Genomic DNA, 56,992 nt, shown 5'->3' on the forward strand with positions numbered 1-56,992 from the left:
CGTCGCGGCCACCTTCCACCTCACCACACCACCGACCGTCCAGTTTCCGGGCATCGATATCGAGCTCAGCAAGGTGCTGCACGCCAGCGAGCGAGTCGAGGTTCCCGCCCCGCTGCCGCCGTCGGGTTCGGCCAGGGCGGTCACCCGGTTCACCGACATCTGGGACAAGGGCAAAGCCGCGGTAATCTGCAGCGAAACGACGGCGACCACACCGGACGGCTTGCTGCTGTGGACGCAGAAGCGGTCGATCTATGCCCGTGGCGAAGGCGGATTCGGCGGCAAGCGCGGGCCGTCGGGATCAGATGTCGCGCCGGAGCGGGCGCCCGATCTGCAGGTCGCGATGCCGATTCTGCCGCAGCAAGCGCTGCTCTACCGGCTCTGCGGCGACCGCAACCCGCTGCACTCGGATCCCGAATTCGCCGCTGCCGCAGGCTTTCCCCGGCCTATTCTGCATGGCCTGTGCACCTATGGGATGACCTGCAAGGCGATCGTCGATGCATTGCTGGACTCCGATGCGACGGCCGTGGCCGGCTACGGCGCACGCTTTGCTGGCGTGGCGTACCCGGGCGAGACGCTCACGGTCAACGTGTGGAAGGACGGCCGCCGCCTGGTGGCCAGTGTCGTCGCACCCACCCGTGACAACGCTGTGGTGCTCAGCGGAGTGGAGCTGGTGCCGGCATAGCGGTGCGGTCGGCGCTAAAGGTTTGGTGAGACTGCGGATTTCGCCGAAGTCGACATGACATTGCTGCTATGGTCTGCGGTGACGGGGCCGTCGCAGTGGTGGCGCGGCGGTTGGGCCGAGCCGGCGGGATGTTGTCATGGCGGATTTCTTGACGTTGTCACCAGAGGTGAATTCGGCCCGGATGTACGCGGGTGGGGGGCCCGGGTCGCTATCGGCGGCCGCGGCGGCCTGGGATGAGTTGGCCGCCGAACTGTGGTTGGCGGCGGCCTCGTTCGAGTCGGTGTGCTCCGGCCTGGCGGACCGTTGGTGGCAAGGGCCGTCGTCTCGGATGATGGCGGCGCTGGCCGCCCGCCATACGGGGTGGCTGGCCGCGGCGGCCACCCAGGCAGAGGGAGCAGCCAGCCAGGCTCAGACGATGGCGCTGGCCTATGAAGCGGCGTTCGCCGCAACCGTGCACCCGGCGCTGGTCGCGGCGAACCGCACCCTCGTGGCCTGGTTGGCGGGGTCGAATGTGTTCGGGCAGAACACCCCGGCGATTGCGGCCGCCGAGGCCATCTACGAGCAGATGTGGGCTCAGGATGTTGTCGCGATGTTGAACTACCATGCGGTGGCCTCGGCGGTCGGGGCGCGGTTGCGGCCGTGGCAGCAGTTGCTACATGAGCTGCCCAGGCGGTTGGGCGGCGAACACTCCGACAGCACAAACACGGAACTCGCTAACCCGAGTTCAACGACGACACGCATTACCGTCCCCGGCGCATCTCCGGTGCATGCAGCGACGTTACTGCCGTTCATCGGAAGGCTACTGGCGGCGCGTTATGCCGAGCTGAACACCGCGATCGGCACGAACTGGTTTCCGGGCACCACGCCAGAAGTGGTGAGCTATCCGGCCACCATCGGGGTCCTTAGCGGCTCTCTTGGCGCCGTCGATGCCAACCAGTCCATCGCTATCGGTCAGCAGATGTTGCACAACGAGATCCTGGCCGCCACGGCCTCCGGTCAGCCGGTGACGGTGGCCGGACTGTCGATGGGCAGCATGGTCATCGACCGCGAACTTGCCTATCTGGCCACCGACCCCAACGCGCCACCCTCGAGCGCGCTCACATTCGTCGAGCTCGCCGGCCCGGAACGCGGTCTTGCCCAGACCTACCTGCCCGTTGGCACCACCATTCCAATCGCGGGGTACACCGTGGGGAATGCGCCCGAGAGCCAGTACAACACCAGCGTGGTTTATAGCCAGTACGATATCTGGGCCGATCCGCCCGACCGTCCGTGGAACCTGTTGGCCGGCGCCAACGCACTGATGGGCGCGGCTTACTTTCACGATCTGACCGCCTACGCCGCACCACAACAGGGGATAGAGATCGCCGCTGTCACGAGTTCACTGGGCGGAACCACGACAACGTACATGATTCCGTCGCCCACGCTGCCGTTGCTGTTGCCACTGAAGCAGATCGGTGTCCCAGACTGGATCGTCGGCGGGCTGAACAACGTGCTGAAGCCGCTCGTCGACGCGGGCTACTCACAGTACGCCCCCACCGCCGGCCCTTATTTCAGCCACGGCAACCTGGTGTGGTAGTTAACCCAGGATCAGCCCGGACGTAGGCACCCCGGTGCCCGCGGTGACGAGCACATGCTCGACGCCCGCCACCGGGTTCACCGAGGTGCCGCGCAGCTGCCGCACCCCCTCCGCGATGCCGTTCATGCCATGGATGTAGGCTTCGCCGAGTTGACCGCCGTGGGTGTTGATGGGCAGCCGCCCGCCCACCTCGATCGCGCCGTCGGCGATGAAGTCTTTCGCTTCGCCCTTGCCGCAGAATCCCAACTCCTCCAACTGAATCAGGGTAAACGGCGTGAAGTGGTCGTAGAGGACTGCGGTCTGGACATCGGCCGGCGTCAGCCCCGACTGCGCCCATAGCTGCCGGCCCACCAGGCCCATCTCGGGCAGGCCGTCGAGTTCCGGCCGGTAGTAGCTGACCATCGTGTACTGGTCTGGACTGCAGCCCTGCGCAGCCGCCTCAATGACCACCGGGCGCTGCTTGAGGTCCCGTGCGCGCGCAGCTGACGTCACCACGATCGCGACCGCGCCGTCGGTCTCCTGGCAGCAGTCCAGCAGCCGCAGCGGCTCGGCGATCCACCTCGAATTCTGGTGGTCCTCAATGGTTATCGGCTTGCCGTAGAAGTACGCCTTGGGGTTGTTGGCGGCATGCTTGCGGTCGGCCACCGAGACAGCACCGAAGTCCCGGCTGGTCGCACCAGACAGGTGCATGTACCGGCGAGCGATCATCGCCACTTGCGCGGCGGGCGTGGAGAGCCCGTGCGGATACGAAAACGAATTGTCCACCCCGGTGGAGTCGGCATTCTCGGTCAAACGAGTTTGCACCTGACCGAACCGCATGCCGGATCGTTCGTTGAATGCCCGATACGCCACCACGACGTCAGCCACCCCGGTGGCCACTGCCATAGCGGCGTGCTGCACGGTCGCACATGCGGCGCCACCGCCGTAGTGGATCTTGGAGAAGAACGTCAGCTCGCCGATGCCGGCCGCACGCGCCACGGCGATTTCGGTGTTGGTGTCCATCGTGAACGTGGTCAGCCCGTCGACATCGGTCGGGCTCAGGCCCGCATCGGCCAACGCATCCAACACCGCCTCGGCCGCCAGCCGCAGCTCACTTCGACCGGAGTTCTTCGAAAAGTCGGTGGCGCCGATACCGACGATGGCCGCCTGACCCGATAACACTACGAATCCCTCATCGAAAGTTCCACCGTCGCGGTCACGTGGTCGCCAAGGGTATTGCGGCCCACCACCTTTACCGTGATCAAGCCGTCGTTCACCGCGGTCACCTCACCGGAGAACGTCACCGTGTCGTAGGCGTACCACGGCACCCCCAGCCGCAGCCCAATCGACTTGATCAGCGCCGACGGGCCCGCCCAGTCGGTGACGTAGCGTTGCACCAGCCCGGTGTCGGTGAGGATGTTGACGAAAATGTCTTTCGACCCCTGGGCGACGGCCTTGTCTCGATCATGATGCACATCCTGGAAGTCCCTGGTAGCCAGCGCCGTTGAGACGATGAACGTCGGGTCTCCGTAGAGCTTCAGCTCAGGCAGCACAGCACCAACAACCGTCATTCGTCAGGCTCCCACGCGTAGAGGCTCCAGTCGGGGAAATCGATATAGGTCGCTCGTACCGGCATACCGATCGCAACACGAGCCGGATCGGCCCCCCGCAGCTCGCCCAGCATGCGTACCCCTTCCTCGAGCTCCACCAGCGCGATCACGAAGGGCACCGTGCGACCCGGAACTTTCGGCGCGTGATGCACCACGAAGCTGAACACCGTGCCGCGACCGCTGGAGACGACGTAGTTGATCGGCACCGATTTGTCTTGCCACACCGCCGGCACCGGTGGGTGCCGCAGGCTGCCATCGGCAAGCCGCTGGATCCGCAATTCGTGGGCCTTGACTCCATCCCAGAAAAACGCGGTGTCCCGCGACGACGAGGGACGCATCATAGCGTCGGGATCCAAATCCTCAGGCACCGAGCTCGGAGAACCCGCGGGCTTGAATTTGAGGATGCGCCAATTCATCTCTGCGACGTCCTCGTCCCCGACTTGCCATACGATGTGCTGGTTGATGAACCAGCCCTCGCCGAGCGCGGTTTGCTTGGGTCCGACGACGTCACCGAGCTCGGCGCTGATGCTGACTTGCTCCCCGGGCAATAGGTAGCGGTGGTAGGTCTGCTCGCAGTTGGTGGCAACCACACCGATGTAGCCGGCGTCGTCGAACAGCTTGATGATGGGTCCCAGCGGATCGTCCTTCGGACGCACTCCGCCCAGACCCATCATGGTCCACACCTGAATCATGGCCGGTGGCGCGACGATTCCGGGGTGGCCGGCGGCGCGAGCCGCCGCGTCGTCCACATAGATGGGGTTGCGGTCGCCGATGGCCTCCACCCAGTTGTTGATCATCGGCTGGTTCACCGGGTCACGGGCCAGGCGCGGCTTGCTGGGCCCGGCCGCCTTGATCTGGGCAACCGCTTCCTGAATGTCGCTCACCCCGGTCACCTGGGCACCCTTGGCACTTTGAGGCCAGACGCGGCGATCATCTCGCGCATGACTTCGTTCACACCCCCGCCGAAGGTGATCACCAGGTTGCGCTTGGTCTGGGCGTCCAGCCAGCGCAGTAGCTCGGCGGTGTCGGGTTCGGCGGGGTTGCCGTACTTGCCAACGATTTCCTCGGCGAGCCGGCCGGCACGCTGAACACGCTCGGTGCCAAAGACTTTCGTGGCCGCGGCATCGGCCATGTTGATGTCCTCACCGGCGGACGCTACCTGCCAGTTGAGCAACTCGTTGATCCGCCAGATCGCACGAATCTCACCAAGAGCCCGCTTGACGTCGTCGTGGTCGATCGGCGTCACCCCGTTGCCGCCCGGCACGGACGCCCACGCGTGCACCCGGTCGTAGATGCTGGCGAACCGCCCAGCCGGGCCGAGCATTACCCGTTCGTTGTTGAGTTGAGTGGTGATCAGCCGCCAGCCGTCGTTCTCCTTTCCGACCAGCATGTCGACCGGCACGCGCACGTCGTTGTAGTACGTGGCATTGGTGTGGTGGGCGCCGTCGGCCAAGATGATCGGCGTCCAGGAATAGCCGGGATCCTTGGTGTCGACGATCAGAATGGAAATGCCTTTGTGCTTAGCGGCATTCGGGTCGGTGCGGCAGGCCAGCCAGATGTAGTCGGCGTCGTGTGCGCCGGTGGTGAAGACCTTCTGGCCGTTGACGATGTAGTGGTCGCCGTCGCGAACGGCGGTGGTGCGCAACGACGCCAGGTCGGTGCCGGCTTCCGGCTCGGTGTAGCCGATCGCGAAGTGCGCCTCACCGGCCAGGATCGCCGGCAGGAACTTCTTCTTCTGCAGCTCGCTGCCGTGCGCCTGCAGCGTGGGGCCGACGGTCTGCAGCGTCACCGCGGGCAGCGGCACGTCGGCGCGATGGGCCTCGTTGACGAAGATCTGCTGCTCGATCGGACCAAAACCCAGACCGCCGAACTCTTTCGGCCACCCAACACCGAGCCTGCCGTCCCGGCCCATGCGCCGTATCACCGCACGGTAGGCCGGGCCGTGCCGGTCTTTCTCCATCTCCGTGCGCTCGTCGGGCGAGATGAGATTCGAAAAGTATTGCCGTATCTCGGCTTGCAGCTGGCGCTGCTCCGGCGTCAGGTCAATGAACATCGCGCTCCCAGGAGCTCAAGGCGATGCGAGGGCCCGCCCAGCAGCCGGGTGAGGTCCTTGATCGTGGAGTAGTAGCGGTGCATCGGATACGTGACGTCCATCCCCATGCCGCCGTGCAGGTGATGGCAGATTTGCATCGCCGGCGGCGCCTGCGATGTCACCCAGTACCCGAGGACGCCCAGATCATCTCCCGCATCCAGATCCTCGGCCAGTCTCCAGATCACCGACTTGGCCACCAGGTCAATGGTGCGCGAGGCGATGTAAACCTCGGCGAGCTGCGCGGCCACGGTCTGGAAGGTTGACAGCGGCTTACCGAACTGCTTCCGGTTCGCCACGTAGTCGGCGGTCAGCCGCAGCGCCCCGGCGACCAGCCCGTCGGCGTATGCACCCATGACGGCCAGCGCTAGCTGATTGACCCGGTGCGCGGCTACATCCGCCAGGATGTCACAGTCGGCAACCGCCACGCCGTCCATCGTCATCACATACTCGTCTGAACCATTCGATGTGGGCGTACGAACCATGCGCACACCGTCGGCCGTCGGCGACACCACCACGACGGCGTTGTCGGCGGTCACCAACATCCAGTCCGCCTGTTCGGCGTAGCCAACACCGACTTTGGTGCCCGACAACCGCCCACCCACAAAGCTAGTGGCAGGCCGATCCGGCAGCGCCGCCCCGGGCTCGTTGAGCGCGGCGGTCAGTACTCCTCCCTTGGCCACCCCGGCCAGGAAGCGGTCCTGTTGCTCGGCGGATGCCAGCTCGAGCAGCGGCACCACCCCAAGACCCAGCGTTGCCAGCGCCGGCGTGACGGCGCCGTGGCGACCCACCTCGGTGAGCAGCGCGCCGACTTCGAACAGGCCCACGCCGTCGCCGCCGAGACGTTCCGGCACCGGCAGCGCCGTCACACCACCGCAGACCAGCGCCTCCCACGAGATGTCCCGCTCCAACACCGACGTGACCACGTCGGCGACGGCTTGCTGTTCCGCAGTGGGATCGAAATCCATTAGTGAGCAACCGGGCATCTACCGGTGTAGTCGACCTGCCAGTGCTTAATGCCGTTGAGCCAGCCGGACCGCAGCCGCTCGGGCGCCGAGATCGGCTTGAGGTCGGGCATGTGGTCGGCTACGGCGTTAAAGATTAGGTTGATCGTCATCCGGGCCAGATTCGCACCGATGCAGTAATGAGCGCCGGTGCCGCCGAAGCCGACGTGCGGGTTGGGGCTGCGCAGGATGTTAAATGTGAACGGATCCTGGAAAACCTCTTCGTCGAAGTTAGCCGACCGGTAGAACATCACCACCCGCTGACCCTTCTTAATCTGTACGCCGGACAACTCGTAGTCCCGCAGCGCGGTGCGCTGAAAAGCGGTGACCGGGGTTGCCCAGCGCACGATCTCATCGGCCGCGGTCTCCGGACGCACTTTCTTGTACAGCTCCCACTGGTCGGGGTGTTCAGCGAACGCCATCATGCCCTGGGTGATGGAGTTGCGGGTGGTCTCGTTACCGGCCACCGCCAGCATCACCACGAAGAAGCCGAACTCGTCGTCGGAGAGCTTCTCGCCGTCGATATCGGCTTGGATCAACTGAGTCACGATGTCGTCGGCGGGGTTCTTCGCCTTCTCCTCGGCCATCTTCATCGCATAGCCGATCAGCTCCGCCGAGGACGCCTTCGGATCGATGTGGGCGTATTCCGGATCCTCGTTGCCGGTCATCTCGTTTGACCAGTGGAACAGCTTGCCGCGGTCCTCCTGCGGCACGCCCAGCAAGCCCGCGATCGCCTGCAATGGCAGCTCACAGGAAACCTGCTCGACAAAGTCTCCAGAACCCGCGGCGGCCGCCTCCGCGGCGATCTTCTGGGCGCGCTCCTGGAGCTCGTCATGCAGGCGTCCGACCGCACGTGGCGTGAAGCCGCGAGAGATGATCTTGCGCAGCCGGGTGTGGTGCGGCGCGTCCATGTTGAGCATGACGAAGCGCTGAACCTCGATGTCCTCACGCGCGATGTCGTTCTTGAATCGCGGGATCACCCCGTTTTCGTAGCTGGAGAACACGTCGCTATGCCGCGATATCTCTTTGACGTCGTTGAGTTTGGTGATCGCCCAGAAACCGCCGTCGTGAAAGCCGCCGCCCTTGCCAGGATCCTGCCCGTTCCACCAGATCGGCGCCGCGGACCGCAGCTCGGCGAATTCGGCAACCGGCAGCCGTTCGGCGTAGATTGCGGGGTCGGTGAAATCGAACCCGGGCGGCAGATTGGGGCTGGGCACGGTAGTTCTCCTTACTGCAATCTCCACTGACTGGTGATTCCACGACACTAGCTGTCCTAGTGAGGACCTTCTGCCAGTAAAACATGCCTTCACCGCAGACAAAAGGCATTGAAGCAACCTTGCTTGTCATAGTAATGAAACGTGTTCTAGCCTGGCCCCATGGGTTACCCGGTCATCGTTGAAGCCACCCGCAGCCCCATCGGCAAACGCAACGGATGGCTGTCGGGGCTGCATGCCACCGAGTTGTTGGGCGCGGTGCAAAAGGCGGTGGTCGACAAGGCCGGCATCCAGTCCGGCCTTCACGCCGGTGACGTCGAACAGGTCATCGGCGGTTGCGTGACCCAGTTCGGGGAGCAATCCAACAACATCAGCCGGGTGGCCTGGCTGACGGCCGGTTTGCCCGAACACGTCGGCGCCACCACCGTCGACTGCCAGTGCGGCAGCGGCCAGCAGGCCAACCATCTGATTGCCGGGTTGATCGCGGCCGGTGCCATCGATGTCGGCATCGCCTGCGGCATCGAGGCGATGAGCCGGGTCGGGCTGGGCGCCAACGCCGGGCCGGACCGCTCGCTGATCCGCGCGCAGTCATGGGATATCGACCTGCCGAACCAGTTCGAGGCCGCCGAGCGGATCGCCAAGCGGCGCGGCATCACCCGCGAGGACGTGGATGTCTTCGGGCTCGAGTCGCAGCGACGCGCGCAGCGGGCCTGGGCGGAGGGCCGCTTTGACCGCGAGATCTCGCCGATCCAGGCGCCGGTGCTCGACGAGCAGAATCAGCCCACCGGCGAGCGGCGCCTGGTCTTTCGCGACCAGGGCCTGCGCGAGACCACGATGGCGGGGCTAGGCGAGCTGAAACCGGTGCTCGAGGGCGGCATCCACACCGCGGGCACGTCGTCGCAGATCTCCGACGGCGCGGCAGCCGTGTTGTGGATGGACGAAGCCGTGGCACGTGCGCACGGCCTGACCCCGCGGGCCCGGATCGTCGCCCAGGCACTCGTCGGCGCCGAGCCCTACTACCACCTGGACGGCCCGGTGCAGTCCACCGCGAAGGTGCTGGAGAAGGCCGGCATGAAGATCGGCGACATCGACATCGTCGAGATCAACGAGGCGTTCGCGTCCGTGGTGCTGTCCTGGGCGCGGGTGCACGAGCCCGACATGGACCGGGTCAACGTCAACGGCGGGGCGATCGCGCTGGGGCATCCGGTGGGCTGCACCGGCAGCCGGCTGATCACCACCGCCCTGCACGAGCTCGAGCGCACCGACCAGAGCCTCGCGCTGATCACCATGTGCGCCGGCGGGGCCCTGTCCACCGGCACCATCATCGAGCGGATTTAACCTAGCTGCGGCAGGGCACCGTGCGGCGTGACTGCAACATGAAGCGACCGATGATTAGATAGCGAGGCGGACCCGCGCCTTTGGCGACCCTTGGTCGCTAGGATCAGCGTCATGCCGAAATCACCGCCGCGGTTTCTGAATTCGCCGCTCAGCGACTTCTTTATCAAGTGGATGTCACGGATTAATACCTGGATGTACCGCCGCAACGACGGGGAGGGTCTGGGCGGCACCTTCCAGAAGATTCCGGTCGCGCTGCTGACCACCACCGGCCGCAAGACCGGCCAGCCGCGGGTCAACCCGCTCTACTTCCTGCGCGATGGTGGGCGGGTCATTGTCGCGGCCTCCAAGGGCGGCGCGGAGAAGAACCCGATGTGGTACCTCAACCTCAAGGCCAACCCCAAGGTTCAGGTACAGATCAAAAAGGAAGTGCTGGACCTTACCGCGCGGGACGCGACCGACGAGGAGCGCGCCGAATATTGGCCACAGTTGGTCACGATGTACCCAAGTTATCAGGACTACCAGTCCTGGACCGACCGCACGATCCCGATCGTGGTCTGCGAACCCTGACCGTTCCCAACGTCGCCGAACGTGAAGCCAGGGCGAGAAAACGGCCGAAATCTCGCCCTGAGTTCACACTCGGCGCAGATAACTAGGCCCCATAGACCGGAACCGGCGGCCGCGACTTGGCCAACAGGTCGCTGACGACGGGCCCCAGCTCGGCCGGATCCCATTTCACGCCCTTGTCCACCTGCGGGCCATGCGCCCAGCCCTCGGCGACCCGGATGATGCCGCCCTCGACCTCGAATACCTTCCCAGTGACATCGCGGGACTCCGCACTGCCCAGCCATACCACCAAGGGTGAGACGTTCTCCGGGGCCATCGCGTCGAACCCCTCCTGCGGCTTGGCCATCATCTCCGCGAACACAGTCTCGGTCATGCGGGTGCGCGCCGCCGGCGCGATCGCGTTGACGGTCACGCCGTACCGCCTCATTTCGGCGGCGCCGACGAGCGTCAGCGCCGCGATTCCGGCCTTGGCGGCGCTGTAGTTGCCCTGCCCCACGCTGCCCTGGAGGCCCGCGCCAGAGCTGGTGTTGATGATCCGCGCGTCAATGTCTTTCGGGGCTTTGCCCGCCTTGGACAGTCCCCGCCAATGGGACGCGGCGTGCCGCATGGTGGCGAAGTGGCCCTTGAGGTGCACCGCGATGACAGCGTCGAACTCCTCTTCGCTGGTGTTGGCGATCATCCGGTCCCGCACGATGCCGGCATTGTTCACCAGGACGTCCACACCACCGTACGTCTCGACGGCGGCCTGGATCAGGTTGGCCGCCTGGTCCCAGTCCGAGATGTCCGACCCGTCGGCGACGGCTTGGCCACCGGCCGCAAGGATCTCGTCGACCACGTCTTGGGCTGCGCTGCCGCCGCTTGCCGGCGAACCGTCCAGGCCCACACCGATATCGTTGACCACCACGCGCGCACCCTCGGCCGCGAAGGCCAACGCATGTGCGCGGCCGATGCCGCCACCCGCTCCGGTGACGATGACCACCCGGCCGTCGACCAAGCCCATGACCCCATTGCTCCTTTGCTCGTCACTTGTTGGCACTCGAGGCGCCCAGGTACGGCGGCGGCTCACCGCCGCCGTGCACCTCGAGCGTCGCCCCGCTGATATATGACGCCGCATCGGACGCCAAAAACGCTGCAGCCCAACCAATGTCGGCAGGTCGTGCCAGCCGGCCCAACGGCACCGTGGCGGCGACGCGAGCGATCGACTCGGCATCACCGTAGAACAGTTCGGACCGTTCGGTTTCCACCATGCCGACCACCACGGCGTTGACCCGAACCTTGGGTGCCCATTCCACCGCCAGCGTGGTGGTCAGGTTTTCCAGGCCTGCCTTGGCCGCGCCATAGGCCGCCGTGCCGGGAGTGGGACGGCGACCGCTGACGCTACAGATGTTTACGATCGACCCACCGTTGGGCTGCGCTTGCATCAGCACGTTGGCGTGCTGGGAAACCAGCAGCGGTGCAAGCACATTGAGCTCGACGATCTTTCGGTGGAAGTTGTGTGTCGCCTCGGCGGCCAGCGCGTATGGCGAGCCGCCCGCGTTGTTGACCAGCATGTCGAGTCGGCCGTGCCGCTCCCCGATCTCACCGACCAGGCGCTTGACCGAGTCCTCGTCCCGGATGTCGCAGCGGTGGAACTCATACGGTTGGCCGTCGACCGCTCGTCGCGCGCAGGTGATCACGGTCGCGCCCTGTTCGGCGAATACCGAGCTGATACCCGCGCCTACCCCGCGGACACCGCCGGTGACCAAAACCACCCGCCCGGCCAGCCCGAAATTGATGGCGTCGGCTGCCTCGGCGAGAGTCACTGTGCTAGCGTACCAAGCAAGTGCTTGCTTAGGTAGCGAACCCGCAGGAGTGCAATGCCGATCACCTCCACCACGCCCGAACCGGGCATCGTCGCGGTCACCGTCGACTACCCGCCGGTCAACGCCATCCCGTCGAAAGCGTGGTTCGACCTGGCCGACGCGGTGACGGCCGCGGGCGCCAACCCCGACACCCGCGCGGTGATCCTGCGGGCCGAGGGGCGCGGCTTCAACGCCGGGGTGGACATCAAAGAGATGCAACGAACCGAAGGTTTCACGGCGCTGATCGACGCCAACCGCGGCTGCTTCGCCGCATTCCGCGCCGTCTACGAGTGCGCGGTGCCGGTGATCGCCGCCGTGAACGGATTCTGCGTGGGCGGCGGCATCGGCCTGGTCGGCAACTCCGACGTCATCGTGGCCTCCGAGGACGCCACCTTCGGCCTGCCCGAGGTGGAACGGGGCGCGCTGGGCGCGGCCACCCACCTCTCGCGGCTGGTGCCCCAGCACCTGATGCGACGGCTGTTCTTTACGGCGGCCACCGTGGACGCGGCCACCTTGCAGCACTTCGGCTCGGTGCACGAGGTGGTGTCCCGCGATCAGCTGGACGAGGCCGCTTTGCGGGTGGCCCGCGACATCGCCGCCAAAGACACCCGGGTCATCCGCGCAGCCAAGGAGGCGCTGAACTTCATCGACGTGCAACGGGTCAATGCGAGTTACCGGATGGAGCAAGGTTTTACCTTCGAGCTCAACCTCGCCGGAGTCGCCGACGAGCACCGCGACGCCTTTGTGAAGAAGTCATAGTGCCCGATAAACGAACCTCTCTTGACGACGCCGTCGCGCAATTGCGCAGCGGCATGACCATCGGCATCGCCGGCTGGGGCTCGCGGCGCAAGCCCATGGCGTTCGTGCGGGCCATCCTGCGCTCGGATGTCACCGATTTGACGGTGGTCACCTACGGCGGGCCGGACCTGGGGCTGCTGTGCTCGGCGGGCAAGGTCAAGCGGGTCTACTACGGGTTCGTCTCGCTGGACTCGCCGCCGTTCTACGACCCGTGGTTCGCGCACGCCCGCACCAGCGGCGCGATCGAGGCCCGGGAGATGGACGAGGGCATGCTGCGCTGCGGTTTGCAGGCCGCGGCACAACGGCTGCCGTTCCTGCCTATTCGCGCCGGGCTGGGCAGCTCGGTACCACAGTTCTGGGCAGGCGAGCTGCAGACGGTCACGTCGCCGTATCCGGCGCCTGGCGGCGGGTACGAGACACTGATCGCCATGCCGGCACTGCGCCTGGATGCCGCCTTCGCCCACTTGAATCTCGGTGACAGCCACGGCAATGCGGCCTACACCGGCATCGACCCCTACTTCGACGATCTCTTCTTGATGGCCGCCGAGCGGCGCTTTCTGTCGGTGGAGCGCATCGTCGCCACCGAGGAACTGGTCAAATCGGTGCCGCCGCAGGCGCTGTTGGTCAACCGGATGATGGTCGACGCCATCGTGGAAGCACCCGGCGGCGCCCACTTCACCACCGCCGCACCGGACTACGGGCGCGACGAGCAGTTCCAGCGGCACTACGCCGAAGCGGCGTCGACACAGGAGGGTTGGCAGCAGTTCGTGCACACCTACCTATCCGGCACCGAAGCGGACTACCAGGCCGCGGTGCACAACTTTGGAGCATCACGGTGAGCACCCGAGCCGAAGTGTGTGCCGTCGCCTGCGCCGAGTTGTTCCGCGATGCAGGCGAAATCATGATCAGCCCCATGACCAACATGGCCTCGGTAGGGGCGCGGCTGGCGCGGCTCACCTTCGCGCCGGACATTCTGCTGACCGACGGCGAGGCTCAGCTGCTCGCGGACACACCGGCATTGGGCAAGACGGGCGCCCCAAACAGGATTGAGGGGTGGATGCCGTTCGGCCGGGTTTTCGAAACCCTGGCCTGGGGGCGCCGGCACGTGGTGATGGGCGCCAATCAGGTCGACCGCTATGGCAATCAGAACATCTCGGCGTTCGGGCCGCTGCAGCGGCCGACCCGGCAGATGTTCGGCGTCCGCGGCTCGCCGGGCAACACCATCAACCACGCCACCAGTTACTGGGTGGGCAACCACTGCAAGCGGGTCTTTGTCGAGGCCGTCGATGTGGTCTCCGGCATCGGCTACGACAAGGTGGATCCGGACAATCCGGCCTTCCGGTTCGTCAACGTCTACCGGGTGGTGTCCAACCTAGGCGTGTTCGACTTCGGCGGCCCCGACCACTCCATGCGGGCGGTATCCCTACACCCCGGGGTGACGCCCGGCGACGTCCGCGACGCCACCTCGTTCGAGGTGCATGACCTCGACGCGGCCGAGCAGACCAGGCTGCCCACCGACGACGAACTGCACCTGATCCGCGCGGTAATCGATCCGAAGTCGTTGCGGGACAGGGAGATACGATCATGATTGTTCCGCCTCCTCTCCCCCGCAAGCGGGAGGTGCGCCCACATCGCTTCGTCCCCTGCAAGCGGGTGGTACCCCCACTGCATTGTCGGCGGTGGCTATGAGGCTGCGTACGCCGCTGACCGAGCTCATCGGCATCGAGCACCCGGTGGTGCAGACCGGGATGGGCTGGGTGGCCGGTGCCCGGCTGGTGTCGGCCACCGCCAACGCGGGCGGGCTGGGCATCTTGGCCTCGGCCACCATGACGCTGGACGAGCTGGCGGCGGCGATCACAAAGGTCAAGGCCGTCACCGACAAGCCATTCGGGGTGAACATCCGCGCCGACGCAGCCGACGCGGGCGACCGCGTCGAGTTGATGATCCGCGAGGGGGTGCGGGTGGCCTCGTTCGCGTTGGCACCCAAACAGCAGCTGATCGCCCGGCTCAAAGAAGCCGGCGCGGTGGTCATACCGTCGATCGGCGCGGCCAAACATGCGCGCAAGGTGGCGGCCTGGGGCGCCGACGCGATGATCGTGCAGGGCGGCGAGGGCGGCGGCCACACCGGGCCGGTCGCCACCACGCTGCTGTTGCCGTCGGTGCTGGACGCCGTGGCGGGCACCGGCATCCCGGTGATCGCCGCCGGCGGCTTCTTCGACGGGCGCGGGCTAGCCGCGGCGTTGTGCTACGGCGCCGCCGGGGTGGCCATGGGCACCCGGTTTCTGCTCACCTCGGATTCCACCGTGCCCGACGCGGTCAAACGGCGTTACCTGCAGGCCGGCTTGGACGGCACCGTGGTCACCACCCGCGTCGACGGGATGCCGCACCGGGTGCTGCGCACCGAGCTGGTCGAGAAGCTGGAAAGCGGCTCGCGGGCACGAGGTTTCGCGGCCGCGCTGCGCAATGCCGGCAAGTTTAGACGGATGTCGCAGATGACCTGGCGGTCGATGATCCGCGACGGCCTGACCATGCGCCACGGCAAGGAATTGACCTGGTCACAGGTGCTGATGGCGGCAAACACCCCGATGCTGCTCAAAGCCGGCCTGGTCGACGGCAACACCGAGGCCGGGGTGCTGGCATCGGGCCAGGTAGCGGGCATTCTTGACGACCTACCGTCGTGCAAAGAGCTGATCGAGTCGATCGTGCTTGACGCCATCACACATTTACAAACCGCATCTGCGCTGGTGGAGTGACTGACGCGTGTCAAGCAGAGTACGCTATCGCAGCTATGTCGACCGTCGAGATGGACCAGGCGGCTCCAGAGTCCGCCGCGCACCACCCTCTGCCGGACCCCGGTGAGTCGGTCCCCAGACTCGCGCTGCCCACGATCGGGATCTTCCTGGCCACGCTCACCGCGTTCGTCGGTTCTACGACCGCTTACATCAGCGGATGGATCCCGTTCTGGGTGACGATCCCCGTCAACGCCGCGGTCACGTTCGTGATGTTCACCGTCGTGCATGACGCATCGCATTACTCGATCAGCTCCATCCGGTGGGTGAACGGGCTGTTCGGGCGGCTGGCGTGGCTTTTCGTCGGGCCGGTGGTCGCGTTCCCGGCCTTCGGGTACATCCACATCCAGCACCACCGCCATTCCAACGACGACGAGCAAGACCCGGACACCTTCGCCTCACACGGCTCGCTGTGGGTGCTGCCGTTGCGCTGGTCGATGGTCGAGTACTTCTACATCAAGTACTACCTGCCTCGCGGCCGCAGCCGGCCGGTCACCGAGGTCGCCGAGACGCTGGTGATGATGACCCTGTTCCTGACCGGCCTGATCGTCGCCATCGTCACCGGCAACTTCTGGACGCTGGCGATCGTCTTCCTGATCCCGCAACGTATCGGCCTTACCGTGCTGGCCTGGTGGTTCGACTGGCTGCCCCACCACGGTCTGGAGGACACCCAGCGCAGCAACCGCTACCGCGCGACCCGCAACCGGGTTGGCGCCGAGTGGCTGTTCACCCCGGTGCTGCTGTCGCAGAACTACCACTTGGTGCACCACCTGCACCCGTCAGTGCCGTTCTACCGGTACCTGCGCACCTGGCGGCGCAACGAGGAGGCGTATCTGGAACGCAACGCCGCGATCTCCACGGTCTTTGGCCAGCAACTGAATCCGGACGAGTACCGGCAGTGGAAGGAGCTCAACGGCAGGCTCGCGCGACTGCTGCCGGTGCGGATGCCGGCCCGCTCCAGCTCGCCGCACGCGGTGCTGCACCGCATCCCGGTCGCGTCGGTGGATCCCATCACCGCCGATGCCACCCTGGTGACTTTCGCGGTGCCGGAAGCATTGCGGGACGCGTTCCGATTCGAGCCGGGCCAGCACGTGACGGTGCGCACCGACCTGGGCGGCCAAGGCATCCGGCGCAACTACTCGATCTGCGCCCCGGCCACCCGCGCCCAGCTGCGCATCGCCGTCAAACACATTCCCGGCGGGGCGTTTTCGACGTTCGCGGCCAACGAACTGAAGGCCGGCGACGTGCTCGAGCTGATGACACCGACCGGCCGGTTCGGCACCCCGCTGGATCCGTTGCACCGCAAGCACTATGTGGGCCTGGTGGCCGGCAGCGGGATCACCCCGGTGCTGTCCATCCTGGCGACCACGCTGGAGATCGAGACCGAAAGCCGATTCACGCTGATCTACGGCAACCGCACCAAGGAATCGACGATGTTTCGGGCCGAGCTGGATCGTCTGGAGTCGCGCTATGCCGACCGGCTGGAAATCCTGCACGTGCTCTCCAGCGAGCCGCTGCACACCCCGGAGCTGCGCGGGCGCATCGACCGAGACAAACTCACCAGGTGGCTGACGAGTACCCTGCGGCCGGCCGGTGTGGACGAATGGTTCATCTGCGGCCCGCTCGCCATGGCCACCGCGGTGCGCGAGACCCTGATCGAGCACGGCGTGGACTCCGAGCGCATTCACCTGGAGTTGTTCTACGGGTTCGACACGCCCCCGGCGACCCGTCCCTCCTATGCGGGAGCCACCGTCACCTTCACGCTGTCCGGGCAGCGGGCGACATTCGATCTGGTGCCCGGCGACTCGATTCTGGAAGGGGCGCTGGGGCTGCGCAGCGATGCGCCGTATGCGTGCATGGGCGGCGCATGCGGCACCTGCCGAGCCAAACTGATCGAGGGCAACGTCGAGATGGACCACAACTTCGCCCTCCGGAAGGCGGAGCTGGATGCCGGCTACATCCTGACCTGCCAGTCACACCCGACGACACCATTCGTCGCCGTCGACTACGACGCCTAGGTTCGTGGCGCCGCCCCATACTTGCGCCGACTGTGAATCTGACGACGCGACACGCCGATTCGCCGTCGTGTGGTTCACTCTCGGCGCTCATGGGCGCCATCCCGCCGCCCGCATCGCGGCATCGACGCGGCCAACGAACGTGCCCCGGCGGTACCGGAGCAGCTCACTGGTGACCCTGATGATCGTCCAGCCCAGATCCAGCAACGCGGTGGACCGCTCGATGTCCCGAGCCCGCTGCGCCGGGTCTGTCCAATGCTGTGGCCCGTCATACTCGACACCGACTCGCAATTGCTCGTAGCCCAGGTCGATGCGGGCGACGAAGTCCCCGTAGTCGTCAAACACTCTGATCTGTGTTTGCGGCTTCGGCAGACCGGCATCGATCAACACCAATCGGGTCCACGTCTCCTGTGGGGATTCCGCACCCCCGTCGATCAGCGGCAGCACCGCACGGAGGCGGACCAGGCCGCGCGCACCGGTATGTTCGGCAATGACGGCCTGCACGTCGGCGACCTTGACATCGGTCGAATTGGCCAACGCGTCCAGCCGTTGAACGGCCTGCAGCCGCGAGGGTGTGCGCCGCCCGATATCGAAGGCGGTGCGCGCCGGGGTGGTTACCACGACACCGTCAACCGCAACCGTCTCGTGCGGCGCCAATCGATCCGTGTGCACGACGATGCGCGGCGGAGGCTTTCGATTGGCGTGCACTAACTCTGCGTCAAGCGCTGGGTTTACCCACTTCGCGCCAAGCAGTGCCGCCGCCGAATTGCCGGCCACGACGGCGCGGCGCCGCGACCACAGCCACGCCGCGTGGGCGCGCTGGCGCGCCGTCAGCTCCACACCGGCCGGGGCGTAGACGCCCGGGTAGACTGGCTCGTAGAGCTGTCTCATGGCCCGCTCCGGAATGGCCTTTGCGGCCAACACTTCCGAGCCCAGGACGGGCCATGGAAGTTCGTCCATGGCCACATCCTGGCATCACCCACCGACACCCCGCCGACAGTGAATCGCACGACGCGACACGCCGACGACCCGTCGTGAGATTCACCCTCGGCGCCAACGAAGGCCTACAGCCGCTCGATAATGGTGACGTTGGCGGTGCCGCCGCCCTCGCACATGGTCTGCAGCCCGTAGCGGCCACCGATGCGCTCCAGCTCGCCCAGCATGGTGGTGAACAGTTTGGCGCCGGTGGCGCCTAGCGGATGCCCCAGCGCGATCGCGCCGCCGTTGGGGTTGACCTTCGCCGGGTCGGCCTTGATTTCCTTGAGCCAGGCCATAACTACCGGCGCGAACGCCTCGTTGATCTCGACGGTGTCGATGTCGTCGATGGCAAGCCCGGTCTTGTCCAGCGCGTACCGGGTGGCGGGGATGGGTCCGGTCAGCATGAATACCGGGTCGGCGGCGCGCGCACTGATGTGGTGGATGCGGGCACGGGGCCTAAGTCCATGGTCTTTGACGGCCCGCTCGGAGGCCAGCAACACTGCACTGGCGCCGTCGGAGATCTGACTGGCCATCGCCGCCGTCAGCCGGCCGCCCTCGACCAGCGGCTGCAAGCCGGCCATCTTCTCCAGCGACGACTCCCGCGGGCCCTCATCAACCCGGAACGGCCCGGATTCGGTTTCCACAGTGATGATTTCGTTTTCGAAGTGGCCGGTGCGGATCGCCGCGAACGCGCGTTCGTGGCTGGTCAGCGAGTACCGCTCCATCTCTTCACGGGACAGGTTCCACTTCTCGGCGATCAGCTCCGAGCCACGGAACTGTGAAATCTCCTGGTCGCCATACCGGTGTAACCATTGCTTGGATTCGTTGGTCGGCGAGGTGAACCCGAACTGTTCGCCCACGGTCATCGCCGACGAGATCGGGATCTGGCTCATGTTCTGCACGCCGCCGGCCACGATGACATCCGCCGTGCCGGACATGATCGCCTGCGCGCCAAAGGAAATCGCCTGCTGGCTGGATCCGCACTGGCGGTCCACGGTGACACCGGGGACCTCTTCGGGATAGCCGGCGGCCAGCCACGACAGTCGGGCGATGTTGCCCGCCTGTCCGCCGATGGCGTCGACACATCCGGCGATCACGTCGTCGACGGCGGCGGGGTCGATGTCGGTCCGGTCCAGCAGTCCGCGCCAGGCCAGGGCACCCAGGTCGACGGGATGGATACCGGCCAGTGCGCCGCCCCGCTTGCCGACCGCGGTCCGTACGGCGTCGATGACGTACGCCTCTGTCATAACCGCTCCTCTCCCGTTGCCAGTGAGTGGTACCCCCACCGCATCGTCGTTGACACGGGGCATTTCAGACTCCCTCTTTGGTGATCCCGCCAAGCACGATGGCTAGGTATTGCTGGCCCACCTGCTGGGCGGTGAGCGGCCCACCGGGTCGATACCAGCGCACCGACACCCAGGTGGTGTCACGGATGAATCGGTAGACCAGGTCGACGTCTAGGTCGGGCCGGAAGTAGCCCTCTTCGATGCCCTGGTTGAGCACGTCCACCCACATCTTGCGCTGCTGCTTGTTACGGTCCTCGATGTAGGAAAACCTGGGTTGCGACGCCAGCCGTTGCGCTTCATCCTGGTAGATCACCACTTGCGCGTGATGATGCTCGATCGCCTCAAACGACGCCATGAACAGGCCCTGCAGCCGCTCCAGCGGATTGGCCGTGCTATCCACGATGTCGCGGTAACGGGCGAAGAGCCAATCGAGGAAACCGCGTAACAGCTCATCGACCATCTCCTCTTTGGAGGCGAAATGGTGATACAGGCTGCCGGATAGGATGCCGGCGCCGTCGGCGATATCGCGCACGGTGGTGGCGCGCAGTCCGCGCTCGGCGAACATCGCCGCCGCGAGCTCCAGCAACTCGCCTCGCCGGCTATTGACCTGACCGGCCACTCGATCCATCCGACCAGACTATCAACCAAGCGCTTGCTCGGCCAGCTGCGACCTCGATGGGGTGGGAATCCGGGAATTCGGTACGAGGGATGCGCCCTTCGCTCACCGGGGCATTAGATGCGACGTTGCTGGCGCTGGATGGACGCCTTGCCCGCACAGCCCGGCCCAGGTGCAGGATCGAGGGGCTTAGTACCTGATCACGGGAGACATCTGGGGTATCGGCGGAGAGTGCCTAGCGTTCTGGGCATTCTGGCGGATTGCGCATATTCTTCCGCGCGTCGTCATAGCCTAATCGGAGTACGCGGATCGTGCCGATCACCCTGGTGCGGCGGCGGCGCCAGTAACGAGGAGGTCAACATGGCTCATTTTTCGGTGTTGCCGCCGGAGATCAACTCGTTGCGGATGTACCTGGGTGCCGGTTCGGCGCCGATGCTTCAGGCGGCGGCGGCCTGGGACGGGCTGGCCGCGGAGTTGGGAACCGCCGCGTCGTCGTTCTCCTCGGTGACCACGGGGTTAACCGGGCAGGCGTGGCAGGGCCCGGCGTCGGCGGCGATGGCCGCCGCGGCGGCGCCGTATGCGGGCTTTTTGACCACAGCCTCGGCTCAAGCCCAGCTGGCTGCCGGGCAGGCTAAGGCGGTGGCCAGCGTGTTCGAGGCCGCCAAGGCCGCGATCGTGCCTCCGGCCGCGGTGGCGGCCAACCGTGAGGCGTTCTTGGCGTTGATTCGGTCGAATTGGCTGGGGCTCAACGCGCCGTGGATCGCCGCCGTTGAAAGCCTTTACGAGGAATACTGGGCCGCTGATGTGGCGGCGATGACCGGCTATCACGCCGGGGCCTCGCAGGCCGCCGCGCAGTTGCCGTTGCCGGCCGGCCTGCAACAGTTCCTCAACACCCTGCCCAATCTGGGCATCGGCAACCAGGGCAACGCCAACCTCGGCGGCGGCAACACCGGCAGCGGCAACATCGGCAACGGAAACAAAGGCAGCTCCAACCTCGGCGGCGGCAACATCGGCAATAACAACATCGGCAGCGGCAACCGAGGCAGCGACAACTTCGGCGCCGGCAACGTCGGCACCGGAAACATCGGCTTCGGCAACCAGGGCCCCATAGACGTTAACCTCTTGGCGACGCCGGGCCAGAACAACGTGGGCCTGGGCAACATCGGCAACAACAACATGGGCTTCGGCAACACCGGCGACGCCAACACCGGCGGCGGCAACACCGGCAACGGCAACATCGGTGGCGGCAACACCGGCAACAACAACTTCGGCTTCGGCAACACCGGCAACAACAACATCGGAATCGGGCTCACCGGCAACAATCAGATGGGCATCAACCTGGCCGGGCTGCTGAACTCCGGCAACGGCAATATCGGCATCGGCAACTCCGGCACCAACAACATCGGCTTGTTCAACTCCGGCAGCGGCAACATCGGCGTCTTCAACACCGGAGCCAATACCCTGGTGCCTGGCGACCTCAACAACCTGGGCGTCGGGAATTCCGGCAACGCCAACATCGGCTTCGGGAACGCGGGCGTTCTCAACACCGGCTTCGGGAACGCGAGCATCCTCAACACCGGCTTGGGGAACGCGGGTGAATTAAACACCGGCTTCGGAAACGCGGGCTTCGTCAACACGGGGTTTGACAACTCCGGCAACGTCAACACCGGCAATGGGAACTCGGGCAACATCAACACCGGCTCGTGGAATGCGGGCAATGTGAACACCGGTTTCGGGATCATTACCGACAGCGGCCTGACCAACTCGGGCTTCGGCAACACCGGCACCGACGTCTCGGGCTTCTTCAACACCCCCACCGGCCCCTTAGCCGTCGACGTCTCCGGGTTCTTCAACACGGCCAGCGGGGGCACTGTCATCAACGGCCAGACCTCGGGCATTGGCAACATCGGCGTCCCGGGCACCCTCTTTGGCTCCGTCCGGAGCGGCTTGAACACGGGCCTGTTTAACATGGGCACCGCCATATCGGGGTTGTTCAACCTGCGCCAGCTGTTGGGGTAGCGCGACACTCACGGGTGCTGGCAGGATACCGAAATCACCTCACCAGTCAGGTAACTCGAGTAGTCGCTGGCCAGAAACGCGATGGTGGCCGCCACCTCCCAGGGCTCGGCGGCCCGGCCGAACGCCTCGCCGGCCGCCAGCCGGTCCAGCAGCTCGGCCGAGGCGGTCTTGTCCAGGAACTTGTGCCGGGCGATGCTGGGCGAGACGGCGTTGATCCGCACCCCATACTCGGCGGCTTCGATTGCGCTGCACCGGGTCAACGCCATCACCCCGGCCTTGGCGGCGGCATAGTGCGACTGCGAGTGCTGGGCCCGCCAGCCCAGCACGCTGGCGTTGTTGACGATCACCCCGCCGTGCGGCGCGTCGCGGAAGTAGCGCAGTGCTGCGCGGGTGGCCCGGAACACCGACGTCAGGCTCACGTCTAACACGCGGTCCCACTCGTCGTCGGTCATATCGGCCACCGGCGTCTGCCCGCCCAGCCCGGCGTTGTTGACCAGCACGTCGAGTCGGCCCATCCGGGCGGTGGTCGAGTCGATCAGGGCGTCGACCTGGGCGGTGGACGTCACGTCGCACACCACATGCTCCACCCGGCCCAGGCCCAGCGCGGACAGCGCGGCCGCGGTCTCGGTTAGCCGTCGTTCGTGGTGGTCGGAGATCATCACATCGGCGCCCTCGGCCAGGGCACGGCGCGCGGTGGCCGAACCGATGCCGGTGCCCGCAGCCGCCGTCACGACGACCACCTTGCCATCCAGAAGTCCATGTCCGGCAATCTCTTTCGGCGCTACGGACAGGTTCATCCCTTGGCCTCCCGGGGCAGGCCGAGCACCCGCTCGGCGATGATGTTGCGCTGGATCTCGTTGGATCCTCCGTAGATGGTGTCGGCGCGGGTGAATAGATATAGCCGCTGCCATTCGTCGAACTCGCCGTCGGGCATGGTCATTCCGGGTTTGCCGATCACGTCCATGGCCAGCTCACCCAGGTTGCGATGCCAGTTGGCCCACAACAACTTTGACACATTGTCCTGGCCGGGCTGCTCAACGGCTGGCCCTTCCATGGTGGCCAAAGCATAGGAGCGCATGGCGCGCAGCCCGGTCCACGCCCGGGTCAGCCGCTCCCGGATCAGCGGGTCATCCGCGGCGGCGGTGCGCCGCGCCAGCTCGACCAGATTGGAAAGCTCACGGGCGTAGACGATCTGCTGACCCAGCGTCGAGACGCCGCGCTCGAAGGTCAGCGTCGCCATCGCGACCCGCCAGCCGTCGCCCGGTGCGCCGACCACCAGGTCGGCGTCGGTGCGGGCGTCGTCGAAGAACACCTCGTTGAACTCCGCGGTGCCGGTGATCTGCACGATCGGCCGGATCTGCACGCCGGGCTGGTCCAGCGGCACCAGCAGATACGACAGGCCGGCGTGGCGCTGCGAGCCCTTCTCGGTGCGTGCGAGCACAAAGCACCATTGCGACAGGTGCGCCAGCGACGTCCACACCTTCTGGCCGTTGATCACCCACTCGTCGCCGTCGAGTTCTGCGGTGGTCGCAACGCTGGCCAGGTCGCTGCCAGCGCCGGGCTCCGAATATCCCTGACACCACAGCTCGGTGACGTCGCGGATGCGCGGCAGGAAGCGCCGCTGCTGCTGCGGCGTTCCGAACGCGATCAGCGTGGGCCCCAGCAGTTCCTCGCCGAAGTGGTTGACCTTGTCCGGCGCGTCGGCGCGGGCGTATTCCTCGTAGAACGCCACCCGGTGCGCGGTCGAGAGCCCCCGCCCGCCGTGTTCTTCCGGCCAGCCCAGGCAGGTCAGCCCCGCGGCGGCCAGGCGCTGATTCCACGCCCGGCGTTCCTCGAACGCTTCGTGCTCGCGCCCCGGCCCGCCGAGGCCCTTAAGTGCCGCGAATTCGCCGGCCAGATTGTCGGCGAGCCAACCGCGGACCTCCGCCCGGAACTCCTCGACGTCCTGCATGCCCTGTAGGCTAACCTACCAAGCACTTGCTTTGTTAGGAGCGTCCGTTGATAAACGATCTGCGCACCGTGCCCGCGGCGCTGGATCGTCTCGTGCGCCAGCTACCCGACCACACGGCGTTGATCGCCGAGGACCGACGCTTCACGTCGACCGAGCTGCGCGACGCGGTCTACCGCGCCGCGGCGGCGTTGATCGCCCTCGGTGTCGAACCCGGAGACCGGGTGGCCATCTGGTCGCCGAACACCTGGCACTGGGTGGTGGCCTGCCTGGCGATCCAGCACGCCGGCGCCGCGGTGGTGCCGTTGAACACGCGCTACACCGCGACAGAAGCCACCGACATCTTGGCCCGAGCCGGTGCGCCGGTGCTGTTCGCGGCGGGCCTCTTCCTGGGCGTCGACCGGGCGGCCGGCCTGCACCGGGCCGCGCTGCCCGCGTTGCGGCACGTCGTGCGGGTGCCGGTCGAAGCCGACGACGGGTCCTGGGGTGAGTTCATCGCGACGGGTGCCGGGGCCCTGGATGCCGTCCCAGCCCGTGCCGCCGCCGTCACGCCGCACGATGTCAGCGACATCCTGTTCACCTCCGGCACCACCGGCCGCAGCAAGGGCGTGCTGTGCGCGCACCGGCAGTCGCTGTCGGCCTCGGCATCCTGGGCCGCCATCGGGAAGATCACCAGCGACGACCGCTACCTGTGCATCAACCCGTTCTTCCACAACTTCGGCTACAAGGCCGGCATCCTGGCCTGCCTGCAGACCGGTGCCACGCTGATCCCGCACGTGACGTTCGATCCGCTGCGCGCGCTGCAGGCGATCGAGCGCCACCGCATCACCGTGCTGCCCGGACCGCCGACCATCTACCAGAGCCTGCTCGACCACCCGGCCCGCAACGACTATGACCTAAGTTCGCTGCGGTTCGCGGTCACCGGTGCGGCCACCGTGCCGGTGGTGCTGGTGGAGCGCATGCAGTCCGAACTTGATATCGACATCGTGCTGACCGCCTACGGGTTGACCGAGGCCAACGGGATGGGCACGATGTGCCGCCCCGAGGACGACGCAGTGACCGTTGCGACGACGTGCGGGCGGCCGTTCGCCGACTTTGAGTTGCGCATTGCGGACGACGGGGAAGTGTTGCTGCGCGGGCCGAACGTCATGGTGGGCTATCTGGACGACCCGGAGGCGACCGCGGCCGCCATCGACGCCGACGGCTGGCTGCACACCGGCGACATCGGTGCCGTCGACCAGGCGGGCAACCTGCGCATCACCGACCGCCTGAAGGACATGTACATCTGCGGCGGATTCAACGTCTATCCCGCCGAGGTCGAGCAGGTGCTGGCCCGGATGGACGGCGTCGCGGACGCCGCGGTGATCGGCGTTCCCGACCAGCGGCTGGGCGAGGTCGGCCGGGCGTTCGTGGTGGTGCGCCCCGGCACGGGCCTCGACGAGGCATCGGTGATCGCTTACACCCGTGAACATTTGGCGAACTTCAAGACACCCCGGTCGGTGCGGTTCGTCGACGTACTGCCGCGCAACGCCGCCGGTAAGGTGAGCAAACCACAACTGCGAGAGCTGGGCTAGATGGACCTGAATTTCGACGACGAGACCCTGGCCTTTCAGGCCGAGGTGCGCGAGTTCCTCGCCGCCAATGCCGCATCGATCCCGACGAAGTCCTACGACAATGCGGAAGGCTTTGCACAACACCGTTATTGGGACCGGATACTGTTCGACGCGGGCCTGTCGGTGATCACCTGGCCGGCTAAGTATGGCGGCCGAGACGCGCCGCTGCTGCACTGGATCGTGTTCGAGGAGGAGTACTTTCGCGCCGGCGCCCCGGGCCGGGCCAGCGCCAACGGCACCTCGATGCTGGCGCCGACGCTGTTCGCGCACGGCACAGCCGAACAGCTTGACCGGATCCTGCCGAAAATGGCTAGCGGCGAACAGATCTGGGCGCAGGCCTGGTCGGAGCCGGAATCCGGCAGCGACCTGGCGTCGCTGCGCTCCACCGCGAGCAAGGTCGACGGCGGCTGGCTACTCAACGGGCAGAAGATCTGGAGCTCGCGGGCGCCGTTCGCCGACATGGGTTTTGGGCTGTTCCGCTCCGATCCCGCGGCCGAACGGCACCGCGGGCTCACGTATTTCATGTTCGACCTGAAAGCCAAGGGTGTTACCGTGCGCCCAATCGCCCAACTGGGCGGCGACACCGGTTTCGGTGAGATCTTTCTCGACGACGTGTTCGTCCCCGACCGGGATGTGATCGGGGCACCGAACGACGGATGGCGCGCGGCCATGAGCACGTCAAGCAACGAGCGCGGCATGTCGCTGCGCAGCCCGGCCCGCTTCCTGGCCTCCGCCGAACGGCTGGTCCAGCTGTGGAAGGACCGCGGCTCGCCCCCGGAGTTCGCCGACCAGGTCGCCGACGCCTGGATCAAGGCGCAGGCCTACCGGCTGCAGACCTTCGGCACGGTGACCAGGCTGGCCGCCGGTGGCGAACTGGGGGCGGAATCGTCGGTGACCAAGGTGTTCTGGTCCGAGCTGGACGTGCACTTGCATCAGACCGCGCTCGACCTGCGCGGCGCCGATGGGGAGCTGGCCGGCCCGTGGACCGAGGGGTTGCTGTTCGCCCTGGGCGGCCCGATCTATGCCGGGACCAACGAAATCCAGCGCAACATCATTGCCGAACGGCTGCTGGGCCTGCCACGCGAGAAGAAGTGACCATGGAATTCGCACTCAACGAACAGCAGCGCGACTTCGCGGCCAGCATCGACGCGGCGCTCGGCGCCGCCGACCTGCCCGGCGTCGTCCGTGCTTGGGCTGCCGGTGATGTGGCGCCCGGCCGCAAGGTGTGGCAGCAGTTGGCCAACCTGGGCGTCACCGCGTTGGGCGTAGCGGAGAAGTTCGACGGGCTGGGTGCCAGTCCGGTCGATCTGGTTGTCGCGCTCGAACGTCTCGGGCGCTGGTGCGTGCCCGGCCCGGTCACCGAATCCATTGCCGTGGCACCGATTCTGCTGGCTCATGATGATCAGGCTGAACGCAGCCATGGGCTAGCTTCCGGTGAGCTCATCGCCACCGTGGCCATGCCGCCGCGGGTTCCGCGCGCCGTCGACGCCGACACCGCCGGGCTGGTACTGCTCGCGGGCGATGGCAGCGTCACCGAAGGGACGCCGGGTGATTGCCACCGGTCCGTCGACCCCAGCCGGCGGCTGTATGAGGTGGCGGCATCCGGCCAGGCCTGGCGGGCCCCGAAAGACGTAGTGGCGCGCGCCTATGAGTTCGGGGCGCTGGCCACCGCCGCACAACTGGTCGGCGCCGGGCAGGCGCTGCTGGAGGCCGCCGTCAACTACGCCAAACAGCGCACGCAGTTCGGCCGGGCGATCGGCTCGTATCAGGCCATCAAGCACAAACTCGCCGACGTGCACATTGCGGTCGAGCTGGCCTGCCCCCTGGTTTACGGCGCGGCCGTGTCACTCGAGCCGCGCGATGTCAGCGCCGCCAAAGCCGCCGCGAGCGAGGCGGCTCTGCTGGCGGCGCGCTCGGCGTTGCAGACCCACGGCGCCATCGGGTTCACCTGCGAGCATGACCTGTCGCTGTGGTTGTTGCGGGTGCAGGCGTTGCACTCGGCCTGGGGTACGCCGCAGGAGCATCGGCGGCGAGTGCTGGAGGCGCTATGACCCCCCCAGAAGAACGGCAGATGCTACGGGAAACCGTCGCCTCCCTGGTGGCTAAGCATGCCGGCCCGGCGGCGGTGCGCGCAGCGATGGCCTCCGACCGCGGCTACGACGAATCGCTGTGGCGGCTGCTATGTGAGCAGGTCGGTGCCGCCGCGCTGGTCATTCCGGAGGAGCTGGGCGGCGCGGGCGGTGAACTCGCCGATGCCGCGATCGTCGTGCAGGAGCTGGGCCGGGCGCTGGTGCCTTCTCCGCTGCTGGGCACCACGCTGGCGGAGCTGGCGCTGCTGGCCGCAGCTAAGCCGGATGCGCAAGCACTCACGGAGCTTGCCCAAGGCAGCGCGATCGGCGCGCTGGTGCTGGACCCCGACTACGTGGTCAACGGCGACATCGCCGATATCGTCGTCGCCGCCACCAGCGGGCAGCTGACCAGGTGGACTCGCTTTAGCGCGCAGCCCGTCGCCACCATGGACCCCACTCGCCGGCTGGCCCGCCTGCAATCCGAAGAGACCGAGCCGCTGTGCCCCGATCCCGGAATCGCCGACACCGCAGCAATCCTGTTGGCGGCCGAGCAGATCGGCGCCGCCGAACGTTGCCTGCAGCTGACCGTCGAATACGCCAAGAGCCGAGTGCAATTCGGCCGCCCGATCGGCAGTTTCCAGGCCCTCAAGCATCGGATGGCCGACCTGTATGTGACCATCGCCGCGGCCCGGGCCGTCGTCGCCGACGCCTGCCACGCGCCCACACCCACCAACGCCGCCACCGCGCGGCTGGCCGCCAGCGAGGCGTTGAGCACCGCGGCGGCCGAGGGCATCCAACTGCACGGCGGCATCGCGATCACCTGGGAACACGACATGCACCTGTATTTCAAACGAGCGCACGGCAGTGCACAATTGCTCGAGTCGCCACGAGAGGTGCTGCGCCGTTTGGAATCTGAGGTGTGGGAGTCGCCGTGACGGATCGTGTCGCCCTGCGTGCCGGCGTTCCCCCGTTCTACGTGATGGACGTCTGGTTGGCGGCCGCGGAGCGCCAGCGCACCCATGGGGATCTGGTGAATCTTTCGGCGGGCCAACCCAGTGCGGGCGCTCCGGAACCGGTGCGTGCGGCCGCGGCCGCCGCCCTGCATCTCAACCAGTTGGGATACTCGGTGGCGCTGGGTATTCCGGAGCTGCGCGACGCTATCGCCGCGGATTACCAACGCCGGCATGGCATCACCGTCGAACCCGATGCGGTGGTGATCACCACGGGCTCCTCGGGCGGCTTTCTGCTCGCGTTTCTGGCGTGCTTCGACGCCGGTGATCGGGTCGCGATGGCCAGTCCCGGCTACCCGTGCTACCGGAATATCCTGTCAGCGCTGGGATGTGAGGTCGTGGAGATCCCGTGCGGACCGCAGACCCGATTCCAACCAACCGCGCAGATGCTGGCCGAGATCGACCCACCGCTGCACGGTGTCGTCGTCGCCAGCCCGGCCAACCCGACCGGAACCGTCATCCCGCCCGAAGAACTGGCGGCCATCGCGTCGTGGTGTGACGCATCGGATGTCCGGTTGATCAGTGATGAGGTCTACCACGGCCTGGTGTACCAGGGGGCACCGCAAACCAGCTGCGCCTGGCAGACGTCGCGAAACGCGGTGGTAGTCAACAGCTTTTCCAAGTATTACGCGATGACGGGCTGGCGGCTGGGCTGGCTGCTGGTGCCGACGGTGCTGCGCCGCGCGGTGGACTGCCTGACCGGCAACTTCACCATCTGCCCGCCGGTCTTGTCGCAGATCGCCGCGGTGGCCGCGTTCACCCCGGAGGCGACCGCCGAGGCCGACGGCAACCTGGCCAGCTACGCGATCAACCGCTCGCTGTTGCTGGACGGTCTGCGTCGCATCGGCATCGACCGGCTGGCACCCACCGACGGCGCATTCTACGTCTACGCCGACGTCTCGGACTTCACCAGCGATTCGCTGGCCTTCTGCTCAAAGTTGCTGGCCGACACCGGTGTTGCGATCGCACCCGGAATCGATTTCGACACCGCACGGGGGGGTTCGTTTGTTCGGATGTCGTTTGCCGGGCCAAGCGGCGACATCGAAGAAGCCTTACGGCGCATCGGCTCCTGGCTGCCGAGCCAATAGCTCGTCGATGCGCGTCTCGAGCGCGCCGCGCTCGCCGATATCTGCCACGTTGATCCCGAACCGTTCACTCAGGGTGTCGACAACCGCTGCCGCATCGGCAAGGCGGATCTTCTCGGTACCACCGGCGCGGTGAACGGCAAGGTCGCGGCCAGATAGGTTCCACCGGGCGTCGTCGGTGATCACCGCGGCGGTCAGTCCCGTGACGAACTTCGATGCCGGGTGTGTTGAGGCGTACCAGCTGGCCACTTTCAGATCGATCTGCGGGCGGGTCTGGGTGGTGAATTCGTACAGTGTCTGCCATGTGTCCCGGACCATCGCCTGCAAGACAAAGCCGTCGACGCGGTCCTCGAGCCGATAAGGTTCGTGCGTTGTCGGCTGGACGGCGCCGGTTTCGAGGCGAAGCGGTGAGCTCGGTGTTTGGCCGCCGAATCCGACGTCGACGAGATAGCATCCGCCCGAGCCGGGGAACGTGACCCCCAGCAGGGTGTGCGTCTGCGGCGGCAGGGGCGCGTCCGGCGCGAGCATCCAGACGACGCGGGCGGCGAATCGGCGCACCCGATAGCCGAGTTCGGCCAGCACATAACCCATCAGCCCGTTGTGCTCAAAGCAGTACCCGCCTCGGCGCCGAAGTACCAGCTTGTCGGCCAGCGCCTGTGGACTGAGGTCGTCGACCGGCACCCCCAGCAGCGGGTCGAGGTTCTCGAACGGAATCGTTCGACTGTGCACGGTCACCAGATCCTGCAGAACATCCAGGGTTGGATCGGTAGCGCCGCGATAGTTGATGCGATCGAAGTACGCGGTCAGATCCAGTGCCATGTAGCCATTCTGACCTCGTCGCCGCGTCGGACCGACCGCAGGGTATTCGGGCGTTCGTCGCGCAGCCGGCCAACTATGTCGCACCGATTGTGGTTTGCCACATGAGTTTCTGGGTCGACGGCAAACAAAGTGCCCTCGCAGCGACACGTGTCGGCGGCTACGGCAAACTGCCCGCTGACACTCACCCATCCGGTGGCTGCTCGCGCCATCTGGCCGAATGCCCGGCGGGTCGGAGGATCGGCGCCGGACACAGCAACGCATCATGATGCCTGTTACTGATGCTATGATGATGTCCTCATGCGCACCACTGTCAACATCGACGATCACCTGCTCGCCGAGGCGAAGATTCTCGCCGCGAGAACATCGCGATCGCTGGGAGCAGTACTCGAGGATGCGCTGCGGGCCATGCTGCGGCGGTCCGAGAAGGGATCCGGCAACAGCGAGTTTCACCTGCCGACCCACGGCACCGGAGGCTTGCAGGCCGGTGTCGACTTGGACGACAAGGAAGCCCTCGCCGAACTGATCGGCGACAATGCTGCTCCTTGACGTAAGCGTCTGCATATTCGCCATCCGCGAGGACAGCTGCCCCAACCACGCGACATACCGGACGTGGCTTACCAGACTGCTTACCGGCGACGAACCCGTGGGGATAAGTGAACTCGTGCTATCCGGTGTTATTCGGCTGCTCACCAACCATCGGGTATTTCGGCAGCCGAGCACCACGCAGCAGGCGTTGGACTCATGCCATGCGCTGCGGTCCGCACCAGCCGCCGTCGCGTTACGGCCAGGGCCGCGTCATTGGGGGATCTTCGAATCCCTGTGCGCCGACGTAGGCGCCCGGGCTAATGCGGTGCCGGACGCCTATCACGCCGCACTGGCAATCGAGAACGGCGCGACGTGGATCACCACCGACCGGTCATTTGCCCGGTTTCCGGGCCTACGCTGGCGACTCCCCCTGAGCTGATCGGCGAGTCGGGTAGCCGGGGGGAATCGCACCCCCCGGCTCCCACAGATCCGTACGTGAACCTCTCGGTTCATACGGCTCTTGTCATCTTGATCACCAGACTGCGGGGACGGCGGTGGTCCAGGCCCAGTGGGCGAAGAACTGCGGGTACTGTGCAGTAACCCGCTGCCATGCCTGTTGGAACTGGCGACGTCCCTGCAACCGTCGGTATTTCTTACGGACCCAACGCATCAGGTAGGCGTTGATGCGTGTCAGGAGGGGATACAGCGCCGACCGGTAGAAGGCACCGTAGTAATCCAGCCAACCCCGCACGATCGGGTTGATCCATCGTGCGAGATCACCGAAGGAGGAACCGCTGCGGCGGTGCAGTCGCCAGGACCGCACCTCCCGACTGATCCTAGTCAAGGCGTCCTTGCTGATCGCGGGCAAGAACGACAGGAACATCCTGCCGTCTTTGGTCCGCGCTCCGCGCGCCCGGAAAGTGAACCCCAGGAACGTAAACGAGGTGTGCTCATAGCCACCGCGCCGCTTGCCGTCCTTGCAGTACACGATCCGGGTCTTATCGGGATGCAACCGCAGCCCGACCTCGACCATTCTGCCCTGCAGCGCGGCCAGCACCTGGCGGGCCTGGCGCTCGGTGACACAGTGCACGACCGCGTCATCGACATAGCGTTCGAAGCGGACGCTGGGAAATTCCCTGGCCATCCAGGTGTCGAACGCATAGTGCAGGAACAGGTTTGCCAGCACGGGCGAGACCGGCGACCCTTGCGGGGTACCCCGGTCCCGCCGCTGCAGGGTGCCGTCGGGCAGCGCCACCGGGGCTTGCAACCACCGGCGCACATACAGCATCACCCACGGCAGATCGGTGTTGGCCGCTACCGCCTTGAGCATGAGGTCCCAGGAAACGTCGTCGAAGAACTTCTGGATGTCCAAATCGATCACCCAGTCGGTTTTCCAACAGCGTTGCCGGCATGCCTTCACCGCATCCAGCGCCGAGCGGCCCGGTCGGTAACCATGAGAATCGTCGTGGAAGATCACCTCGACCCTCGACGTCAACTCCTCAGCCACCACCGTTTGCGCTACCCGGTCAGCGATGGTGGGTATGCCCAGCATCCGGGTCCCTCCGCCATGCGGCTTGGGTATCTCCACCGCCCGCACCGGAGGCGGAAAATAGCTCCCCGACGACATCCGGTTCCACACCTTGTACAGATTGTTGCCCAGGTCGGCCTCGAATGCCTCGATCGATACCCCGTCCACACCCGGTGCGCCCTTGTTCGCCCTGACCTTCTCCCATGCCTCCTGGACCGCCCATTTCGAAATCTCAAACGGCTTGCCCGGCGACTTCAACTCGCCCATACGACTCCTCCCCGACCCCAACGAGTCCGGTTGATCCCACGAACACAGTCACAGATGACCCGGCCCCTTCGCTCCATCCCCATTACAGAGACTTCCTCACTACTACGAGCCGGTCCGCCAGCCAGACCCGCAACGGTACTCACACCCGCGCCACGCGCGGGCTGCTCCCTCTCGCCCGCCGGTGACCCGAACGAGCAATGTCGCATCCGGCCTTCTCCCGTTCCATGCAAAAGCCGCAGACCGGGCTCGCGTCGCCTTCATGCCGGACACCGCCTGGCCAATCAGCGGGCACCCGCCAGACTCCTCCCGGGATCGTCTGCACCCCCCGGTTTCGATGCCACCTGTTTTTGTTTCGACACGTCAACAGCGAATCGCTTACGCTCGCCTTCCCGATCCCCACCTGACACGTCATGCGTGCCTTTTCCACATCGCTCACCACGGTCGCGTCACCACTTCCGCAGCATGTGGTGGTTTAAAGCCTCCCCCCGCAGGGCGACTCCGAAGGGCCAACAATCCTTCATCTCTTGCACAGCACCGCTTCAGCAAGCTCTTCCTACATCGAACTCCCCTCCCACGTTCGGGACACACGCAGACGCAAAATCGCCCAACACGCCCGCAAAATGGGCGATTTTGCGTCTGCTCGCGCTACTAGAGCCAGGTGTCCTGGGTGGTGGTGGTGAGGAAAGCCTCCAGGTCGTCGCGCCAGTGCGCCGGCGTGGTCTTTTCCGGCTCGATGCCGGTGTAGTCGCCGCGATAGAACAGCAGCGGCCGCGGATTGACCGCCGGGACCTCTGACAGTGACTCGACGGCACCGAACACCACGAAGTGATCGCCGCCGTCGTGCACCGACGCCACCGTGCAGTCAATGTAGGCCAGCGAACCCTCGATGATCGGTGAGCCTAGTTCCGAAGGGCGCCAATCGATTCCAGTGAACTTGTCGGGCTCCTTGGAACCGAACCGCGCCGAGACATCCTGCTGCTGTTCGGTCAGCACATTAACGCAGAACCGGCCGCTGGCTGCGATGGCCTGCCAGGACCGCGACACCTTAGTGGGGCAGAACAGCACCAACGGCGGGTCCAGCGACAGCGCCGCGAACGACTGGCACGCAAACCCGACGGGCACGTCGTCGTGCACAGTGGTGATGACAGTGATCCCCGTACAGAACTGACCGAGCACGGAGCGGAACGTGCGTGGATCGACCGGCCCAGCGCTCATGGCTAGCCGCGAGCGCCTACGGTGAAATCGTGACCCCATAGGCTGACCGCAGTACTCTCCCGGGCGATCCAGTCCCGATCGTCGACTTGCCTGCCCTCACAACCGAATTCGATGTCGAAGCCACCGGGCGTCTTCATGTAGAACGACAACATCTGGTCGTTGACGTGCCGGCCCAGCGTCGCCGACATCGGCACCTTGCGGCGCAACGCCCGGTCCAGACACAGACCCACGTCGTCGGCCTGCTCGACCTCGACCATCAGGTGCACGATGCCGCTGGACGTCGGCATCGGCAGGAAGGCCAACGAGTGGTGACGCGGGTTACAGCCGAAGAAACGCAGCCAGGCTGGCGGCCCGTCGGCGGGCCGCCCTACCATCTGTGGCGGTAGCCGCATCGAGTCACGCAGCCGAAAGCCGAGCACGTCTCGGTAGAAATGCAACGCCTCAGCATCGTCGCGGGTGGACAGCACCACATGGCCCATACCCTGCTCACCGGTGACGAACCTGTGCCCATACGGGCTGACCACTCGGCGGTGTTCCAGCGCGGTACCGTGGAAGACCTCCAGGCAATTGCCGGAAGGGTCGGCAAACCGGATCATCTCGTCCACCCGGCGATCGGCCAGCTCAGCGGCGGTGGCCTCTTTGTACGGCGTGCCCTCCAAATCCAGGCGGTTCCGGATTTCCTGCAGGCCTTCGGCATTCGCGCATTCCCAACCGGCCTCCAACAGCCTGTCGTGCTCACCGGGCACGACCACCAGCCGGGCCGGAAAGTCATCCATCCGCAGATACAGGGCCCCTTCTGGGGCCCCTTTGCCCTCGACCATGCCCAGGACCTTCAGTCCATACTCCCGCCAGGCAGCCATGTCAGTGGCCTCGATGCGCAGATAGCCCAGCGACCGGATGCTCATCTGCCACCTCCCAGAAATTCAATCGTCAGCTTGTTGAACTCGTCGAACTTCTCCACCTGCACCCAATGCCCACACTGCCCGAATACGTGCAGCTGCGCACGCGGAATCGTTTTCAACGCAACCAGCGCGCCGTCCAGCGGGTTGACCCGGTCCTCACGACCCCAGATCAGCAACACCGGCTGGCGCAGCCGATACACCTCGCGCCACATCATGCCGGCCTCGAAGTCGGCTCCGGCGAACGACTTTCCCATCGCCCGTGTTGCCGTCAACGACTCCGGGGTGCTGGCCAGCGCAAACCGCTGATCCACCAACTCGGGGGTGATCAGGTTCTTGTCGTAGACCATGACCCGCAGGAACGCCTCGAGGTTCTCCCGGGTGGGCGCAACGGAGAACTTCGACAGCCGTTTGACTCCCTCGGTCGGGTCGGGCGCAAACAGGTTGATACTCAGGCCCCCCGGGCCCATCAGTACTAACCGTCCTGCCCTCTCGGGGTAGTCGAGCGCAAACCGGACCGCGGTTCCCCCGCCCAACGAGTTGCCCACCAGCGGTACCCGCCCCAGCCCCAGCTGATCGAAGAGCCCCTTCAGCGCCATCGCGGCATAGCGATTGAACTGGCCGTGCTCGGCCCGCTTGTCGGAATGGCCGTAACCGGGCTGGTCGACGGCCAGCACATGAAAGTGCCGCGCCAGCACCGCGATATTACGCGAGAAGTTCGTCCAGCTCGCCGCGCCGGGCCCACCGCCGTGCAGCAACACCACCGTCTGGTCGTTGCCCACGCCGGCCTCGTGGTAGTGCAGTTTCAGCGGCCCGTCGACGTCCACTTCCGCAAAGCGCGAGGTGGATTCGAACGTCAATTCCTCGGTAGCTGTCATTTCGCCTAGACCAGCTAGACCATGGTGTCGCCGGGCGGCAACCCGAACTCGTGGTTTCCAAAGATCACGTATGCCCGCTCGGGGTCGTTGGCGGCGTGCACCCGACCGGCGTGCGCGTCGCGCCAGAACCGTTGAATCGGAGCCTCATTGGACAACGCGGTGGCACCGGACGCCTCGAACAGCCGGTCGATCGAGGCGATTGAGCGACCGGTGGCGCGCACCTGGTCGCGGCGCGCACGGGCGCGCAGTTCGAACGGAATCTCCTTGCCGGCAGCCAGCAGCGCGTATTCGTCGCTCACATTACCGATCAGTTGGCGCCACGCGGCGTCGATGTCGCTGGCCGCCTCGGCGATACGGACCTTGGCAAACGGGTCGTCTTTGGCCTTTTCCCCGGCGAACGCCGCGCGCACCCGCTTGCCCTGGTGCTCGACGTGCGCGGCGTAGGCACCGTAGGCCATGCCGACAATCGGCGCCGAAATCGTAGTGGGATGCATTGTGCCCCATGGCATTTTATAGACAGGTGCGCTGTTGGTCGCCAGCCCTCCCGCGGTGTGGTCGTTCATCGCCTTGTACGACAAGAACCGGTGCCGGGGCACAAAGACATCCTTGACCACCAGGGTGTTGCTGCCGGTACCACGTAAGCCGACCACGTACCACACGTCCTTGATCTCGTATTCGCTGCGCGGGATCAGGAAACTGCCGAAGTCCACCGGCCGGCCGTCCTTGATGACCGGGCCGCCGACGAACGTCCAGCTGGCATGGTCGCAGCCCGAGGACCAGTTCCACGACCCGTTGACCAGGTAGCCACCGTCGACCACCACGCCCGCCCCCATCGGTGCGTACGAGGACGAGATCCGCGTACTCGGGTCCTCGCCCCAGACCTCCTCTTGGGCCCGTTGGTCGAACAGCGCCAGATGCCAGTTGTGCACGCCGACGATTGAGCTCACCCACCCGGTGGAACCACACACGCTCGCCAGTCGACGCGTCGCCTCGAAGAACAGCGCAGGGTCGCACTGCAGTCCGCCCCACTGCTGCGGCTGCAACAGGGTGAAGAAGCCGACGTCGTCGAGCGCCTTGACGGTCTCGTCGGGCAGCCGCCGCAGATCCTCCGTGGCCTGGGCGCGATCCCGAATCTCCGGCAGCAGATCATCGATGGCAGCCAAGACAGACTGAGCATCACGCTGTTGAATGGACGTCACTTACTTTTGCCTCTCCGGGTTGCGAACTTAGAGAAAGACTAGAACACGTTCCGATTTGTGTCGAGCTAGGTATTCCTGCGGCAGGTAGCGATACCAAATGGGTTTTCTGTAACATGTTCTAGTTATGACGGAAGAGAGGACGGGTCTTGACCGAGGCAATTGGAGACGAGCCACTCGGCGACCACGTCCTTGAACTGCAGATCGCCGAGGTCGTCGACGAAACCGACGAGGCGCGATCGCTGGTCTTCGCGGTGCCCGACGGATCGGACGACCCGGAGATCCCCCCTCGGCGCCTGCGTTACGCCCCCGGCCAATTCTTGACGCTGCGCGTGCCCAGCGAGCGTACCGGTTCGGTGGCGCGCTGCTACTCGTTGTGCAGTTCGCCCTACACCGACGACGCCTTGGCGGTCACGGTCAAACGAACCGCCGACGGGTACGCCTCCAACTGGTTGTGCGATCACGCGCAGGTGGGCATGCGCATCCACGTGCTGGCCCCGTCGGGCAACTTCGTCCCCACAACCCTCGACGCCGATTTCCTCCTGCTGGCAGCGGGTAGCGGCATCACCCCGATCATGTCGATCTGCAAATCGGCGCTTGCCGAGGGCGGTGGACAGGTGACGCTGCTCTACGCCAACCGCGACGACCGCTCGGTCATCTTCGGAGACGCGCTGCGCGAGTTGGCGGCGAAGTATCCCGACCGGCTCACGGTGCTGCACTGGCTAGAGTCGCTGCAGGGGCTGCCGAGCGCGAGCGCGCTGGCCAAGCTCGTCGCGCCCTACACCGACCGGCCGGTGTTCATCTGTGGGCCCGGCCCGTTCATGCAGGCGGCCCGGGACGCCCTGGCGGCGCTGAAAGTGCCCGCCCAACAGGTGCACATCGAGGTGTTCAAGTCGCTGGAATCGGATCCGTTCGCGGCCGTCAAGGTCGACGACAGCGGTGACGAGGCGCCGGCGACCGCGGTGGTGGAACTCGACGGCCAAACCCACACCGTCTCCTGGCCGCGCACCGCCAAGCTGCTCGACGTGCTGCTGGCCGCGGGCCTGGACGCGCCGTTCTCCTGCCGGGAAGGCCACTGCGGTGCGTGTGCGTGCACCCTGCGCGCCGGCAAAGTGAATATGGAAGTCAACGACGTGCTCGAGCAGCAGGATCTCGATGAGGGACTGATTTTGGCCTGTCAATCTCGCCCGGAATCTGATTCGGTGGAAGTGACCTACGACGAGTAGTCCCGGAAGGGAGCGAGATGACGCGGCTGATACCGGGTTGCACGCTCGTCGGGCTGATGCTGACGTTACTGCCCGCGCCCACCTCGGCGGCCGGGAGCAACACCGCCACCACCCTGTTCCCGGTCGACGAGGTCACCCAGCTGGAGACGCACACCTTCCTCGATTGCCACCCCAACGGCAGCTGCGACTTCGTCGCTGGAGCAAATCTGCGCACACCCGACGGCCCGACGGGCTTTCCGCCCGGGTTGTGGGCGCGCCAAACCACCGAGATCCGCTCGACGAACCGGTTGGCCTATCTGGACGCGCACGCCACCAGCCAGTTCGAACGGGTAATGAAGGCGGGCGGATCCGACGTGATCACCACCGTCTACTTCGGCGAGGGTCCGCCGGACAAATACCAGACCACCGGGGTCATCGACTCGACCAATTGGTCGACCGGTCAACCGATGACCGACGTCAACGTCATCGTGTGTACACACATGCAGGTGGTCTACCCGGGGGTCAACCTCACCTCGCCCAGCACCTGCGCGCAAGCCAACTTTTCCTAGTTATAGCTAGGACTCGTCCTGGTACTCGCTGAGCCGGTAAATCAACGCGGCAGACCCAGCAGCCGTTCGGCGGCCACCGTCAACAGGATCTGCTCGGTACCGCCGGCTATCGTCAGGCACCGGGTGTTGAGGAAGTCGTACACCGCGCGGTTCTCGACGAGCCCGCCCCCGTCGGACACCTCCATCAGGTATTCGGCCAGCGCCTGTCGGTAGCGCACGCCGATCAGTTTGCGGACGCTGGATTGCGCCCCCGGATCCTGGCCGCCGACGGCCAACTCGGCGATCCGCCGGTCCAACAGCGCACCGGCCTGAGCCAGCAGGATCAGCCTGCCCAGCCGATCTTGCTGCGCGACATCGAGTTCCATGTCACCCAAGACCTTGAGCAGCTCTTCCATCGGGTTGCCCAGCGCGGTCCCGGTGGCCATCGCGACCCGCTCGTTGGCTAGCGTGGTGCGCGCCAGCCGCCAGCCGTCGTTCACGGCGCCGACGACCATCTCGTCGGGGACGAACACATTGTCCAGGAAGACCTCGTTGAACAGCGAGTCGCCGGTGATCTCGCGCAGCGGTCGGATCTCAATTCCCGGTGTGGTCATGTCCACCAGGAAGTAGGTAATGCCCTTGTGCTTCGGAGCATCCGGGTCGGTGCGCGCCAGGCACACCCCCCACCGAGCCTTGTGAGCCGCCGACGTCCACACCTTCTGTCCGGTGAGCAGCCAGCCGCCGTCAGCCCGCACCGCCTTGGTACGCAGCGACGCCAGGTCCGAACCGGCCCCCGGCTCGGAAAATAGCTGACACCAAAGGAATTCACCGCGCATGGTGGCCGGGACGAAACGTTCGATCTGTTCCGGCGTGCCGTGTTCAAGGATGGTCGGCGCCGCCCACCAGCCGATCACCAGGTCCGGGCGCTCAACCTTGGCCGCGGCCAGTTCCTGATCGATCAGCAGTTGCTCGGCCGGGGACGCGCCGCGCCCGTACGGCGCCGGCCAGTGCGGCGCCAGCAGGCCGGTGTCCGCCAGCGCCACCTGACGTTTCTCCTCGGGCAACGCGGCCACCTCGGCGACCGCCGCCGCGATCTCCGGTCGCAGGCCGGCCACCTCGGCCAGGTCGACGCCCAAGCGACGACGGACACCGGCCTGGGTCAGCGCCGTAACCCGACGCAGCCAGCGCCCGGATCCACCGAGGAACCCACCGATTCCGTGGGCCCGGCGCAGATACAAATGCGCGTCGTGCTCCCAGGTGCAGCCGATACCACCGAGCACCTGGATACAGTCCTTGGCGTTGGCTTTGGCGGCGTCGATGCCGATGCTCGCGGCCACCGCCGCGGCGATCGAAAGTTGGGTGCCATCGGAATCGGCTGCGGCGCGGGCCGCATCGGCGGCGGCCACATCGGCCTGCTCGGCACGGCACAACATCTGAGCACACAGGTGCTTGACAGCCTGGAAGCTGCCGATCGGCTTGCCGAATTGCTCCCGCACCTTGGCGTAGGCAACCGCGGTATCGAGCGTCCATCGAGCCACCCCGGCCGCCTCGGCCGCCAGCACGGTAGCGGCCAGGTCTTCCACCCGCTCCCCCGACACCTCCAGAACGGTGACCGGTGCCGATGTCAGCACCATCCGGGCCAGCGGCAGCGAAAAGTCGGTGGCCCGCAGCGGCTCCACTACGACCTCGTCGCAAGCAGTGTCCACCAGCAGCCAATTCCCGTCGGCCGGCAACAGCACGACGCCGCCGGGCGCGCCACCAAGCACTCGGCCGACGGTGCCCGACGCGGTCGACGTCTTCGGGTCGACCTGCACGCCACCGTCGATAGCCACCCCGGCGAACCGTTCACCCGACGCTAGCGCGCTGCGCAGCTTGGGATCGGAGACAACCAAAGTGGCCACCGCGGTGGTCGCGACCGGCCCCGGTACCAACGCCCTGGCCGCCTCGTCGACCATCGCACACAGGTCCTCGATGCTGCCGCCAGCTCCGCCACAATCCTCTGGGACGGCGACACCGAAGAGGCCCAGGCCCGCCAGCCCGGCGAACACCGGCCGCCATGCGTCCGCATTTCCTTCTTCGAAGCCGTATTCCATGTCGCGGACCGCCGCAGTCGCGGCCGCACCTGAGGCCGCGGTGCGGGCCCAGCCGCGCACCAACTCACGAGCCGCGGATTGTTCGTCGGTGACGGTCGCTACCACCTGCAGACCTCCGCGTCGACAATTTCACATAGCAATGGAGCGTTCTTGCCCACTAGAACGTGTTCTAATAGTGCTAACGATCAACCGTCAAGTCGAAGGCAATAACTCCAGCACATGTCGTCGTCTCGGCTGTCGGGAGGTGGGAAATCTACACACAGCATGCGTATCGTTTGCAAACGAACCGCCCGGAAGAGGAGCTGCCCGCTACATGTCGTCAGCGAACACGAACACCAGTAGCGCTCCCGACGCACCACCTCGCGCGGTCATGAAAGTGGCGGTACTTGCCGAGTCCGAGCTCGGATCGGAGGCACAGCGGGAGCGCCGCAAGCGCATCTTGGACGCCACCATGGCTATCGCGTCCAAAGGCGGCTATGAGGCGGTGCAGATGCGCGCCGTCGCCGACCGCGCCGACGTCGCGGTTGGCACGCTGTACCGGTACTTCCCGTCGAAGGTGCATCTGCTGGTGTCGGCGCTGGGTCGGGAATTCAGCCGCATCGACGCGAAAACCGACCGCTCCGCGGTCGCCGGGGCCACCCCCTTCCAGCGGCTGAACTTTATGGTCGGCAAGCTCAACCGCGCGATGCAACGCAATCCGCTACTCACCGAGGCCATGACACGTGCCTACGTGTTCGCCGACGCCTCGGCGGCCAGCGAGGTCGACCAGGTCGAAAAGCTCATCGACAGTATGTTCGCGCGTGCAATGGCCGACGGCGAACCAACCGAGGACCAGTACCACATAGCGCGGGTGATCTCGGACGTGTGGTTGTCGAACCTGCTCGCGTGGCTTACCCGACGAGCCTCGGCTACCGACGTCAGCAAGCGGCTGGACCTGGCCGTGCGGCTGCTGATCGGCGATCAAGACAGCGCCTAGAAGACTTACGCCGGCGGACCCGCGGTGCGGCCCCGGACCAGCTCGGTATCGAGCACCTCGATGACGGGCAGTCCGGACCGCGGCGGCTTCAGCAATAGCTCGCCCGCCCGGTGCCCCTTGTGCAGACTCGGCTGCGCGACCGTGGTCAGCCCCCGGCTCAGCGCCTCTGGCACTCCGTCAAACCCTGTGACGGTCATCTGCCCGGGCACGTAAATCCCGTGCGCCCGAAGGTAATCCATAGCTGAGAGCGCCAAGATGTCCGCTGTGCACATCAGCGCGGTCAGCCGCGGATTGGCCTGCAGAGCCACCTTGGCGGCAGTGCCGCCGGACGTCGGCAAATGCTCGTAGCTTTCCACCACGGTCAGCGAGTCCGGGTCGACGCCGGCGGCCGTCATCGCCTCCCATACGCCGACGATGCGTTCGCGCTGTACGTCGAAGGTCGGCGACCGCAGCCGCTCGGCGTCCACCAAGTCTTGCCGCCGATCCCGTCCCAGCCGCATGGTCAGCAGGCCGAGCTCGCGATGCCCCAACCCGAGTACGTAGCCGGCAAGCTCACGCATCGCCGCCCGGTCGTCGATGCCGACCCGGGACACTCCGGAGAGGTCTTTGGGCTGGTCGACCACCACCACCGGCAGCCGCCGCTGCAGCACGACCTGCAGGTAGGGATCGTCGTCGCCTACCGAATACACCACGAAGCCGTCCACCCCGGCGCCGAGCACGGCAGCTGTGCCGTCCGCAAGGCTCCGACTGGAGCCGACGGAAACCAGCTGCAGGCCCTGCCCCAGCTCTTCGCACGACTGCGCCACTCCCGCAACAAAATCCCGCGCGGCCGGGTCGCTGAAGAAATAGGTCAGCGGTTCGGCCATCACCAAACCGACCGCACCGGCTTTGCGGGTCCGCAACGATCGCGCCACCGGATCCGGTCCGGCATAGCCCAGTCGCTTGGCCGTGGCAAGCACTCGTTCACGTAGATCGGCGGAGAGCTGATCCGGTCGGTTAAAAGCATTCGAGACAGTGGTGCGGGACACCTTGAGCTCGGCTGCTAACGACGCCAGAGTCGCCCGCCTCCGCGGTGTGGGACTCACGTTCGGTGAGGGTACAGCGGACCCTCGAGCACGCAATATCGTGGGCCGGCTGGCAACCGTCGGTTTCGACGTTGGTGACGACCCCTCGTTCATGAATCGTTCTTGAGCTCCCCGTTTTGCTGGATGCCCAGGCACCGCCGGTACTGCTGCGCTTAAGCTTGTCGCACATGGTGCCGGCAGGGAGGAACAGTGGGCAAGCAGCTAGCCGCGCTCGCCGCGCTGGTCGGTGCGTGCATGCTCGCAGCCGGATGCACCAACGTGGTCGACGGGACCGCCGTGGCTGCCGACAAATCCGGACCACTGCATCAGGATCCGATACCGGTTTCAGCGCTTGAAGGGCTGCTTCTCGACTTGAGCCAGATCAATGCCGCGCTGGGTGCGACATCGATGAAGGTGTGGTTCAACGCCAAGGCAATGTGGGACTGGAGCAAGAGCGTGGCCGACAAGAATTGCCTGGCTATCGACGGTCCAGCACAGGAAAAGGTCTATGCCGGCACCGGGTGGACCGCTATGCGCGGCCAACGGCTGGATGACAGCATCGATGACTCCAAGAAACGCGACCACTACGCCATTCAAGCGGTCGTCGGCTTCCCGACCGCACATGATGCCGAGGAGTTCTACAGCTCCTCGGTGCAAAGCTGGAGCAGCTGCTCGAACCGCCGGTTTGTCGAAGTCACCCCCGGACAGGACGACGCCGCCTGGACTGTGGCTGACGTTGTCAACGACAACGGCACGCTCAGTAGCTCGCAGGTTCAGGAAGGCGGCGACGGATGGACCTGCCAGCGTGCCCTGACTGCGCGCAACAACGTCACTATCGACATTGTCACGTGCGCCTATAGCCAACCGGATTTGGTGGCGATTGGCATCGCTAACCAAATCGCGGCCAAGGTTGCTAAGCAGTAGGCATGGCCGACGGTCCCCTTGCCATCACGGCGAAATCGGTTTACATACATGGCTATTCGGTAGATACGGCAGAGATTCCAACAGCTGTGCGTGGCCACCCGAATGCCGCGGGAACCGCGATCAAGGACCGCCGCTGATGCGGCCGAAACTTGGGCGTCCCAATATCGCGCGGTATTCCAACAGGTTTAGCGTGCCTACCGCCAGATCCGATGCTCCGTTGTCGGTGACCTGGATGGGCGTTGCGACGCTGCTGGTCGACGACGGATCGTCGGCCCTGATGACTGATGGCTACTTTTCCCGGCCCGGCCTGGCACGGGTGGCGGCGGGTAAAGTGTCGCCGTCAGCGGAGCGGGTCGACGGTTGCCTTGCCCGGGCCAATGTCTCCCGGCTGACGGCCGTTATCCCGGTGCACACTCACATCGACCACGCGATGGATTCCGCGCTGGTCGCCGACCGTACCGGAGCCCAGCTGGTCGGGGGGGAGTCGGCGGCCAATGTCGGGCGCGGATACGGGTTGCCTGAGGAGTCTCTTGTCGTCGCCGTCCCAGGTGAACCAATCCAGTTGGGCGCCTTCGACGTGACGTTGGTGGAGTCGCATCACTGCCCACCCGACCGGTTTCCCGGTGTGATCAGCGCACCACTGACACCGCCGGTGAAGGCGTCGGCCTACCGCTGCGGTGAGGCGTGGTCGACGCTGGTGCACCACCGGCCATCGGGGCGCCGGCTGTTAATCCAGGGCAGCGCCGGTTTCGTCAGCGGCGCACTGGCCGGTTACCGCGCCGATGCCGCCTACCTCAGTGTCGGCCAGCTCGGCCTGCAACCGCCGTCATACCTGCTCGAATACTGGACCGAGACCGTGCGCACGGTGGGCGTCCGCCGCGTGATTCTCATCCACTGGGACGACTTTTTTCGGCCGCTGTCAAAGCCGTTGCGGGCCTTGCCATATGCGGCCGACGACCTAGACCTGTCGATCCGCATCCTCGACGAGCTGGCCGCCCAGGACGGCGTCGCGCTGCAGATGCCGACGGTGTGGCGCCGCGAGGATCCCTGGATGTGAAGCGCTCTAGCCCTTGACACTTGCTGTTGCGCTGATACTGCTTGCCGTGGTCCTGGGGTTCGCGGTTGCCCGCCCACGCGGCTGGCCGGAGGCAGCGGCGGCGGTTCCGGCAGCGGTCATCCTGTTAGCGATCGGGGCGATCTCGCCCCAGCAGGCGATGGCGCAGGTGTCCGGGCTGGCGCGCGTGGTCGCGTTTCTGGGTGCGGTTCTGGTGCTGGCTAAGCTGTGCGACGACGAAGGCCTGTTCGAGGCAGCCGGCGCGGCCATGGCTCGAGCGAGCGCGGAGTCGCACCGACTGCTACGGCAGGTGTTCGCCGTCTCGGCCGCCATCACCGCGGCGCTCTGCCTGGACGCCACCGTGGTGCTGTTGACCCCGGTGGTGCTGGCGACGGTCCGCCGGCTGCGGACCCCGGTGCGCCCCTATGCCTACGCCACCGCCCACCTAGCCAACGCCGCTTCGCTGCTGCTTCCGGTGTCGAATCTGACCAACCTGCTCGCCTACCACGGTGCCGGCATCTCGTTCACCAAGTTCACGCTGCTGATGGCATTGCCTTGGCTGTCCGCCGTGGCCGCGGTCTATGTGGTCTTCCGCTGGTTTTTCGCCCGGGATCTACGCGTGGTGCCGGACCGGCAGCAACTCAAGCCGGCGCCGCGCCTGCCAATGTTCGTGCTGGTGGTGGTGGCGCTGACACTCGGGGGCTTCGCCGTCGCCGAGTCGGTGGGACTGGCCCCAACGTGGGCGGCGCTGGCTGGCGCCGCAGTGTTGGCGCTGCGAAGTCTGCGGCGTGGACACACTTCGGTGCTGCGGATCGCGCGCGCCGTCAACGTGTCGTTCCTGGTCTTTGTGTTGGCCCTGGGTGTCGTGGTGCACGCGGTCATGCTCAACGGCATGGCCGCCAGGATGTCCGCCGTGCTGCCGACCGGGTCCGGGTTGCCCGCGCTGCTCGGCATCGCCGCGCTGGCCGCCGTGCTGGCCAACGTGGTCAACAACCTGCCCGCGACTCTGGTGTTAGTGCCGCTGGTGGCGGCCGGCGGGCCGGCGGCCGTGCTGGCCGTGCTACTCGGGGTCAACATCGGACCCAACCTGACCTATGCCGGTTCGCTGTCTAACCTGCTGTGGCGGGGCGTGCTGCGCCGGCACAACGTCGACGCCAGCGTCGGCGAGTACACCCGACTGGGACTGTGCACCGTGCCTGCGGCCCTGGCGATGGCGGTGCTCGCGCTGTGGGCCAGCGCCCAGGTTCTGGGGATCTAGCCGCAAGGGCGCGAGCAGACGCAGAATCGCATGATTTGAGCTCAAATCATGCGATTCTGCGTCTGCTCGCGAGGCTCGCGTGGCCGCCGGCGCTGGCGGGCGATCTCGGCGAGCACCACCCCAGCGGCCACCGAGGCGTTCAGTGATTCGGCCTGAGCGGCCATCGGGATGGACACCACCTCGTCACAGTTCTGCCTTACCAACCGGGACAACCCCTTGCCTTCCGACCCAACGACCACCACCAACGAGTCAGCGCCATCTACATCGTCGAGCGCGGTGCCGCCACCGGCGTCCAGTCCGATCACCCGCACTCCACGATCGGCCCAGCCCTTCAGCGTCCTGGTGAGATTGGTGGCCCGGGCCACCGGAATCCGGGCCGCCGCCCCGGCGCTGGTGCGCCACGCCACCGCGGTCACCGACGCAGAACGGCGTTGCGGAATCAGCACCCCATGGCCACCGAACGCGGCCACCGACCGCACGATCGCACCGAGGTTGCGCGGGTCGGAAAGGTTGTCCAAAGCGACCAGCAGCGCAGGCGGTTGGTCGAGGGCGGCGGCCAGCAGGTCATCGGGATGGGCGTAGTTGTACGGTGGCACCTGTAGCGCGATGCCTTGATGGAGGTGGTTGGCGGTCATCCGATCCAGGTCGGCACGTAGCAGCTCGACGATCGCAATCCCTGAATCAGCCGCCCGCGCAACGCATTCAGTCAGTCGCTCGTCGGCCTCGGTACCAAGGGCGACGTATAGCGCGGTGGCCGGAACACCCGCGCGCAGGCATTCCAGCACTGGGTTGCGACCCAACACCGTCTCGGTCTCGTCCGCGCGCTTGACCGGGCGGCGTGGCTGTGCACGTGCCCGCTTGGCGGCGGGATGGTGGGGACGCAGGTGCGCCGGCGGGGTAGGCCCGCGCCCTTCCAGCCCACGGCGTCGCTGACCGCCCGAGCCGACGCCTGCGCCTTTCTTGGTACCGGATTTGCGGACCGCACCCCGCCGCCGAGAGTTACCGGGCATCTACTTGGTGTCACCACCCAGCAGCGACCACTGTGGCCCGTCGGCGGTGTCGGTGACCTCGATGCCGGCTCTCTTCAGCCGACCCCGGATCTCGTCGGCGAGCGCCCAGTTGCGCTGCTCGCGGGCCTTTTCCCGATTCTGTAGTTCAGCCTGGACCAGCACATCGACGGCGGCCAGCGCTGCCGAGGTTTCGTCTCGGGATTCCCAGCGCTGGTCGAGCGGGTCACAGCCCAGGATGCCCATCATCGCCCGAATCGCGCTAGCGCTTCGCAAGGCCCCGTCGTGGTCGCCGGCATCGAGTGCCCGGTTGCCTTCCGCCCGCACGTGGTGAATCTCGGCGAGCGCGATCGGAACGGACAGGTCGTCGTCGAGCGCTTCGGCGAACCGTGGGGTCGGATCGCCGGGGCAGACGGCGCCCACCCGGGTGCGAACGCGGTGCAGGAAGTCCTCTAGCCCGACATAGGCTTTCACCGCATCCTGCATAGCGGTCTCGGAGAACTCGAGCATCGACCGGTAGTGCGCGCTGCCCAGGTAATAACGCAGCTCAGCCGGCCGCACCCGCTGCAACATCGCCGGCATGGACAACACGTTGCCCAGCGACTTGCTCATCTTCTCCCCGCCCATCGTCACCCAGCCATTGTGCAGCCAGTAGCGGGCGAACCCATCACCGGCGGCGCGGCTCTGGGCGATTTCGTTCTCATGATGCGGGAAGACTAAATCCATTCCACCGCAATGGATATCGAATTCCGGCCCGAGATAGCTGCGAGCCATTGCCGAGCATTCCAGATGCCAGCCCGGACGCCCGCGGCCCCACGGCGTCGGCCACGACGGTTCACCCGGCTTTTCGCCCTTCCACAAAGTGAAGTCGCGCTGGTCCCGCTTGCCGGCAGCCACACCTTCGCCCTGATGGACGTCATCGATCTTGTGACCGGATAACTGGCCGTACTCCGGGTAGCTCAGAACGTCGAAGTAAACGTCACCGCCACCGGTATACGCGTGGCCGGCCTGGATCAGGCGCTCGATCATCTCGATCATCTGGGTGATATGCCCGGTGGCGCGCGGCTCCGCGGACGGCGGCAAGACGTCCAGAGCGTCGTAGGCCGCGGTGAAGGCACGCTCGTGGGTAGCCGCCCACTCCCACCACGGCCGGCCCGCCGCGGCGGCCTTGGCCAGGATCTTGTCTTCGATGTCGGTCACGTTGCGGATAAACGCGACGTCGTAGCCACGCGCGAGCAACCATCGGCGCAGGATGTCGAAGGCGACCCCGCTGCGGACATGCCCGATATGCGGTAGGCCCTGCACCGTGGCACCGCACAGGTAGATCGAGACGTGTCCAGGTCGCAACGGGACGAAATCCCGCACGACACCGGCGGCAGTGTCGTGTAGCCGCAAGCGAGCCCGATCGGTCACGACGTGCCAGCTTACCTGCCCAATTGCTGCAACCTGTGGCGCGCGCGTCCGGACCAGGAGTGCGCTACCGCAACGAAACCACCAATGCCGTAGCGATTGCGGCCAAGCCCTCGCCGCGGCCAGTGAGGCCCAGCCCGTCGGTGGTGGTAGCCGACACCGACACCGGCGCGTTGAGCAGACGTGACAGCACCGCCTGCGCCTCGAGCCGGCGCCAACCGATCTTCGGTCGGTTGCCGATCACCTGCACCACAGCGTTGCCGACCCGATAGCCATGCTGGGTGATCAGGACGACGACATGGCGCAACATGTCGGCACCACTGACACCCTGCCAACGGGGATCGTCGACGCCGAACACCTCGCCAATGTCGCCTAGCCCCGCGGCCGACAGCACCGCGTCGCACAGCGCATGAACGGCCACGTCACCGTCGGAGTGGCCCGCGCAACCGTCGGCGCTCGGGAACAACAACCCCACCAGCCAGCACGGACGTCCGGGTTCGATCGGATGCACATCGGTCCCCAAACCAACGCGGGGCAGCTGATTCACCCGCGCACTATAGCTTGGGCCAGCAACAGATCCAGTTTGGTGGTGATCTTGAACGCCAGCGGATCGCCGTCGACCACCTGCACCTGGCCGCCGATATGCTCGACCAGCGACGCGTCATCGGTGTACTCGGCGGCTGGAAGGTCTAGGGAGCCGCGCTGATATGACCGCAGCAGCAGGTCGGTAGTGAACCCTTGTGGGGTCTGCACGGCCCGCAGCCCGGCTCGTTCCGGCGTGCCCAGGACCACCCCGTTGGCATCCACGGCCTTGATGGTGTCAGAAAGCGGCAGTACGGGAACGACGGCGGCATAACCGTCCCGCAACGCCTCGACCACCCGGGCGACCAGGGCCGGTGGTGTCAGTGCCCGCGCGGCATCATGCACAAGCACAAACTCCGGCTCCGCGGTCCCGGACAGCACTGTCAGCGCCAGGTTCACGGTGTCAGTGCGATTCGACCCACCCGCCACAATCATCGCCCTGTGGCCGAGGATCTGCCTCGCCTCGTCCGTACGGTCGGCGGGCACGGCCACAACAACGGTGTCAACTACCCCCGAATCCAGCAGGCCATCGACGGCCCGCTCAATGAGAGTCTGCCCGTCGAGCTGGTAAAACGCCTTGGGCACACCGACGGCCAACCGCTCCCCCGACCCCGCAGCCGGGACGATCGCAACTACTTCGCCCGCTTCCCTGACCACTAGAGCCTCAGGGCGGTCAAGACGCGGCGGCTAAAACCTCGTCAAGGATGGTCTCGGCTTTGGCGTCATCGGTGCTCTCAGCCAACGCCAACTCGCCGACCAGAATCTGCCGGGCCTTGGCCAGCATGCGCTTCTCACCGGCCGACAAGCCACGCTCCTGGTCGCGACGCCACAAATCGCGCACTACCTCGGCCACCTTGTTCACATCGCCGGATGCGAGTTTCTCGAGGTTCGCCTTGTAACGACGTGACCAGTTCGTCGGCTCCTCGGTGTGCGGGGCACGCAACACCTGGAAAACCTTGTCCAGGCCTTCCTGCCCGACGACATCGCGAACACCGACGTATTCGGCGTTTTCAGCGGGAACTCGTACTGTCAGGTCGCCCTGCGCAACTTTCAAGACGAGATACTCTTTTTGTTCCCCTTTGATGGTCCGGGTTTCGATCGCCTCGACTAACGCAGCACCGTGGTGTGGATAGACAACGGTGTCTCCGACCTTGAAAATCATCTGATTTGAGCCCCTTTCGTTACTCCATGCTAACACGGGGCCCTAACGGGCGCCGAACAACGGTGCAGGTCAGGGGCATAGCGCGGGAAGATTGGGGGTTGACAGACGGGCCTAGAAGTGCATCGCCGAATCTGGGACACCCCTGAGAACGGGGTACCCGGGCTACCGCGCCGGTCCGGTCGACGCCGCGGTCCCCACCGCTACCGTCGGCGGCACCTAACTACTACTGTGCATAGTCGAGCCGCAGGCACCATGCCGCGCCAAGGCCGAGCAGGAGGCATCCGAGTGAACCGCTGCAACATCCGCCTGCGTCTTGCCGGGATGACCACCTGGGTGGCGAGCATCGCCCTGCTGGCCGCCGCACTGAGCGGTTGCGGGGCCGGTCAGATCTCCCAGACAGCGAACCAGGAACCGGCCGTCAACGGCAATCGGCTCACCATCAACAACGTGTTGCTGCGCGACATCCGCATCCAGGCCGTCCAAACCAGCGATTTCATCCAGCCAGGCAAAGCGGTGGATCTGGTGCTGGTAGCCGTCAACCAATCACCCGACGTTTCGGACCGGCTGGTGGGCATCACCAGTGATATCGGCTCGGTGACGGTGGCCGGCGACGCTCGACTGCCCGCATCCGGGATGCTTTTTGTCGGGACGCCGGACGGCCAGATCGTGGCGCCGGGGCCCTTGCCATCCAATCAAGCGGCCAAGGCGACCGTTAACTTGACCAAGCCGATCGCAAACGGCCTCACCTACAACTTCACCTTCAAGTTCGAGAAGGCCGGTCAGGGCAGCGTAATGGTGCCGATCTCGGCCGGATTGGCTACGCCGCACGAATAGGCGCCGCATCGTCGCCAGACGAGCGACTCGCTCGGGTTGTCACACCCCCCCGATACGGTCACGGCGTGGCCAACGCTCGTTCGCAGTACCGCTGTTCGGAATGCCGCCATGTCAGCGCGAAGTGGGTGGGACGCTGCCTGGAGTGCGGCCGCTGGGGCACCGTAGACGAGGTGGCGGTGCTCAGTGCCGTCGGTGGCACCAGGCGCCGTTCGGTGGCGCCGGCGTCGGGCGCCGTTCCGATCAGTGCCGTCGACGCGCATCGGACCCGACCCTGCCCAACCGGCATCGACGAACTGGACCGGGTGCTAGGTGGCGGTATCGTTCCCGGTTCGGTGACACTGCTGGCCGGCGATCCCGGAGTGGGTAAGTCGACGCTGTTGCTCGAGGTCGCGCACCGCTGGGCCCAGTCCGGACGGCGCGCGCTCTATGTCTCTGGTGAGGAATCCGCCGGTCAGATCCGGCTGCGTGCCGACCGGATCGGCTGCGGCACGGAGGTCGAGGAGATCTACCTCGCCGCACAATCCGACGTGCACACCGTGCTCGACCAGATCGAGACGGTGCAGCCGGCACTGGTCATCGTCGACTCGGTGCAGACCATGTCCACCAGCGAGGCCGACGGCGTCACCGGCGGGGTCACGCAGGTCCGTGCGGTTACGGCTGCCCTGACCGCTGCCGCCAAGGCCAACGAGGTCGCATTGATTCTCGTCGGCCACGTCACGAAGGACGGGGCCATAGCCGGACCGCGTTCGCTAGAGCACCTCGTCGACGTTGTGCTGCATTTTGAAGGGGACCGCAACGGTGCGCTGCGGATGGTCCGCGGAGTCAAGAACCGATTCGGCGCCGCCGATGAAGTCGGATGTTTCCTCCTGCACGACAACGGAATTGACGGTATCGTCGACCCGTCGAACCTGTTCCTGGACCAGCGGCCGACACCCGTCGCCGGTACCGCGATCACCGTGACGCTGGACGGAAAACGGCCGCTCGTCGGGGAAGTCCAGGCATTGCTGGCCACACCGTGCGGCGGCTCGCCGAGGCGGGCCGTCAGCGGGATCCACCAGGCCCGCGCTGCGATGATCGCTGCCGTGCTGGAAAAGCACGCACGGCTGGCGATCGCCGTTAACGACATCTACCTGTCCACCGTGGGCGGCATGCGGTTGACCGAGCCGTCGGCGGATCTGGCGGTCGCCATCGCGCTCGCCTCGGCCTATGCAAATCTGCCGCTGCCCACCACTGCCGTCATGATCGGCGAGGTAGGTCTGGCCGGCGACATCCGGCGGGTCAACGGGATGGCGCGGCGCCTTAGCGAAGCCGCCCGCCAAGGGTTCACCATCGCCTTGGTCCCGCCCAGTGACGATCCGGTGCCGCCCGGTATGCACGCGCTGCGCGCATCCACCATCGTCGCGGCGCTGCAGTACATGGTCGACATTGCCGACCACCGCGGCACCACCCTCGCAACCCCGCCCTCACATTCCGGGACTGGACACGTCCCACTAGGGCGCGGTACATAGCAGAATGCACGCTGTGACTCGTCCGACCCTGCGTGAGGCTGTCGCCCGCCTAGCCCCGGGCACTGGGCTGCGGGACGGCCTGGAGCGTATCCTGCGCGGCCGCACTGGTGCCCTGATCGTGCTGGGCCATGACGAGAATGTCGAGGCCATCTGCGATGGTGGCTTCTCCCTCGATGTCCGCTATGCAGCAACCCGGCTACGCGAGCTGTGCAAGATGGACGGCGCCGTGGTGCTGTCCACCGACGGCAGCCGCATCGTGCGGGCCAACGTGCAACTGGTACCGGATCCGTCGATCCCCACCGACGAATCGGGGACCCGGCACCGCTCGGCCGAGCGGGCCGCGATCCAGACCGGTTACCCGGTGATCTCAGTGAGCCACTCGATGAACATCGTGACCGTCTACGTCCGCGGGGAACGTCACGTATTGACCGACTCGGCAACCATCCTGTCGCGGGCCAACCAGGCCATCGCAACCCTGGAGCGGTACAAAACCAGGCTCGACGAGGTCAGCCGGCAACTGTCCAGGGCAGAAATCGAGGACTTCGTCACGCTGCGCGATGTGATGACGGTGGTGCAACGCCTCGAGCTGGTCCGGCGAATCGGGCTGGTGATCGACTACGACGTGGTCGAACTCGGCACTGATGGTCGTCAGCTGCGGCTGCAGCTCGACGAGTTGCTCGGCGGCAACGACACCGCCCGGGAATTGATCGTGCGCGATTACCACGCCAACCCGGAACCACCGTCCACGGGGCAAATCAATGCCACCCTGGACGAACTGGACGCCCTGTCGGACGGCGACCTCCTCGATTTCACCGCGCTGGCAAAGGTTTTCGGATATCCGACGACCACGGAAGCGCAGGATTCGGCGCTGAGCCCGCGTGGCTACCGCGCGATGGCCGGTATCCCCCGGCTCCAGTTCGCCCATGCCGACCTGCTGGTCCGGGCGTTCGGAACGTTGCAGGGTCTGCTGGCGGCCAGCGCCGGCGATCTGCAATCAGTGGACGGCATCGGCGCCATGTGGGCCCGTCATGTGCGCGAGGGGTTGTCACAGCTGGCGGAATCGACCATCAGCGATCAATAATTATCCGCCTTGCGCGGGAGACTCCGGCGGAGGCGCCTGCGCTGGACCCGGAGCGGGTACCGGCCCGGGCGGCGGCGGCGGCTGATTCAGGATGAACGGAACCGGCAGCGAGCGCAGATTGCCCAGTTGTACCACGAGATTGTAGGTGCCCGGCCCGATCGCCGGCCGCGGCAATGGGCAGCGCGGCGCCGATCCCATCCCGGTCCAGGTCACCGCGGTCGTTACCTGCTCACCGGGGGAAAACGTCTTGACCAGCGTCTCATTCGAGGGCGCGCAGTCCAGGTTGGACCACAACCGCTTGTTGTCCAGCGAGTAAACGTAGGCGGCCAACACCGCGGCCCCAACGTCGCGTTTACAGGACACCAGGCCGATGTTGGTGACCACCATGGTGAACTTCGGCTGGTCGCCGACGTAGTACTGCGGCGCGTTGGTCAAACCTTTGACGGCCAGCGTCGAATCGGGGCAATCGTCCCCTTCCTTGAGCACCGGCGGCGGCTGCACCGCGGCGGTGGGCGTGGGTGTCTCGGGGTTTTGGCCCTGCGGCGGGGCCGCGGCGGCGTTACCTTCGGTTTGCCCGGCCGGCTGGGGTGCTTGGGGTGCCGGCGAGCCCGGATGGCTCTGGGCGGAGGCCGGCTTGTCGGCGCTGACCGGTTTGGCACCGGCGCTGCTGTCGACGAAGGCGATGACGATGGCCACCGCGATCCCGACTACGACGACCGCGATGCCCAGGGCCAGCCCCCTGCGCCGCCAGTAGATCTCGGTAGGTAGCGGGCCACGCGGTTCCAGATCCAGCACGATTACACCGTAGGGCCAGGTCACGCAAACGCGCTTGACCCGCCTCGGCGTGTCGCCGGCTTCGCTGGCCGACGCCGTGTTAACGGTGGCCTGTTATCGGGCGGTAACTCAGACCTCCTCGCCGATGTTGCCGATGTGGTCGCGCAGTACAGCCCGCCCATCGTCGAGTTGATAGGTGACGCCCACGATCGCCAGGCTGCCCCCTGCGATTCGTTCTGAGATGGCCGATGAACGCGCCATGAGGATCGCCACCGTCTCGTGTACATGTCGTTGCTCGAACTCGTCGACACGACTCAGACCGTCACGGCGGCCGAGCAGGACCGACGGCGCAACCCTTTCCACGACGTCTCGCACGTAGCCGCCTGGCAGGGTGCCGTCGTTGATCGCGGCCAAAGCGGCGTTCACGGCGCCGCAGCTGTCGTGGCCGAGGACGACGATGAGCGGCACATTGAGCACGGTCACCGCGTACTCTATGGAGCCCAGCACGGCCGAGTCGATGACATGCCCGGCGGTGCGGACCACGAACATGTCGCCCAGGCCTTGGTCGAAGATGATCTCAGCGGCCACTCGGCTGTCCGCGCAGCCGAAGATCACCGCCGTGGGCTTCTGCCCGGCGGCCAAGCCGGCTCGGTGGTCGACGCTCTGACTGGGATGCTGGGGCCGGCCGGCGACGAATCGCTCGTTACCCTCTTTGAGTGCTTTCCACGCGGCTACCGGATTGGTGTTGGGCATGCCTCACATACTGCCGGAACCGTCGGTGACCGGCCCGCGACACATATCAGATACCAATCTTCTCGCTTGGTATCAGCGATCGCACCGGGATCTGCCCTGGCGAGAGCCCGGTGTCAGCCCGTGGCAGATCCTGGTCAGCGAGTTCATGCTGCAGCAGACGCCGGTCGCCCGGGTGCTGGCGATCTGGCCGGACTGGGTGCGGCGGTGGCCCACGCCGTCGGCCACCGCCACGGCCAGCACCGCCGATGTGTTACGCGCCTGGGGCAAGCTGGGCTATCCCAGGCGAGCCAAGCGCTTACACGAGTGCGCCACCGTCATCGCCCGCGACCACAATGACGTGGTGCCCGACGATATCGAGATCCTGGTCACCCTGCCGGGCGTCGGGAGCTACACCGCGCGCGCGGTGGCGTGTTTCGCTTACCGCCAGCGGGTGCCGGTGGTGGACACCAATGTGCGGCGCGTGGTGGCCCGCGCCGTTCACGGCCGCGCCGACGCCGGTGCGCCGTCGGTGCCGCGCGACCACGCCGACGTCTTGGCGCTGTTGCCGCACCGCGAGACGGCGCCTGAATTTTCGGTCGCGCTGATGGAGTTGGGTGCGACGGTGTGCACCGCCCGCACACCCCGGTGCGGGTTATGCCCGCTGGACTGGTGCGCATGGCGGCATGCCGGTTATCCGCCGTCGGACGGTCCGCCGCGCCGGGGGCAGGCCTACACCGGAACCGACCGCCAGGTCCGCGGGCGCTTGCTGGATGTGTTGCGCACCAAGGATTTCCCCGCGACCCAAGCCGAGTTGGACGTGGCCTGGCTGACGGACACCCAACAGCGTGACCGGGCGCTGGAGTCGCTGCTGGCCGACGGCCTGGTGACCCGGACCGCCGATGGCCGGTTCGCCCTGGCGGGCGAGGGGTTTTAGCGGTCGGCCGCCGCCGGCGTAGCGCTGTCCCAGCCGAGTCATGCCGTTTTTGCCGCAAAGAAGGACTCAACTGCCTGGCGGTATACCTCCGGCGCCTCGTCGTGCACCAGGTGTCCGGCCTCAGCTACACGTAAATATGTTGTCGGATAATCTCTTTCAGCCATCGCGCGCATCTGGCCCGGGGGAGTTACCCCATCGCCGGCCTCGATGAGCAGCGCCGGCGACCGTACGGCCCGCCACTGCGCCCAGTAGTCGCGGGTGCCCCATTCGGCGGCGATCTCGATCCATCGTGCGGTGCGCCCGTGTAGCCGCCACCCGGTGGCCGTGCGGTCGAATGCGTCCAGGAAGTACCGGCCGGCGACGGGCCCGAACTCGGCGAATACCTGTTCGGCAGAG

General features: G+C 66.2%; 57 protein-coding genes (2 of these 57 running past the window's edge). 27 read left to right on the plus strand and 30 right to left on the minus strand.

The window, feature by feature from the left end; all coding sequences use genetic code 11:
- Both MCAN_RS18635 and MCAN_RS18640 read left to right on the plus strand, forming a co-directional pair.
- Positions 1–682, plus strand: partial view of a dehydrogenase gene (locus tag MCAN_RS18635; protein WP_003419285.1) — the 3' portion only. It extends 179 nt beyond the left edge of the window; the window shows 682 of its 861 coding nt (coding positions 180–861); its start codon lies off the left edge, out of view; the stop codon is at positions 680–682.
- Positions 683–818: 136 nt separating this feature from the next.
- Entirely contained in the window at positions 819–2,258 is a 1,440-nt protein-coding gene (locus MCAN_RS18640; RefSeq protein WP_014001795.1) for a PPE family protein, read from the plus strand.
- Here MCAN_RS18640 and MCAN_RS18645 read toward each other — a convergent pair whose 3' ends face one another.
- Genes MCAN_RS18645 through cyp125 form a run of 6 tightly spaced genes read right to left on the minus strand, consistent with a single transcriptional unit; the run spans position 2,259 to position 8,157 of the window.
- Positions 2,259–3,419 (minus strand): lipid-transfer protein, encoded by a 1,161-nt coding sequence (locus MCAN_RS18645; protein WP_003419287.1) that lies wholly within the window; start codon positions 3,417–3,419, stop codon positions 2,259–2,261. It lies immediately after the preceding gene.
- Entirely contained in the window at positions 3,419–3,808 is a 390-nt protein-coding gene (gene chsH1, locus MCAN_RS18650) for a 3-oxo-23,24-bisnorchol-4,17(20)-dien-22-oyl-CoA hydratase subunit beta ChsH1 (protein WP_003419290.1), read from the minus strand. Before chsH1 ends, MCAN_RS18645 begins: the two co-directional genes overlap by 1 nt.
- Positions 3,805–4,740 carry a 3-oxo-23,24-bisnorchol-4,17(20)-dien-22-oyl-CoA hydratase subunit alpha ChsH2 gene (gene chsH2, locus MCAN_RS18655; RefSeq protein WP_014001796.1) on the minus strand — a complete coding sequence of 312 codons (936 nt, stop codon included), beginning with the start codon at positions 4,738–4,740 and terminating at the stop codon, positions 3,805–3,807. The genes chsH1 and chsH2 overlap by 4 nt, the downstream gene beginning before the upstream one ends.
- On the minus strand, positions 4,737–5,900 hold the full coding sequence (fadE29, locus tag MCAN_RS18660) for an acyl-CoA dehydrogenase FadE29 (protein ID WP_003419296.1): 1,164 nt from the start codon (positions 5,898–5,900) through the stop codon (positions 4,737–4,739). The genes chsH2 and fadE29 overlap by 4 nt, the downstream gene beginning before the upstream one ends.
- The gene (gene fadE28, locus MCAN_RS18665; RefSeq protein WP_003419299.1) at positions 5,885–6,904 is read right to left on the minus strand and encodes an acyl-CoA dehydrogenase FadE28; all 1,020 of its coding nucleotides are present in this window, start codon (positions 6,902–6,904) and stop codon (positions 5,885–5,887) included. The genes fadE29 and fadE28 overlap by 16 nt, the downstream gene beginning before the upstream one ends.
- The gene (gene cyp125 / locus MCAN_RS18670; protein ID WP_041180163.1) at positions 6,904–8,157 is read right to left on the minus strand and encodes a steroid C26-monooxygenase Cyp125; all 1,254 of its coding nucleotides are present in this window, start codon (positions 8,155–8,157) and stop codon (positions 6,904–6,906) included. Before cyp125 ends, fadE28 begins: the two co-directional genes overlap by 1 nt.
- Before the next feature lie 159 nt (positions 8,158–8,316).
- Here cyp125 and MCAN_RS18675 point away from each other — a divergent pair, with 159 nt between their 5' ends.
- Together MCAN_RS18675 and ddn are read left to right on the plus strand one after the other, a co-directional pair.
- Complete coding sequence (locus tag MCAN_RS18675) at positions 8,317–9,492, plus strand: steroid 3-ketoacyl-CoA thiolase (RefSeq protein WP_003419307.1); 1,176 nt, start codon at positions 8,317–8,319, stop codon at positions 9,490–9,492.
- A gap of 111 nt (positions 9,493–9,603) precedes the next feature.
- Positions 9,604–10,059 (plus strand): deazaflavin-dependent nitroreductase Ddn, encoded by a 456-nt coding sequence (ddn, locus tag MCAN_RS18680; protein WP_003419309.1) that lies wholly within the window; start codon positions 9,604–9,606, stop codon positions 10,057–10,059.
- A gap of 82 nt (positions 10,060–10,141) precedes the next feature.
- On the opposite strand, the gene MCAN_RS18685 is transcribed toward ddn, so the two are convergent.
- Together MCAN_RS18685 and MCAN_RS18690 are read right to left on the minus strand one after the other, a co-directional pair.
- A complete protein-coding gene (locus MCAN_RS18685) occupies positions 10,142–11,056 on the minus strand; it encodes an SDR family oxidoreductase (protein WP_003900711.1) in 915 nt (304 codons plus the stop codon).
- 22 nt (positions 11,057–11,078) lie between these two features.
- Positions 11,079–11,858 carry an SDR family oxidoreductase gene (locus MCAN_RS18690; protein WP_003419313.1) on the minus strand — a complete coding sequence of 260 codons (780 nt, stop codon included), beginning with the start codon at positions 11,856–11,858 and terminating at the stop codon, positions 11,079–11,081.
- Positions 11,859–11,912: 54 nt separating this feature from the next.
- Between MCAN_RS18690 and echA20 the strand changes: the two genes are divergently transcribed.
- The 5 genes from echA20 to MCAN_RS18715 all read left to right on the plus strand — a co-directional run bounded on the left by echA20 (position 11,913) and on the right by MCAN_RS18715 (position 17,502).
- Entirely contained in the window at positions 11,913–12,656 is a 744-nt protein-coding gene (gene echA20, locus MCAN_RS18695) for a (7aS)-7a-methyl-1,5-dioxo-2,3,5,6,7,7a-hexahydro-1H-indene-carboxyl-CoA hydrolase (protein WP_014001798.1), read from the plus strand.
- The gene (gene ipdA / locus MCAN_RS18700) at positions 12,656–13,534 is read left to right on the plus strand and encodes a cholesterol ring-cleaving hydrolase subunit IpdA (protein ID WP_014001799.1); all 879 of its coding nucleotides are present in this window, start codon (positions 12,656–12,658) and stop codon (positions 13,532–13,534) included. The genes echA20 and ipdA overlap by 1 nt, the downstream gene beginning before the upstream one ends.
- Positions 13,531–14,283: a cholesterol ring-cleaving hydrolase subunit IpdB gene (ipdB, locus tag MCAN_RS18705; RefSeq protein ID WP_003419321.1), complete on the plus strand. Its 753-nt coding sequence runs from the start codon at positions 13,531–13,533 to the stop codon at positions 14,281–14,283. Before ipdA ends, ipdB begins: the two co-directional genes overlap by 4 nt.
- Before the next feature lie 97 nt (positions 14,284–14,380).
- On the plus strand, positions 14,381–15,448 hold the full coding sequence (ipdC, locus tag MCAN_RS18710; RefSeq protein WP_003419324.1) for a (3aS,4S,5R,7aS)-5-hydroxy-7a-methyl-1-oxo-octahydro-1H-indene-4-carboxyl-CoA dehydrogenase: 1,068 nt from the start codon (positions 14,381–14,383) through the stop codon (positions 15,446–15,448).
- A complete protein-coding gene (locus MCAN_RS18715; RefSeq protein ID WP_014001800.1) occupies positions 15,445–17,502 on the plus strand; it encodes a fatty acid desaturase in 2,058 nt (685 codons plus the stop codon). Before ipdC ends, MCAN_RS18715 begins: the two co-directional genes overlap by 4 nt.
- Before the next feature lie 87 nt (positions 17,503–17,589).
- On the opposite strand, the gene MCAN_RS18720 is transcribed toward MCAN_RS18715, so the two are convergent.
- The 3 genes from MCAN_RS18720 to kstR2 all read right to left on the minus strand — a co-directional run bounded on the left by MCAN_RS18720 (position 17,590) and on the right by kstR2 (position 20,391).
- Positions 17,590–18,459, minus strand: a complete 870-nt coding sequence (locus MCAN_RS18720) for a DUF559 domain-containing protein (RefSeq protein WP_014001801.1) — start codon at positions 18,457–18,459, stop codon at positions 17,590–17,592.
- A gap of 104 nt (positions 18,460–18,563) precedes the next feature.
- Entirely contained in the window at positions 18,564–19,724 is a 1,161-nt protein-coding gene (gene fadA6, locus MCAN_RS18725; protein WP_014001802.1) for a steroid 3-ketoacyl-CoA thiolase FadA6, read from the minus strand.
- A gap of 64 nt (positions 19,725–19,788) precedes the next feature.
- Entirely contained in the window at positions 19,789–20,391 is a 603-nt protein-coding gene (gene kstR2, locus MCAN_RS18730) for a TetR family transcriptional regulator KstR2 (RefSeq protein ID WP_003419329.1), read from the minus strand.
- Positions 20,392–20,739: 348 nt separating this feature from the next.
- On the opposite strand from kstR2, the gene MCAN_RS18735 reads away from it, so the two are divergent.
- The gene (locus MCAN_RS18735; protein WP_014001803.1) at positions 20,740–22,398 is read left to right on the plus strand and encodes a PPE family protein; all 1,659 of its coding nucleotides are present in this window, start codon (positions 20,740–20,742) and stop codon (positions 22,396–22,398) included.
- Between the two features lie 8 nt (positions 22,399–22,406).
- Here MCAN_RS18735 and ipdF read toward each other — a convergent pair whose 3' ends face one another.
- Positions 22,407–23,195 (minus strand): (5R,7aS)-5-hydroxy-7a-methyl-1-oxo-2,3,5,6,7,7a-hexahydro-1H-indene-carboxyl-CoA reductase, encoded by a 789-nt coding sequence (ipdF, locus tag MCAN_RS18740; RefSeq protein WP_014001804.1) that lies wholly within the window; start codon positions 23,193–23,195, stop codon positions 22,407–22,409.
- Entirely contained in the window at positions 23,192–24,349 is a 1,158-nt protein-coding gene (gene ipdE1 / locus MCAN_RS18745; protein WP_014001805.1) for an acyl-CoA dehydrogenase IpdE1, read from the minus strand. The genes ipdF and ipdE1 overlap by 4 nt, the downstream gene beginning before the upstream one ends.
- Positions 24,350–24,396: 47 nt before the next feature.
- On the opposite strand from ipdE1, the gene fadD3 reads away from it, so the two are divergent.
- Genes fadD3 through MCAN_RS18770 form a run of 5 tightly spaced genes read left to right on the plus strand, consistent with a single transcriptional unit; the run spans position 24,397 to position 30,126 of the window.
- Positions 24,397–25,920, plus strand: a complete 1,524-nt coding sequence (gene fadD3, locus MCAN_RS18750; RefSeq protein WP_014001806.1) for a 3-((3aS,4S,7aS)-7a-methyl-1,5-dioxo-octahydro-1H-inden-4-yl)propanoate--CoA ligase FadD3 — start codon at positions 24,397–24,399, stop codon at positions 25,918–25,920.
- A complete protein-coding gene (locus tag MCAN_RS18755; protein WP_014001807.1) occupies positions 25,921–27,054 on the plus strand; it encodes an acyl-CoA dehydrogenase family protein in 1,134 nt (377 codons plus the stop codon).
- Positions 27,051–28,010, plus strand: a complete 960-nt coding sequence (locus MCAN_RS18760) for an acyl-CoA dehydrogenase family protein (protein ID WP_014001808.1) — start codon at positions 27,051–27,053, stop codon at positions 28,008–28,010. The genes MCAN_RS18755 and MCAN_RS18760 overlap by 4 nt, the downstream gene beginning before the upstream one ends.
- Positions 28,007–28,963 (plus strand): acyl-CoA dehydrogenase IpdE2, encoded by a 957-nt coding sequence (ipdE2, locus tag MCAN_RS18765; protein ID WP_003419352.1) that lies wholly within the window; start codon positions 28,007–28,009, stop codon positions 28,961–28,963. Before MCAN_RS18760 ends, ipdE2 begins: the two co-directional genes overlap by 4 nt.
- On the plus strand, positions 28,960–30,126 hold the full coding sequence (locus MCAN_RS18770) for a pyridoxal phosphate-dependent aminotransferase (RefSeq protein ID WP_014001809.1): 1,167 nt from the start codon (positions 28,960–28,962) through the stop codon (positions 30,124–30,126). Before ipdE2 ends, MCAN_RS18770 begins: the two co-directional genes overlap by 4 nt.
- Here MCAN_RS18770 and nat read toward each other — a convergent pair.
- Entirely contained in the window at positions 30,091–30,942 is an 852-nt protein-coding gene (gene nat / locus MCAN_RS18775; RefSeq protein ID WP_014001810.1) for an arylamine N-acetyltransferase, read from the minus strand. The two genes, MCAN_RS18770 and nat, sit on opposite strands and share 36 nt — an antisense overlap.
- Complete coding sequence (locus MCAN_RS18780; RefSeq protein WP_003419367.1) at positions 30,927–31,193, minus strand: hypothetical protein; 267 nt, start codon at positions 31,191–31,193, stop codon at positions 30,927–30,929. Before MCAN_RS18780 ends, nat begins: the two co-directional genes overlap by 16 nt.
- A gap of 46 nt (positions 31,194–31,239) precedes the next feature.
- On the opposite strand from MCAN_RS18780, the gene MCAN_RS18785 reads away from it, so the two are divergent.
- Entirely contained in the window at positions 31,240–31,488 is a 249-nt protein-coding gene (locus tag MCAN_RS18785; protein WP_041180166.1) for a type II toxin-antitoxin system VapB family antitoxin, read from the plus strand.
- Positions 31,475–31,906, plus strand: coding sequence for a type II toxin-antitoxin system VapC family toxin (locus MCAN_RS18790; RefSeq protein WP_015303952.1), 432 nt, complete (start codon positions 31,475–31,477; stop codon positions 31,904–31,906). Before MCAN_RS18785 ends, MCAN_RS18790 begins: the two co-directional genes overlap by 14 nt.
- A gap of 93 nt (positions 31,907–31,999) precedes the next feature.
- On the opposite strand, the gene ltrA is transcribed toward MCAN_RS18790, so the two are convergent.
- The 5 genes from ltrA to hsaA form a co-directional block, all read right to left on the minus strand.
- Positions 32,000–33,262 (minus strand): group II intron reverse transcriptase/maturase, encoded by a 1,263-nt coding sequence (gene ltrA, locus MCAN_RS18795; protein WP_014001811.1) that lies wholly within the window; start codon positions 33,260–33,262, stop codon positions 32,000–32,002.
- A gap of 648 nt (positions 33,263–33,910) precedes the next feature.
- Entirely contained in the window at positions 33,911–34,477 is a 567-nt protein-coding gene (gene hsaB, locus MCAN_RS18800) for a 3-hydroxy-9,10-secoandrosta-1,3,5(10)-triene-9,17-dione monooxygenase reductase subunit (protein WP_014001812.1), read from the minus strand.
- A gap of 2 nt (positions 34,478–34,479) precedes the next feature.
- Positions 34,480–35,382, minus strand: a complete 903-nt coding sequence (hsaC, locus tag MCAN_RS18805) for an iron-dependent extradiol dioxygenase HsaC (RefSeq protein ID WP_014001813.1) — start codon at positions 35,380–35,382, stop codon at positions 34,480–34,482.
- Complete coding sequence (gene hsaD, locus MCAN_RS18810; RefSeq protein ID WP_014001814.1) at positions 35,379–36,254, minus strand: 4,5:9,10-diseco-3-hydroxy-5,9,17-trioxoandrosta-1(10),2-diene-4-oate hydrolase; 876 nt, start codon at positions 36,252–36,254, stop codon at positions 35,379–35,381. The genes hsaC and hsaD overlap by 4 nt, the downstream gene beginning before the upstream one ends.
- Before the next feature lie 14 nt (positions 36,255–36,268).
- Positions 36,269–37,453 (minus strand): 3-hydroxy-9,10-secoandrosta-1,3,5(10)-triene-9,17-dione monooxygenase oxygenase subunit, encoded by a 1,185-nt coding sequence (gene hsaA, locus MCAN_RS18815; RefSeq protein ID WP_003419383.1) that lies wholly within the window; start codon positions 37,451–37,453, stop codon positions 36,269–36,271.
- A 146-nt stretch (positions 37,454–37,599) separates the two neighbouring features.
- Between hsaA and kshB the strand changes: the two genes are divergently transcribed.
- Together kshB and MCAN_RS18825 are read left to right on the plus strand one after the other, a co-directional pair.
- A complete protein-coding gene (gene kshB / locus MCAN_RS18820) occupies positions 37,600–38,676 on the plus strand; it encodes a 3-ketosteroid-9-alpha-hydroxylase reductase subunit (protein ID WP_014001815.1) in 1,077 nt (358 codons plus the stop codon).
- A gap of 17 nt (positions 38,677–38,693) precedes the next feature.
- On the plus strand, positions 38,694–39,224 hold the full coding sequence (locus MCAN_RS18825) for a hypothetical protein (RefSeq protein ID WP_003419389.1): 531 nt from the start codon (positions 38,694–38,696) through the stop codon (positions 39,222–39,224).
- Between the two features lie 41 nt (positions 39,225–39,265).
- Here the strand turns inward: MCAN_RS18825 and MCAN_RS18830 are convergent, their stop codons facing one another.
- Entirely contained in the window at positions 39,266–41,401 is a 2,136-nt protein-coding gene (locus MCAN_RS18830) for an acyl-CoA dehydrogenase (protein WP_003419394.1), read from the minus strand.
- 271 nt (positions 41,402–41,672) lie between these two features.
- On the opposite strand from MCAN_RS18830, the gene kstR reads away from it, so the two are divergent.
- The gene (gene kstR / locus MCAN_RS18835) at positions 41,673–42,272 is read left to right on the plus strand and encodes a cholesterol catabolism transcriptional regulator KstR (RefSeq protein ID WP_014001816.1); all 600 of its coding nucleotides are present in this window, start codon (positions 41,673–41,675) and stop codon (positions 42,270–42,272) included.
- 5 nt (positions 42,273–42,277) lie between these two features.
- Here the strand turns inward: kstR and MCAN_RS18840 are convergent, their stop codons facing one another.
- Positions 42,278–43,357 carry a LacI family DNA-binding transcriptional regulator gene (locus MCAN_RS18840; RefSeq protein ID WP_003419400.1) on the minus strand — a complete coding sequence of 360 codons (1,080 nt, stop codon included), beginning with the start codon at positions 43,355–43,357 and terminating at the stop codon, positions 42,278–42,280.
- Between the two features lie 189 nt (positions 43,358–43,546).
- On the opposite strand from MCAN_RS18840, the gene MCAN_RS18845 reads away from it, so the two are divergent.
- From MCAN_RS18845 to MCAN_RS18855, 3 genes are all read left to right on the plus strand, one after another.
- Positions 43,547–44,260, plus strand: coding sequence for a sensor domain-containing protein (locus MCAN_RS18845; protein ID WP_014001817.1), 714 nt, complete (start codon positions 43,547–43,549; stop codon positions 44,258–44,260).
- A gap of 136 nt (positions 44,261–44,396) precedes the next feature.
- The gene (locus MCAN_RS18850) at positions 44,397–45,317 is read left to right on the plus strand and encodes an MBL fold metallo-hydrolase (protein ID WP_041179771.1); all 921 of its coding nucleotides are present in this window, start codon (positions 44,397–44,399) and stop codon (positions 45,315–45,317) included.
- A gap of 13 nt (positions 45,318–45,330) precedes the next feature.
- Positions 45,331–46,572, plus strand: coding sequence for an arsenic transport integral membrane protein ArsB (locus tag MCAN_RS18855; protein WP_003419420.1), 1,242 nt, complete (start codon positions 45,331–45,333; stop codon positions 46,570–46,572).
- Between the two features lie 41 nt (positions 46,573–46,613).
- Here the strand turns inward: MCAN_RS18855 and rlmB are convergent, their stop codons facing one another.
- The 5 genes from rlmB to carD form a co-directional block, all read right to left on the minus strand.
- The gene (gene rlmB, locus MCAN_RS18860; protein ID WP_014001819.1) at positions 46,614–47,582 is read right to left on the minus strand and encodes a 23S rRNA (guanosine(2251)-2'-O)-methyltransferase RlmB; all 969 of its coding nucleotides are present in this window, start codon (positions 47,580–47,582) and stop codon (positions 46,614–46,616) included.
- On the minus strand, positions 47,583–48,992 hold the full coding sequence (gene cysS, locus MCAN_RS18865) for a cysteine--tRNA ligase (protein ID WP_003900108.1): 1,410 nt from the start codon (positions 48,990–48,992) through the stop codon (positions 47,583–47,585).
- A 64-nt stretch (positions 48,993–49,056) separates the two neighbouring features.
- On the minus strand, positions 49,057–49,536 hold the full coding sequence (ispF, locus tag MCAN_RS18870) for a 2-C-methyl-D-erythritol 2,4-cyclodiphosphate synthase (RefSeq protein ID WP_003419432.1): 480 nt from the start codon (positions 49,534–49,536) through the stop codon (positions 49,057–49,059).
- Entirely contained in the window at positions 49,533–50,228 is a 696-nt protein-coding gene (gene ispD / locus MCAN_RS18875) for a 2-C-methyl-D-erythritol 4-phosphate cytidylyltransferase (protein WP_003419436.1), read from the minus strand. Before ispD ends, ispF begins: the two co-directional genes overlap by 4 nt.
- 16 nt (positions 50,229–50,244) lie before the next feature.
- The gene (gene carD / locus MCAN_RS18880; protein ID WP_003419482.1) at positions 50,245–50,733 is read right to left on the minus strand and encodes an RNA polymerase-binding transcription factor CarD; all 489 of its coding nucleotides are present in this window, start codon (positions 50,731–50,733) and stop codon (positions 50,245–50,247) included.
- Positions 50,734–51,018: 285 nt separating this feature from the next.
- Here carD and MCAN_RS18885 point away from each other — a divergent pair, with 285 nt between their 5' ends.
- From MCAN_RS18885 to disA, 3 genes are all read left to right on the plus strand, one after another.
- Positions 51,019–51,567, plus strand: coding sequence for a hypothetical protein (locus MCAN_RS18885; RefSeq protein ID WP_014001820.1), 549 nt, complete (start codon positions 51,019–51,021; stop codon positions 51,565–51,567).
- Between the two features lie 65 nt (positions 51,568–51,632).
- The gene (gene radA, locus MCAN_RS18890) at positions 51,633–53,075 is read left to right on the plus strand and encodes a DNA repair protein RadA (protein ID WP_003419487.1); all 1,443 of its coding nucleotides are present in this window, start codon (positions 51,633–51,635) and stop codon (positions 53,073–53,075) included.
- 4 nt (positions 53,076–53,079) lie between these two features.
- A complete protein-coding gene (disA, locus tag MCAN_RS18895) occupies positions 53,080–54,156 on the plus strand; it encodes a DNA integrity scanning diadenylate cyclase DisA (RefSeq protein ID WP_003419489.1) in 1,077 nt (358 codons plus the stop codon).
- On the opposite strand, the gene MCAN_RS18900 is transcribed toward disA, so the two are convergent.
- Both MCAN_RS18900 and canB read right to left on the minus strand, forming a co-directional pair.
- Complete coding sequence (locus tag MCAN_RS18900) at positions 54,157–54,951, minus strand: hypothetical protein (RefSeq protein ID WP_003419490.1); 795 nt, start codon at positions 54,949–54,951, stop codon at positions 54,157–54,159.
- Between the two features lie 108 nt (positions 54,952–55,059).
- The gene (gene canB / locus MCAN_RS18905; protein ID WP_003419492.1) at positions 55,060–55,683 is read right to left on the minus strand and encodes a beta-carbonic anhydrase CanB; all 624 of its coding nucleotides are present in this window, start codon (positions 55,681–55,683) and stop codon (positions 55,060–55,062) included.
- Between canB and MCAN_RS18910 the strand changes: the two genes are divergently transcribed.
- A complete protein-coding gene (locus MCAN_RS18910; protein WP_014001821.1) occupies positions 55,682–56,596 on the plus strand; it encodes an HhH-GPD family protein in 915 nt (304 codons plus the stop codon). The genes canB and MCAN_RS18910 overlap by 2 nt on opposite strands.
- Positions 56,597–56,634: 38 nt before the next feature.
- On the opposite strand, the gene MCAN_RS18915 is transcribed toward MCAN_RS18910, so the two are convergent.
- On the minus strand, positions 56,635–56,992 hold the end of the coding sequence (locus MCAN_RS18915) for an alpha/beta fold hydrolase (protein WP_014001822.1). 416 nt of this gene lie beyond the right edge of the window; the window shows 358 of its 774 coding nt (coding positions 417–774); its start codon lies beyond the right edge, outside the window — the gene reads right to left on this strand; its stop codon occupies positions 56,635–56,637.

It is taken from the genome of Mycobacterium canetti CIPT 140010059 (genome assembly GCF_000253375.1).
In the GTDB taxonomy this organism is placed as follows: domain Bacteria; phylum Actinomycetota; class Actinomycetes; order Mycobacteriales; family Mycobacteriaceae; genus Mycobacterium; species Mycobacterium tuberculosis.

Excerpts from the sequence above, each read along its gene's own strand:
- MCAN_RS18640 (WP_014001795.1), top strand. The coding sequence starts at position 819 with ATGGCGGATTTCTTGACGTTGTCACCAGAGGTGAATTCGGCCCGGATG.
- chsH1 (WP_003419290.1), bottom strand. The coding sequence starts at position 3,808 with ATGACGGTTGTTGGTGCTGTGCTGCCTGAGCTGAAGCTCTACGGAGAC.
- fadE29 (WP_003419296.1), bottom strand. The coding sequence starts at position 5,900 with ATGTTCATTGACCTGACGCCGGAGCAGCGCCAGCTGCAAGCCGAGATA.
- fadE28 (WP_003419299.1), bottom strand. The coding sequence starts at position 6,904 with ATGGATTTCGATCCCACTGCGGAACAGCAAGCCGTCGCCGACGTGGTC.
- MCAN_RS18675 (WP_003419307.1), top strand. The coding sequence starts at position 8,317 with ATGGGTTACCCGGTCATCGTTGAAGCCACCCGCAGCCCCATCGGCAAA.
- ddn (WP_003419309.1), top strand. The coding sequence starts at position 9,604 with ATGCCGAAATCACCGCCGCGGTTTCTGAATTCGCCGCTCAGCGACTTC.
- MCAN_RS18685 (WP_003900711.1), bottom strand. The coding sequence starts at position 11,056 with ATGGGCTTGGTCGACGGCCGGGTGGTCATCGTCACCGGAGCGGGTGGC.
- echA20 (WP_014001798.1), top strand. The coding sequence starts at position 11,913 with ATGCCGATCACCTCCACCACGCCCGAACCGGGCATCGTCGCGGTCACC.
- ipdC (WP_003419324.1), top strand. The coding sequence starts at position 14,381 with ATGAGGCTGCGTACGCCGCTGACCGAGCTCATCGGCATCGAGCACCCG.
- MCAN_RS18720 (WP_014001801.1), bottom strand. The coding sequence starts at position 18,459 with ATGGACGAACTTCCATGGCCCGTCCTGGGCTCGGAAGTGTTGGCCGCA.
- fadA6 (WP_014001802.1), bottom strand. The coding sequence starts at position 19,724 with ATGACAGAGGCGTACGTCATCGACGCCGTACGGACCGCGGTCGGCAAG.
- kstR2 (WP_003419329.1), bottom strand. The coding sequence starts at position 20,391 with ATGGATCGAGTGGCCGGTCAGGTCAATAGCCGGCGAGGCGAGTTGCTG.
- MCAN_RS18735 (WP_014001803.1), top strand. The coding sequence starts at position 20,740 with ATGGCTCATTTTTCGGTGTTGCCGCCGGAGATCAACTCGTTGCGGATG.
- ipdF (WP_014001804.1), bottom strand. The coding sequence starts at position 23,195 with ATGAACCTGTCCGTAGCGCCGAAAGAGATTGCCGGACATGGACTTCTG.
- ipdE1 (WP_014001805.1), bottom strand. The coding sequence starts at position 24,349 with ATGCAGGACGTCGAGGAGTTCCGGGCGGAGGTCCGCGGTTGGCTCGCC.
- MCAN_RS18755 (WP_014001807.1), top strand. The coding sequence starts at position 25,921 with ATGGACCTGAATTTCGACGACGAGACCCTGGCCTTTCAGGCCGAGGTG.
- ipdE2 (WP_003419352.1), top strand. The coding sequence starts at position 28,007 with ATGACCCCCCCAGAAGAACGGCAGATGCTACGGGAAACCGTCGCCTCC.
- nat (WP_014001810.1), bottom strand. The coding sequence starts at position 30,942 with ATGGCACTGGATCTGACCGCGTACTTCGATCGCATCAACTATCGCGGC.
- MCAN_RS18785 (WP_041180166.1), top strand. The coding sequence starts at position 31,240 with ATGCGCACCACTGTCAACATCGACGATCACCTGCTCGCCGAGGCGAAG.
- MCAN_RS18790 (WP_015303952.1), top strand. The coding sequence starts at position 31,475 with ATGCTGCTCCTTGACGTAAGCGTCTGCATATTCGCCATCCGCGAGGAC.
- ltrA (WP_014001811.1), bottom strand. The coding sequence starts at position 33,262 with ATGGGCGAGTTGAAGTCGCCGGGCAAGCCGTTTGAGATTTCGAAATGG.
- hsaB (WP_014001812.1), bottom strand. The coding sequence starts at position 34,477 with ATGAGCGCTGGGCCGGTCGATCCACGCACGTTCCGCTCCGTGCTCGGT.
- hsaC (WP_014001813.1), bottom strand. The coding sequence starts at position 35,382 with ATGAGCATCCGGTCGCTGGGCTATCTGCGCATCGAGGCCACTGACATG.
- hsaD (WP_014001814.1), bottom strand. The coding sequence starts at position 36,254 with ATGACAGCTACCGAGGAATTGACGTTCGAATCCACCTCGCGCTTTGCG.
- MCAN_RS18825 (WP_003419389.1), top strand. The coding sequence starts at position 38,694 with ATGACGCGGCTGATACCGGGTTGCACGCTCGTCGGGCTGATGCTGACG.
- MCAN_RS18850 (WP_041179771.1), top strand. The coding sequence starts at position 44,397 with ATGCGGCCGAAACTTGGGCGTCCCAATATCGCGCGGTATTCCAACAGG.
- rlmB (WP_014001819.1), bottom strand. The coding sequence starts at position 47,582 with ATGCCCGGTAACTCTCGGCGGCGGGGTGCGGTCCGCAAATCCGGTACC.
- carD (WP_003419482.1), bottom strand. The coding sequence starts at position 50,733 with ATGATTTTCAAGGTCGGAGACACCGTTGTCTATCCACACCACGGTGCT.
- disA (WP_003419489.1), top strand. The coding sequence starts at position 53,080 with ATGCACGCTGTGACTCGTCCGACCCTGCGTGAGGCTGTCGCCCGCCTA.
- MCAN_RS18910 (WP_014001821.1), top strand. The coding sequence starts at position 55,682 with ATGCCTCACATACTGCCGGAACCGTCGGTGACCGGCCCGCGACACATA.
- canB (WP_003419492.1), bottom strand. The coding sequence starts at position 55,683 with ATGCCCAACACCAATCCGGTAGCCGCGTGGAAAGCACTCAAAGAGGGT.